Source organism: Aeromicrobium sp. JP4, assembly GCF_054957925.1.
Genome location: NZ_CM143290.1, coordinates 2,866,004 through 2,921,705, shown reverse-complemented (window position 1 = coordinate 2,921,705; position 55,702 = coordinate 2,866,004). Strand labels below are relative to the sequence as shown.

Annotated in this window: 55 protein-coding genes and 1 pseudogene (2 of these 56 cut by a window edge); 31 read left to right on the top strand and 25 right to left on the bottom strand. The window is 68.7% G+C overall.

What is annotated here, in order from left to right:
- Positions 1-182: the beginning of a GNAT family N-acetyltransferase gene (locus tag ACY1JX_RS14315; RefSeq protein WP_462564399.1), read on the bottom strand. It extends 241 nt beyond the left edge of the window; 182 of the gene's 423 nt are visible here — the first part of the coding sequence; it begins with the start codon at positions 180-182; its stop codon lies off the left edge, out of view.
- A 69-nt stretch (positions 183-251) separates the two neighbouring features.
- Here ACY1JX_RS14315 and ACY1JX_RS14310 point away from each other — a divergent pair, with 69 nt between their 5' ends.
- The gene (locus ACY1JX_RS14310) at positions 252-692 is read left to right on the top strand and encodes a VOC family protein (protein WP_181756458.1); all 441 of its coding nucleotides are present in this window, start codon (positions 252-254) and stop codon (positions 690-692) included.
- Between the two features lie 10 nt (positions 693-702).
- Here the strand turns inward: ACY1JX_RS14310 and ACY1JX_RS14305 are convergent, their stop codons facing one another.
- The 4 genes from ACY1JX_RS14305 to ACY1JX_RS14290 form a co-directional block, all read right to left on the bottom strand.
- Positions 703-996 (bottom strand): TFIIB-type zinc ribbon-containing protein, encoded by a 294-nt coding sequence (locus ACY1JX_RS14305; protein WP_286930020.1) that lies wholly within the window; start codon positions 994-996, stop codon positions 703-705.
- 65 nt (positions 997-1,061) lie between these two features.
- Complete coding sequence (locus ACY1JX_RS14300; protein ID WP_462564398.1) at positions 1,062-1,613, bottom strand: dihydrofolate reductase family protein; 552 nt, start codon at positions 1,611-1,613, stop codon at positions 1,062-1,064.
- A gap of 41 nt (positions 1,614-1,654) precedes the next feature.
- On the bottom strand, positions 1,655-2,398 hold the full coding sequence (locus ACY1JX_RS14295; protein WP_286930016.1) for a MerR family transcriptional regulator: 744 nt from the start codon (positions 2,396-2,398) through the stop codon (positions 1,655-1,657).
- The gene (locus tag ACY1JX_RS14290; RefSeq protein WP_286930014.1) at positions 2,391-3,611 is read right to left on the bottom strand and encodes an MFS transporter; all 1,221 of its coding nucleotides are present in this window, start codon (positions 3,609-3,611) and stop codon (positions 2,391-2,393) included. The genes ACY1JX_RS14295 and ACY1JX_RS14290 overlap by 8 nt, the downstream gene beginning before the upstream one ends.
- 103 nt (positions 3,612-3,714) lie before the next feature.
- Between ACY1JX_RS14290 and ACY1JX_RS14285 the strand changes: the two genes are divergently transcribed.
- From ACY1JX_RS14285 to ACY1JX_RS14265, 5 genes are all read left to right on the top strand, one after another.
- On the top strand, positions 3,715-4,875 hold the full coding sequence (locus tag ACY1JX_RS14285) for an HNH endonuclease signature motif containing protein (RefSeq protein ID WP_462564397.1): 1,161 nt from the start codon (positions 3,715-3,717) through the stop codon (positions 4,873-4,875).
- Positions 4,876-4,941: 66 nt separating this feature from the next.
- Positions 4,942-5,259, top strand: coding sequence for a PadR family transcriptional regulator (locus tag ACY1JX_RS14280; protein WP_462565890.1), 318 nt, complete (start codon positions 4,942-4,944; stop codon positions 5,257-5,259).
- A gap of 1 nt (position 5,260) precedes the next feature.
- Positions 5,261-5,611, top strand: coding sequence for a DUF1048 domain-containing protein (locus ACY1JX_RS14275; RefSeq protein WP_181756448.1), 351 nt, complete (start codon positions 5,261-5,263; stop codon positions 5,609-5,611).
- The gene (locus tag ACY1JX_RS14270) at positions 5,608-6,360 is read left to right on the top strand and encodes an ABC transporter ATP-binding protein (RefSeq protein WP_462564396.1); all 753 of its coding nucleotides are present in this window, start codon (positions 5,608-5,610) and stop codon (positions 6,358-6,360) included. Before ACY1JX_RS14275 ends, ACY1JX_RS14270 begins: the two co-directional genes overlap by 4 nt.
- Positions 6,357-7,133 carry an ABC transporter permease gene (locus tag ACY1JX_RS14265; protein ID WP_462564395.1) on the top strand — a complete coding sequence of 259 codons (777 nt, stop codon included), beginning with the start codon at positions 6,357-6,359 and terminating at the stop codon, positions 7,131-7,133. Before ACY1JX_RS14270 ends, ACY1JX_RS14265 begins: the two co-directional genes overlap by 4 nt.
- A 1-nt stretch (position 7,134) precedes the next feature.
- Here the strand turns inward: ACY1JX_RS14265 and ACY1JX_RS14260 are convergent, their stop codons facing one another.
- Positions 7,135-8,001, bottom strand: a complete 867-nt coding sequence (locus tag ACY1JX_RS14260) for an RNA polymerase sigma-70 factor (protein WP_462564394.1) — start codon at positions 7,999-8,001, stop codon at positions 7,135-7,137.
- Positions 7,998-8,582, bottom strand: coding sequence for a carboxymuconolactone decarboxylase family protein (locus ACY1JX_RS14255; protein WP_462564393.1), 585 nt, complete (start codon positions 8,580-8,582; stop codon positions 7,998-8,000). Before ACY1JX_RS14255 ends, ACY1JX_RS14260 begins: the two co-directional genes overlap by 4 nt.
- Positions 8,583-8,674: 92 nt before the next feature.
- Between ACY1JX_RS14255 and ACY1JX_RS14250 the strand changes: the two genes are divergently transcribed.
- Positions 8,675-9,310, top strand: coding sequence for a class I SAM-dependent methyltransferase (locus tag ACY1JX_RS14250; protein ID WP_462564392.1), 636 nt, complete (start codon positions 8,675-8,677; stop codon positions 9,308-9,310).
- Positions 9,311-9,339: 29 nt separating this feature from the next.
- On the top strand, positions 9,340-9,768 hold the full coding sequence (locus ACY1JX_RS14245) for a hypothetical protein (RefSeq protein ID WP_462564391.1): 429 nt from the start codon (positions 9,340-9,342) through the stop codon (positions 9,766-9,768).
- Here the strand turns inward: ACY1JX_RS14245 and ACY1JX_RS14240 are convergent, their stop codons facing one another.
- The 5 genes from ACY1JX_RS14240 to ACY1JX_RS14220 form a co-directional block, all read right to left on the bottom strand.
- Complete coding sequence (locus ACY1JX_RS14240; protein WP_462564390.1) at positions 9,769-10,245, bottom strand: MarR family winged helix-turn-helix transcriptional regulator; 477 nt, start codon at positions 10,243-10,245, stop codon at positions 9,769-9,771.
- A complete protein-coding gene (locus ACY1JX_RS14235; RefSeq protein WP_462564389.1) occupies positions 10,238-11,113 on the bottom strand; it encodes an LLM class flavin-dependent oxidoreductase in 876 nt (291 codons plus the stop codon). The genes ACY1JX_RS14240 and ACY1JX_RS14235 overlap by 8 nt, the downstream gene beginning before the upstream one ends.
- On the bottom strand, positions 11,110-13,116 hold the full coding sequence (locus tag ACY1JX_RS14230) for an LLM class flavin-dependent oxidoreductase (protein WP_462564388.1): 2,007 nt from the start codon (positions 13,114-13,116) through the stop codon (positions 11,110-11,112). Before ACY1JX_RS14230 ends, ACY1JX_RS14235 begins: the two co-directional genes overlap by 4 nt.
- 148 nt (positions 13,117-13,264) lie before the next feature.
- Positions 13,265-13,825: a hypothetical protein gene (locus tag ACY1JX_RS14225; protein ID WP_462564387.1), complete on the bottom strand. Its 561-nt coding sequence runs from the start codon at positions 13,823-13,825 to the stop codon at positions 13,265-13,267.
- 106 nt (positions 13,826-13,931) lie between these two features.
- Positions 13,932-14,222 (bottom strand): hypothetical protein, encoded by a 291-nt coding sequence (locus tag ACY1JX_RS14220; RefSeq protein ID WP_181756436.1) that lies wholly within the window; start codon positions 14,220-14,222, stop codon positions 13,932-13,934.
- A gap of 157 nt (positions 14,223-14,379) precedes the next feature.
- Between ACY1JX_RS14220 and ACY1JX_RS14215 the strand changes: the two genes are divergently transcribed.
- From ACY1JX_RS14215 to ACY1JX_RS14200, 4 genes are read left to right on the top strand one after another with little or no spacing between them, the layout of a single operon-like run.
- Positions 14,380-16,359, top strand: coding sequence for an MFS transporter (locus tag ACY1JX_RS14215; protein ID WP_462564386.1), 1,980 nt, complete (start codon positions 14,380-14,382; stop codon positions 16,357-16,359).
- A complete protein-coding gene (locus ACY1JX_RS14210; protein ID WP_462564385.1) occupies positions 16,356-16,898 on the top strand; it encodes a TetR/AcrR family transcriptional regulator in 543 nt (180 codons plus the stop codon). Before ACY1JX_RS14215 ends, ACY1JX_RS14210 begins: the two co-directional genes overlap by 4 nt.
- Before the next feature lie 43 nt (positions 16,899-16,941).
- Entirely contained in the window at positions 16,942-18,609 is a 1,668-nt protein-coding gene (locus ACY1JX_RS14205) for an ABC1 kinase family protein (protein WP_462564384.1), read from the top strand.
- Positions 18,610-18,636: 27 nt separating this feature from the next.
- A complete protein-coding gene (locus tag ACY1JX_RS14200) occupies positions 18,637-19,275 on the top strand; it encodes a DUF998 domain-containing protein (RefSeq protein ID WP_462564383.1) in 639 nt (212 codons plus the stop codon).
- Here the strand turns inward: ACY1JX_RS14200 and bluB are convergent.
- Positions 19,265-19,897, bottom strand: coding sequence for a 5,6-dimethylbenzimidazole synthase (gene bluB / locus ACY1JX_RS14195; RefSeq protein WP_462564382.1), 633 nt, complete (start codon positions 19,895-19,897; stop codon positions 19,265-19,267). The genes ACY1JX_RS14200 and bluB overlap by 11 nt on opposite strands.
- Before the next feature lie 54 nt (positions 19,898-19,951).
- A complete protein-coding gene (locus tag ACY1JX_RS14190; protein ID WP_462564381.1) occupies positions 19,952-20,929 on the bottom strand; it encodes a YeiH family protein in 978 nt (325 codons plus the stop codon).
- 70 nt (positions 20,930-20,999) lie between these two features.
- Between ACY1JX_RS14190 and ACY1JX_RS14185 the strand changes: the two genes are divergently transcribed.
- Positions 21,000-21,902: a LysR substrate-binding domain-containing protein gene (locus ACY1JX_RS14185; protein WP_462564380.1), complete on the top strand. Its 903-nt coding sequence runs from the start codon at positions 21,000-21,002 to the stop codon at positions 21,900-21,902.
- Positions 21,903-21,936: 34 nt separating this feature from the next.
- Here ACY1JX_RS14185 and ACY1JX_RS14180 read toward each other — a convergent pair whose 3' ends face one another.
- A complete protein-coding gene (locus ACY1JX_RS14180; protein WP_462564379.1) occupies positions 21,937-22,317 on the bottom strand; it encodes a VOC family protein in 381 nt (126 codons plus the stop codon).
- A 68-nt stretch (positions 22,318-22,385) separates the two neighbouring features.
- Between ACY1JX_RS14180 and ACY1JX_RS14175 the strand changes: the two genes are divergently transcribed.
- Both ACY1JX_RS14175 and ACY1JX_RS14170 read left to right on the top strand, forming a co-directional pair.
- Entirely contained in the window at positions 22,386-23,111 is a 726-nt protein-coding gene (locus ACY1JX_RS14175; protein ID WP_462564378.1) for a TetR/AcrR family transcriptional regulator, read from the top strand.
- A gap of 55 nt (positions 23,112-23,166) precedes the next feature.
- Positions 23,167-24,873 (top strand): CapA family protein, encoded by a 1,707-nt coding sequence (locus ACY1JX_RS14170; protein WP_462564377.1) that lies wholly within the window; start codon positions 23,167-23,169, stop codon positions 24,871-24,873.
- Positions 24,874-24,880: 7 nt separating this feature from the next.
- Here the strand turns inward: ACY1JX_RS14170 and ACY1JX_RS14165 are convergent, their stop codons facing one another.
- Entirely contained in the window at positions 24,881-25,633 is a 753-nt protein-coding gene (locus ACY1JX_RS14165; RefSeq protein WP_462564376.1) for a helix-turn-helix domain-containing protein, read from the bottom strand.
- Positions 25,634-25,742: 109 nt separating this feature from the next.
- Here ACY1JX_RS14165 and ACY1JX_RS14160 point away from each other — a divergent pair, with 109 nt between their 5' ends.
- The 3 genes from ACY1JX_RS14160 (at position 25,743) to ACY1JX_RS14150 (ending at position 28,939) form a co-directional block, all read left to right on the top strand.
- Positions 25,743-26,084, top strand: coding sequence for a DUF1330 domain-containing protein (locus ACY1JX_RS14160; protein WP_462564375.1), 342 nt, complete (start codon positions 25,743-25,745; stop codon positions 26,082-26,084).
- A gap of 100 nt (positions 26,085-26,184) precedes the next feature.
- A complete protein-coding gene (gene ald, locus ACY1JX_RS14155; RefSeq protein ID WP_462564374.1) occupies positions 26,185-27,312 on the top strand; it encodes an alanine dehydrogenase in 1,128 nt (375 codons plus the stop codon).
- Positions 27,313-27,343: 31 nt separating this feature from the next.
- Positions 27,344-28,939: an MFS transporter gene (locus tag ACY1JX_RS14150; protein ID WP_462564373.1), complete on the top strand. Its 1,596-nt coding sequence runs from the start codon at positions 27,344-27,346 to the stop codon at positions 28,937-28,939.
- 71 nt (positions 28,940-29,010) lie between these two features.
- On the opposite strand, the gene ACY1JX_RS14145 is transcribed toward ACY1JX_RS14150, so the two are convergent.
- On the bottom strand, positions 29,011-29,487 hold the full coding sequence (locus tag ACY1JX_RS14145) for a MarR family winged helix-turn-helix transcriptional regulator (RefSeq protein WP_286929943.1): 477 nt from the start codon (positions 29,485-29,487) through the stop codon (positions 29,011-29,013).
- A gap of 134 nt (positions 29,488-29,621) precedes the next feature.
- Here ACY1JX_RS14145 and ACY1JX_RS14140 point away from each other — a divergent pair, with 134 nt between their 5' ends.
- Positions 29,622-30,332, top strand: a complete 711-nt coding sequence (locus tag ACY1JX_RS14140) for an alpha/beta fold hydrolase (RefSeq protein ID WP_462564372.1) — start codon at positions 29,622-29,624, stop codon at positions 30,330-30,332.
- A gap of 52 nt (positions 30,333-30,384) precedes the next feature.
- Here ACY1JX_RS14140 and ACY1JX_RS14135 read toward each other — a convergent pair whose 3' ends face one another.
- Positions 30,385-30,939, bottom strand: coding sequence for a TetR/AcrR family transcriptional regulator (locus ACY1JX_RS14135; protein ID WP_462564371.1), 555 nt, complete (start codon positions 30,937-30,939; stop codon positions 30,385-30,387).
- A gap of 40 nt (positions 30,940-30,979) precedes the next feature.
- On the opposite strand from ACY1JX_RS14135, the gene ACY1JX_RS14130 reads away from it, so the two are divergent.
- The 3 genes from ACY1JX_RS14130 (at position 30,980) to icmF (ending at position 35,508) form a co-directional block, all read left to right on the top strand.
- A complete protein-coding gene (locus ACY1JX_RS14130) occupies positions 30,980-31,408 on the top strand; it encodes a PaaI family thioesterase (RefSeq protein WP_462564370.1) in 429 nt (142 codons plus the stop codon).
- Between the two features lie 76 nt (positions 31,409-31,484).
- Positions 31,485-32,198, top strand: a complete 714-nt coding sequence (locus ACY1JX_RS14125; protein WP_462564369.1) for a GAF and ANTAR domain-containing protein — start codon at positions 31,485-31,487, stop codon at positions 32,196-32,198.
- Between the two features lie 121 nt (positions 32,199-32,319).
- Positions 32,320-35,508, top strand: coding sequence for a fused isobutyryl-CoA mutase/GTPase IcmF (icmF, locus tag ACY1JX_RS14120; RefSeq protein WP_462564368.1), 3,189 nt, complete (start codon positions 32,320-32,322; stop codon positions 35,506-35,508).
- A gap of 657 nt (positions 35,509-36,165) precedes the next feature.
- Here the strand turns inward: icmF and ACY1JX_RS14115 are convergent.
- Complete coding sequence (locus tag ACY1JX_RS14115) at positions 36,166-37,248, bottom strand: hypothetical protein (RefSeq protein ID WP_462564367.1); 1,083 nt, start codon at positions 37,246-37,248, stop codon at positions 36,166-36,168.
- Positions 37,249-37,732: 484 nt separating this feature from the next.
- On the opposite strand from ACY1JX_RS14115, the gene ACY1JX_RS14110 reads away from it, so the two are divergent.
- On the top strand, positions 37,733-38,269 hold the full coding sequence (locus tag ACY1JX_RS14110) for a hypothetical protein (protein ID WP_462564366.1): 537 nt from the start codon (positions 37,733-37,735) through the stop codon (positions 38,267-38,269).
- Here ACY1JX_RS14110 and ACY1JX_RS14105 read toward each other — a convergent pair.
- Positions 38,258-39,298 (bottom strand): IS110 family RNA-guided transposase, encoded by a 1,041-nt coding sequence (locus ACY1JX_RS14105; RefSeq protein WP_462564365.1) that lies wholly within the window; start codon positions 39,296-39,298, stop codon positions 38,258-38,260. The genes ACY1JX_RS14110 and ACY1JX_RS14105 overlap by 12 nt on opposite strands.
- Before the next feature lie 209 nt (positions 39,299-39,507).
- On the opposite strand from ACY1JX_RS14105, the gene ACY1JX_RS14100 reads away from it, so the two are divergent.
- The 5 genes and pseudogenes from ACY1JX_RS14100 (at position 39,508) to ACY1JX_RS14080 (ending at position 43,366) form a co-directional block, all read left to right on the top strand.
- On the top strand, positions 39,508-40,530 hold the full coding sequence (locus tag ACY1JX_RS14100; RefSeq protein WP_462564364.1) for a hypothetical protein: 1,023 nt from the start codon (positions 39,508-39,510) through the stop codon (positions 40,528-40,530).
- A 158-nt stretch (positions 40,531-40,688) separates the two neighbouring features.
- Entirely contained in the window at positions 40,689-40,895 is a 207-nt protein-coding gene (locus ACY1JX_RS14095) for a transposase (protein ID WP_462564363.1), read from the top strand.
- Between the two features lie 126 nt (positions 40,896-41,021).
- A pseudogene (locus tag ACY1JX_RS14090) lies at positions 41,022-41,744 on the top strand (IS3 family transposase); the annotation flags it as partial.
- Positions 41,632-43,071, top strand: a complete 1,440-nt coding sequence (locus ACY1JX_RS14085; protein WP_462564362.1) for an IS30 family transposase — start codon at positions 41,632-41,634, stop codon at positions 43,069-43,071. The pseudogene ACY1JX_RS14090 and the gene ACY1JX_RS14085, both read left to right, overlap by 113 nt.
- Positions 43,022-43,366 (top strand): transposase, encoded by a 345-nt coding sequence (locus ACY1JX_RS14080; protein WP_462564361.1) that lies wholly within the window; start codon positions 43,022-43,024, stop codon positions 43,364-43,366. Before ACY1JX_RS14085 ends, ACY1JX_RS14080 begins: the two co-directional genes overlap by 50 nt.
- 349 nt (positions 43,367-43,715) lie before the next feature.
- Here the strand turns inward: ACY1JX_RS14080 and ACY1JX_RS14075 are convergent, their stop codons facing one another.
- Genes ACY1JX_RS14075 through ACY1JX_RS14065 form a run of 3 tightly spaced genes read right to left on the bottom strand, consistent with a single transcriptional unit; the run spans position 43,716 to position 51,199 of the window.
- Positions 43,716-44,147: a DUF4259 domain-containing protein gene (locus ACY1JX_RS14075; RefSeq protein ID WP_462564360.1), complete on the bottom strand. Its 432-nt coding sequence runs from the start codon at positions 44,145-44,147 to the stop codon at positions 43,716-43,718.
- 13 nt (positions 44,148-44,160) lie between these two features.
- Entirely contained in the window at positions 44,161-44,919 is a 759-nt protein-coding gene (locus ACY1JX_RS14070) for a hypothetical protein (RefSeq protein ID WP_462564359.1), read from the bottom strand.
- Between the two features lies 1 nt (position 44,920).
- Positions 44,921-51,199 (bottom strand): DNRLRE domain-containing protein, encoded by a 6,279-nt coding sequence (locus tag ACY1JX_RS14065; protein WP_462564358.1) that lies wholly within the window; start codon positions 51,197-51,199, stop codon positions 44,921-44,923.
- A 477-nt stretch (positions 51,200-51,676) separates the two neighbouring features.
- Here ACY1JX_RS14065 and ACY1JX_RS14060 point away from each other — a divergent pair, with 477 nt between their 5' ends.
- The 3 genes from ACY1JX_RS14060 to ACY1JX_RS14050 all read left to right on the top strand — a co-directional run bounded on the left by ACY1JX_RS14060 (position 51,677) and on the right by ACY1JX_RS14050 (position 54,050).
- Positions 51,677-51,988, top strand: coding sequence for a hypothetical protein (locus ACY1JX_RS14060; protein ID WP_462564357.1), 312 nt, complete (start codon positions 51,677-51,679; stop codon positions 51,986-51,988).
- Between the two features lie 298 nt (positions 51,989-52,286).
- Positions 52,287-52,565 carry a helix-turn-helix domain-containing protein gene (locus tag ACY1JX_RS14055; RefSeq protein ID WP_462564356.1) on the top strand — a complete coding sequence of 93 codons (279 nt, stop codon included), beginning with the start codon at positions 52,287-52,289 and terminating at the stop codon, positions 52,563-52,565.
- Between the two features lie 102 nt (positions 52,566-52,667).
- Complete coding sequence (locus tag ACY1JX_RS14050) at positions 52,668-54,050, top strand: hypothetical protein (RefSeq protein WP_462564355.1); 1,383 nt, start codon at positions 52,668-52,670, stop codon at positions 54,048-54,050.
- A gap of 306 nt (positions 54,051-54,356) precedes the next feature.
- Here the strand turns inward: ACY1JX_RS14050 and ACY1JX_RS14045 are convergent, their stop codons facing one another.
- Positions 54,357-54,629 carry a hypothetical protein gene (locus ACY1JX_RS14045; RefSeq protein WP_462564354.1) on the bottom strand — a complete coding sequence of 91 codons (273 nt, stop codon included), beginning with the start codon at positions 54,627-54,629 and terminating at the stop codon, positions 54,357-54,359.
- A gap of 724 nt (positions 54,630-55,353) precedes the next feature.
- On the bottom strand, positions 55,354-55,702 hold the 3' end of the coding sequence (mobF, locus tag ACY1JX_RS14040; protein ID WP_462564353.1) for a MobF family relaxase. It continues 3,266 nt past the right edge of the window; 349 of the gene's 3,615 nt are visible here — the last part of the coding sequence; the start codon falls outside the window, past its right edge — the gene reads right to left on this strand; it ends in the stop codon at positions 55,354-55,356.

The window sequence follows — 55,702 nt, the reverse complement described above, 5'->3', positions numbered from 1 at the left end:
ACCCGTCCCATCGCCACGGTGCGGCCGCTGGGGACGTGCCTCACGTGGCAGGCCGCCCAGCCGCCCGCCAGGGCAGGACGCGCCTGCTCCGGCGACTTCGGACTCAGGCCCGAGGCCCGGCGCAGGTGCAGGTAGTCGGCCTCCGCCGGCACCTCGGCCAGCAGCTCGTACTCGTCGCTCACGCTCCCACCCTGCCATCGGCGGCGCGAACACCGTCGCCACCGTCGGCCCGGACGGCTAGCGTGCGGAGCATGCCCATCAAACTCGAGAACGTCGCCATCGCGGTCCGCGACCTCGACGCCACGATCGCCTTCTTCACCGACCTGGGGCTCACCGTCCTGGGGCGCGACACGGTGAGCGGGGAATGGACCGACACCGCGGTCGGGCTCGACGGGAACCACGCGAAGATCGCCATGCTGCAGACGCCCGACGGCCACGGCCGACTCGAGCTCTTCGAATACATCCATCCCGACGCGATCGAGACCGAGCCGACGCTCCCGAACGAGATCGGCATGCACCGGGTGGCCTTCTCGGTCGACGACCTCGACGAGGCCCTCGAGATCGCCGCACGGCACGGCTGCCACCCGTTGCGCGGCGTGGCGACCTACGAGGACATCTACCGGCTCACCTACGTTCGGGGGCCCAGCGGCATCATCGTGATGCTCGCGCAGGAGCTCAAGCCGGCCGGCTGAGGGGCCGGGCTCAGTCGAACAGCTCGCCCAGCCAGTGGCTCTTCTTCTTGCCGCTGTAGCGACGGTCGTCGTAGCGACGGTCGCGGTCGTCATAGCCGGGGCGCGACGCGTAGCGGTCGTCGCGCGGCGGAGCGGCCGCGGGAGCGGGCGGGACCGAGCGCGACGCCTCGGACTCCGCGCGATCGATGATCTTGTCGAGCTCGCCGCGGTCGAGCCACACGCCCCGGCACTCGGGGCAGTAGTCGATCTCCACGCCGGAGCGCTCGCTCATCACCAGGGTCGTCGAGTCATTGGGGCACTTCATCGGGATCCTCCTCGGCACGGACAACTGTGTGCTCAGCGTAGGTTCGACCGCCCAACCGAGCGCCCTCAGCGCGGCGCGAGGGCGAGGCGGAGGTGCGTGGCACCGCCCAGGTCCTCGACCGCGCGCTGCCGCAGACCGACCGGAGCAGGCAGCAGCGGAGTGCCACCACCGAGGACGACCGGCGCGACGAAGAGGTCCAGCTCGTCGAGCTGCCCGGCCTCGACCAGCTCGTGCACGATCGACAGCGATCCCCAGACCAGGACGACGCCGTCCGTGCCGTCGTGGAACGAGCGCAGGTGCGCCGAGGCGTCCGGCACGACGCGGGCGGGTGCGAACCCTCCCCACGGTGCCGCGTCGAGCGACCGCGAGCACACGACCTTCGGGATCGCGTTGACCCGCTCGGCGATCGGGTCGTCGGCCCCGGGCCAGTACTGGACGAACAGGTCGTAGGTCCGGCGTCCGAGCAGGACGTGGTCCACCCGGTCGAGCAGCTCGAGGTTCCAGCGCTGACTCGCGGCGTCGGCCTCCGGCGGAACGGCGGCGAAGATCTCGCCCTCCCCCGACGGCCCTGCCGCGTAGCCGTCGAGCGACGTCCACTCCTGGGCGATGACATGCATCCGCGCCTCCTCCGGTCGTTCGCTCGAGCCTGCCACGCGCCTCAGACGAGCCGCTGCGACAGCCGCTCGCCGATCTCGTCCAGCACCCGCAGCTGGGTGGGATTGAGGTGGCTGGCCCCGTGCTCGTCGAGCAGGCTCTCGGCCGTCCCGAGGTCGAGCGGCGTCGTGAGGTCGAGGTCGCCCACCGTGGCGACCACCGCCTCGACGGACTCGCTCACCAGCCGCTCGAGCTCGGCCGCCGGCGTCGACGCGTCGATCACGTCGAACTGCTCGTAGAGCGTGCCGAACGCCGCCACCGCTGCGGGCTCGGCGAACCGGTCGTAGAGGTCCTCGATCAGCCGCGACGCCTCCTCTCCACCGAGGTGCGCGAGCAGCAGCATCTGCTCCCGCTCCAGCCTCGCCATGCGCGGCGGCACGCCGACCGCGGACGCGAGCGCCATGCGGACGCCCAGCTCGGGCGGCAGGTCGGGCGCGACGCCTCCAGCGCGCAGCGCGGCGACGACCGACCGCTGTGCCGTCAGCCGGTCGATCTGCGCTGCGAGCTCCTCGTCGAGGGACTCCAGCCTCGCGTCGTGGTCGGCGTCGTCGTCCAGTGGCAGGTCCTGCAGTGCGAAACCGAGGTCGGCCAGCCGCTTGATGCGCAGGACGCGCACGAGATGACCGACGTCGTACTCGCGATAGCCGTTGGGGCTGCGCGGGGGCTCCTCGAGGATGCCGATCTGGTGGTAGTGCCGGATCGTCCGCACCGTCACGCCCGCGAGCTCGGCGAGCTCCCCGCTACGCATCGATGGTCTCCGGTTCGGTCGGCTCGAGGTCGCGCAGCGCGGGGCCCGCGACCGCGGCGACCGATGTCACGACCCACAGTGCCACGAAGCCGAGCGCGGCCGCGGTGAGGCTGACGTGCTCGATCACGACCGCGGCGAGCAGGATCGCCGCGGGGGCCGCCGCCGTCACGAGGGCGTTCTGGGTGCCCATCACCCGGCCGAGCGCGGTCTCCGGGACGCCGCTGACCGTCAGCAGGCCGAGCAGTGCCCCGCACAGTCCGCTGCCGAGTCCCAGGACGAAGCCCGCGGTGAAGACCAGCCACGTCGCCGGCAGCAGGCCGAGCACGGCGAAGCCGAGCGACGCCACGGAGAGACCAGTGACGAGCCAGGCGCGCCGAGTGAACCGCTGGGCCAGCACGACGTAGACCGCACTGCCGACGAGCAGGCCCGCCGCGATCGAGGTCAGGACGAACCCGAGCAGTCCGGGCCGGTCGATGAGCGTGAAGTGCACCGGCAGGATGAGCGCCTGGAACGCCGACAGCACCATGACCGAGAACAGCATCAGTCCGGTGACCATCGCGATGAGGCGGGTCCGGGTCAGGAGTCGCCAGCCCTCGACGAACTCCTCCCAGGCGCCCCGCGGTGCCGTGGTGGGCACGTCCTCGATGGTCCCGACGCCCCGGGGAAGGCCGAGTGTCAGCAACGCGGCGAGCAGTGAGGTGCCGGCGGTGATCCACAGGACCGTCGACCCCTCGAACAGGGTCATGAGCAGGCCCGCGACGGCCGGCCCGATCAGCAGCGAGATGCTGCCGAGCGACTCGCGCAGCCCGATGAGCCGCTCCAGGGAGAGCCGCGACTCCCGCGCGATCCCCGGCAGCAGCGCCTCGCGGGCCGTCATGCCCGGGACGTCGCCGAGCGAGCCGATGATCCCGAACAGGACGAACCAGCCGACCTCGAGCCCGACCAGCCCGTCGACGATCGGCAGCGCCGCGACCGCGGCGGCCGAGACGAGGTCCGTGACCACCGAGGAGGTCACCCGGTTGATCCGGTCGATGGCGACGCCCATGAACAGACCCGCCAGCACGGCGGGCACCGCGGTCGCCGCGGCCACCCAGCCCGCCGACATCGCGCTGCCGGTGGCCTGGAGAACGATGAGCGGCAGCGCGATGGCGGCGATCGAGTTGCCGAGGACCGAGACGACGTAGGAGCCGAGGTAGAGCGCTGGTGTCCGCATGGCTCCAGTCCAGACCGTGACGTCGCGTCAGGGTCAAGTCCGACCCGCCACCGCGCTGTCGGCGCCATCCGATTCTGTCAGTGGGGCCCACTACGTTGGGTTCATGAGCTGGAGTCGAGCGGTGGTCACGGGTGACGCGGTGCGTCGCGCGCGGGCGGTCGCGGAGTTCGAGGAGTGGGAGTTCGTCGCCTCGTTCCACGCCCAGCGCACCGCCGAGATCGACCGGACGGACGAGATCCCACTGTCGAAGGACCTCGCGCGCCGCGAGGTGACTCTCGAGCTGGCGCGAGCCCTCCACGTCACCGAGCACCAGGTCTGGGCGATGGTCAGCGAGTCCGCCGCCGTCGCCGCCCGGGTGCCCGGCGTGTGGCAGTCGTTCCGCGACGGTGACCTCGACGCGGTGCGGGTCACCGCGATCGCCGACACCGCCGAACGCCTCGAGACCCCGCAGGCTTGGGCCGTACTGGAGGCCTCGGCGCCCGACTACGCAGCCACCCACACGATCGCCGAGCTGCGCGCGTGGCTGCGCCGGCTCCGCGCTCGCCTCGAGCCCGACGAGGCCGAGGCCGAGCGGGCACGGGCCGTCGAGCAGCGCCGCGTCTCGATCACCCACAACGACGACGGCACCTCGTGGCTGAACGCGCTGCTGCCCACGGGCCTGGCCATCGCGGTCGGCGAGCGGCTCCGTCGGGCCGCGAAGGCCCTCCCGACGGTCGATCCGGAGTCGGGCGAGCGAGACCGTCGCACCCGCGACCAGAAGCAGGCCGACCTCGTCGCCGACTGGCTGACCTCCTGCACCGGCCCCGGCGACATCCGGGCCGAGATCGCCGTGAGCATCCACGCGACCGACCTCATCGGCCTCACGAACGGCCCGGGCCTCACCCTCGACGGCGAACCCGTCGGGGCCGACTGGGTCCGCGAGTTGGCCCAGTCCGAGCACGCCGTCTTCCGCAGGCTGGTCCTCGACCCGGTCGGCGAGGTCCTCGACACCACCGTCCTGGCCTACCGGCCACCCGAATCACTCAGACAAGCACTGAGATGGCGCGACGGAACCTGCCGGGTCGCCGGCTGCCGCGCCCCGGTCCACGAGACCGACCTCGACCACGCCAAGGCCTACGACAGCGGTGGCGCGACCACCGGATCGAACCTCCGCTGCCTGTGTCGCAAGCACCACAACATGAAGTCCCACGGTCATCTCGACGACCGCTTCCTCGATGCGCCCGTGCGGCACCTCGAGCGTTACGCCTTGACCTCTACTCAGTAATGCTATCTACTGGTACTCAACAACACTGAGTAGAGGGCAGGAGGAGCCACCGTGGGCGGCAAGCAGATGACCGAGATGCTCAAGGGCACGCTCGAGGGGATCGTCCTGGCGATCCTGGCAGCACGTCCGGCGTACGGCTACGAGATCACCTCGGGCCTGCGCGACCAGGGATTCACCGACATCGCCGAGGGCACGGTGTACGCCCTGCTCATCCGCATCGAGAAGCGCGGACTCGTCGACGTCGAGAAGGTCCCGTCGGAGAAGGGTCCACCGCGCAAGGTGTACTCGCTCAACGCTCAGGGACAGCAGTACCTCGACGAGTTCTGGGAGACGTGGAGCTTCCTGGCAGAACGGCTCGAACAGCTCCACGAAGGAGGCAAGTGACATGACGAACCCGATCACCCGCATGTTCGGCGAGAAGAAGCAGTGGCGGCAGTACAAGGCGCGATTGGCCGCACTCCCGCAGCCGCACCGTGCGGCGGCGGAGGCGATCGAGCACTACCTCCTGAGGGTGGGAGCGGTGTTCGTGAGCGATGCCGACGGGCTGCTGCAGATGTTCGACGACATGGTCGAACTGTTCGAGCAGAGCGCCGCCGACGGCACCGCCGTGCGCGACATCGTCGGCGACGACCCGGTGGCCTTCGTGGAGGACTTCATCACGAACTACCCGTCCGGTCGCTGGCTGACGAAGGAGCGCCAGCGGCTCAACGAGGCAATCACGGAGGTGGGGTCATGAGCGCCATCGCCGTCCGCGGGATCCGCAAGTCGTTCGGTGACGTGGAGGTGCTGCGCGGGGTCGACCTCGAGGTCGCTCCGGGCAGCGTCTTCGCCCTGCTCGGCTCGAACGGGGCGGGCAAGACCACGCTCGTGCGGATCCTCGCCACCCTGCTCCGCCCCGACGCCGGCGAGGCCTCGGTGGCCGGGTTCGACGTGGGCACGCAGGCCGCCGAGGCGCGCGGGGCGATCAGCCTCACGGGCCAGTTCGCCGCCGTGGACGACATGCTGACCGGGCGCGAGAACCTCGTGCTGGTCGCTCGCCTGCGGCACCTCCCCGATGCGGGCGCGGTAGCGGACGAGCTGCTGCAACGGTTCGACCTCGCCGAGGCCGGCGGCCGCCGCGCGTCCACCTACTCCGGTGGCATGCGTCGTCGCCTCGACATCGCGATGAGCCTCATCGGCAACCCGCCGGTGATCTTCCTCGACGAGCCGACCACCGGCCTCGACCCGCAGGCGCGTCTCGAGGTCTGGCAGACGGTCAAGGCGCTCGCCGACGGCGGCACCACGGTGCTGCTGACGACGCAGTACCTCGACGAGGCGGAGCACCTGGCCGACCGCATCGCGATCCTGCACGACGGCCGGATCATCGCCAACGGCACGCTGGCCGAGCTCAAGCGGCTGCTGCCGCCGGCAAAGGTCGAGTACGTCGAGAAGCTACCCAGTCTCGAGGACGTGTTCCTCGCGATCCTCGAGAAGGAGGCAGCATGACCACGCACGGTGTTCGATGGACTGGCGGCAGCGACACGGCCGCACTGACCGGCCGCTCGCTGCGGCACATCCTGCGCAGCCCCGACACGATCATCACCACGACGATCATGCCGATCATGTTCATGCTGCTGTTCGTCTACGTGTTCGGCGGCGCGATCGAGGTCGGCACCGAGGCCTACGTCGACTACCTGCTGCCCGGGATCCTGCTGATCACCGTGGCGTCCGGCATCGCGTACACGGCGTTCCGGCTGTTCATGGACCTGCAGGGCGGCATCTTCGAGCGGTTCCAGTCGATGCCGGTGGCCCGGTCGTCGGTGCTGTGGGCGCACGTGCTGACGTCGCTCGTGGCGAACCTCGTGTCGCTCGCGGTCGTCGTCGGCGTGGCGCTGCTGATGGGCTTCCGCTCCGGCGCCGGACCGGTCGCCTGGCTCGGCGTGCTCACCCTGCTGGTGCTGTTCACCCTGGCGCTGACGTGGCTGGCGGTCATCCCCGGCCTCACCGCGAAGACCGTCGACGGGGCCAGCGCGTTCGCCTACCCGCTGATCTTCCTGCCGTTCCTCAGCTCGGCCTTCGTGCCGACCGAGACGATGCCGGGTCCGGTGCGCGCCTTCGCGGAGCACCAGCCGGTCACGTCGATCGTCGACGCGATCCGCGGCCTGCTCGACCAGGCGCCCGTCGGCAGCGACTTCGTGGTGGCGGTGGCCTGGTGCCTCGCCCTCCTCGTGGCCGCGTACGTGCTCGCGATGACCGTCTACCGCCGCAGGCTCTCCTGAGTCAGCGCGTGAGACGGACGGGCCCGGGCAGCGAGAGCTTGTCCGGGTTCCGCACGATGTGCAGGGCCGTCACCACGCCGCCCTCCACCACGGCGGTCGCGATCGCGGTCACGGCTCCGGCCTCGCTGATCACGAGGCCGTTCTCGCCGTTGATCCACACCGGCTCCACCCGCATGTCGGCCGGCATCACGCCGGCCAGGAAGCGCAGCACCTTGTCGCGGCCCTGGATCGGCCGGCGCGCCGCGCTGACCTTCCCTCCCCCGTCGCTGATCAGCACGACGTCCGGTGAGATCACGTCCAGCAGCTGCTGCAGGTCGCCCTCGGCGATCGCACGCTGGAACCGCACGAGCACCTCGTTGCGCTCCTGCGCCGTGACCTCCGACCTCGGCCGCCTGGCGGCCACGTGGGCTCGCGCCCGCCGCGCGATCTGTCGCACGTTGTCGGGCGTGCGGTCCACCGCCGCGGCGATCTCGTCGTACGGGAGGTCGAAGACCTCGCGCAGCACGAACACCGCGCGCTCGGTGCTGCCGAGCGTCTCCAGGACCAGCAGCATCGCGGTCGAGACCGACTCGGCGAGCGCCACGTCCTCCGCGACGTCCGGCACCGTCTCGAGCGGCTCGGGCAGCCACGGCCCGACGTACGACTCGCGCTGGCGAGCCAGCGTGCGCAGGCGGTTGAGCGCCAGCCGGGTCGCGATCCGCACGAGGTAGGCGCGCGGCTCCTGCACGTCCTCGCGGTCGTCGGCGCTCCAGCGCAGCCAGACCTCCTGCACCACGTCCTCGGCGTCCGCCGCGGTGCTGAGCATCTCGTAGGCCACGGTGAACAGCAGCGGGCGGTGCGCCGTGAACTCGGCGAGGACGTCCGTCACTGAGCTTCCACCTTCGGGCCCTCCACCAGGGGCAGCTCGCACACGTCGCTGAACCCCTGGCTGGCCAGCCCCGCCGCCGAGTTGAAGCGCGATCGTTGGTTCTCCACGGCCACCATCATGGTCAACTCCACGAGTGCCGCGTCGCCCAACGCCTCACGCAGGCTCGCGACCTGCTCGTCCGTGACGGTCGGCGGGGTCGCCGTGATGGCCTCCGCATAGGCCATCACGTCGCGCTCCAGGGGCGTGAAGGCGTCGGAGTCGCGCCAGCGGGGCACCTCGCGCACCTTGCGCTCGTCGAGCCCCTCGTCGTGCGCCAGGTAGTAGCCGAAGTCGAGGCACCAACTGCACCCGATGCTCGCGGCCGAGGCCATCACCGCGTACGACTTGAGGTGCGGGTCGAGGGCGTCCCACGTGCCGACGCGCCGCTCCCACGCCAGCACCGAGCGGAGCACCTTCGGGTGGTGCCACATCACCGGCACCAGGTCGGGGACGCGCCCGTACATCCGGCGAGCGGCCGCCGAGACGGCGCGGGCCACCGGCGAGGTCATCGGTGCGGCGGGGATCCGGAACGAGCTGGTCATGGCTTCTCCTTCGTCGGACCTCGGTCGAGGTCGCTCAGCATGAAGACACCGGCCGCGGCCGTTCCGTGACACCCGTGGAGGAGGATGGCCGCATGACCTCCTCCCCTCAGCCACGGTGGTTCACCGACACCCAGCCCGGCCACTCGCAGTGGTTCATCGAGCGCTTCCGCGCCCTGGAGGCCGGGGGCAAGGACCTGCTTGGCGAGGCGCGGTTCGCCGACATGCTGGCCGAGCGCGGGTCGCGGATCCTCGACGCGGGCTGCGGCACCGGCCGGATGGCCGCGGCGCTGCAGGCGGCCGGCCACGTCGCGTTCGGCGTAGACGTCGATCCTGAGCTCATCGCGGCCGCGGAGACCGACCACCCCGGCCCGTCGTACGCCGTCGCGGACCTCAGCGAGCTGACGACGACCGACGTCGGCGGCGAGCTGGTGGACCTCGTGATCTGCGCCGGGAACGTGCTGGTCTTCGTGGCGCCCGGGACGGAGCTGCGTGTCCTCGAGCGGCTCTGCGAGGTGACCCGCCCGGGTGGGCGCGTCGTGATCGGCTGCCGTCCGGAGGCGACCTACCCGTTCGAGCAGTACGACGCCGACCTGGCCACGCTGGCGAGCCGCGGGATCGCACGCGTCGAGCACCGCTTCTCCACCTGGCACCTCGATCCGTTCGAGGCGGACTCCGATTTCGCGGTCACCGTCCTGAGGCGCGGGGAGGCGAGTTCCGACGTAGCGTGAAGGGGAACCCACCTCGAAGGAGATCCCCCATGAAGCTGAGCCATGTCCCGCTGCGACTCGCCACCGGAGCGTTCATCCTCAACAGCGGCCTGAACAAGCGGAACCTCCCGCCCGAGGCAGCAGCAGGTCTTCAGGGCATGGCGACCAACGCCGTCCCGCAGGCGGGCGACATGGAGCCGGAGGCGTTCGGCAAGGCGCTGAGCAAGGCCGAGATCGCCCTTGGCGCTGCCCTGCTGGCGCCCTTCGTGCCGTCGGCCGTCGCCGGGGCCGCCCTCACCGCGTTCGGCGGCGGGCTGATCAAGATGTACCTCAGCACGCCGGGCATGACCGCCGAGGGATCGAGCTTCCGACCGAGCCAGGACGGCACGGCCATCGCGAAGGACATCTGGCTGGTCGGCGCCGGCCTCAGCCTGCTCATCAGCGGACTGACCCCGAAGAAGCCCCTCATCGGCAAGTGATCAGCAGGCGGCGTCCGCATCGTCCTCGGTGAGGGCGATGCGGGCGACCACCGCCTCCGCCGCCTCGCGCAGTGTGGCCAGCTGGGCCGGCGTGAGCACGTCGAAGAACAGCTCTCGCACCTGCCCCACGTGCGCCGGTGCGGCGGAGTCGATGGCGGCCCGGCCGCTCTCGGTGATGCTCACCAAGGGGGCCCGACCGTCGTCCAGGCAGGCGTCGCGGCGCACGAGTCCCCGTTGCTCCATCCGGCGCACGTGATGGGCCAGTCGGCTCTTCTCCCAGCGCAGGTGGCAGCGGAGCTCGCGCGCACGCAGGACCCCGTCGGGCGCCTCCGAGAGGTTCGCCAGCACGGCGTAGTCCGCCGCCGAGATGTCGGACTCGGCCTTCAGGCCCTGCGCGAGGGCCGTCATCAGGTCGTCGTGCATCGCCAGGACGCTGCGCCACGTGCGTTGCTCCTCCGCGTCGAGCCACTCAGCCACGGTGCGCCCCGCGTTCGGCGGTGACGAGCTCGCGGACCGCGGGAGCGACCTCCGCGGCGAACCTCTCGGTCGTGGCGGTGTCGTCCGAGGGAAGGATGAAGCCGCTCGTGCCGTAGGTCAGCGCGATCTCCGCGAGCTGCTCCGCGGAGAGGTCCCCGGCCAGGTTGAGGAAGCGACGGATGTCGCGCGGGTCGCGACCCGCGCCCGTCGCCGCGTCGTCGATGCGCCGGTTCATGTCGGCCAGCTCCGCCGGGCCCTTCTCGAGGTAGGCCAGCGACGGGAGCCAGCCGTCGGCCACCCGACCGGTCATGCGCAGGATGCGCGGCTTGTAGGCGCCGACCCAGATCTCGACCGGGTGCGCCGGAGCCGGCCCCCGCTTGGTGCCGTGCACGTCGTAGTGCTTCCCCCGTACCGACAGGACGCTCGTGTCCTCGGTGTCCCAGATCCCGCGGATGATCGCGATGGCCTCCTCGAGCGCCTCGATCGACTCGCCGGGCGTGCGCCGGGGGCCGCCCATGGCCTCGACGCCGTCCCAGAAGGCGCCGGCGCCGAGGCCCAGCTCGACCCGGCCGCCGCTGAGCTGGTCCAGCGTCGCGATCGAGCGCGCGAGCACGGCGGGCGGCCGCAGGGGGAGGTTGGTGACGTTCGCCGCCAGCCGGATCCGCTCGGTCTTGGCGGCGGCGTACGCGAGCAGCGTCGACGTGTCGTGGAACTTCGCGACGTAGGGGTGGTCCTGGAACGTCACGAGGTCCAGGCCCGCGCGGTCGGCGACGATCGCCTGCTCGACCGCCCGGTGGACGGGCCGGTTCACGGGGGTCACGAAGGTGCCGAACAGCAGCTCGTGGCCGTAGTCGGTGGTGTGGGTCATGAGGCACTCCTCGTCTCGGCGGGGGTGATGTTGAAGTTGTCGCGGAACAGGTTGCTGGGGTCGAGCTCGGCCTTGAGCCGACGCAGACGCTCGAGGGTGGCGGGCGGGAACGCGTCGGTGATCCGCTCAGGGTCCCGTCCGCTCTCGAAGCTGAGGTACAGGCCGTTCGACTGGCGACGCACGGGCTCGAACCACGGCTCGAGGCGCTGCGCGTTCGAGCCCATCACGGTGAGCGAGAAGCCCGCGTCGCGGTGCGCGTAGGCCGTGGCGTCCGCCGGCACGTCGGCGATCGCGCCGCCGACCGTGCGGATCTGGAAGAAGTGCGAGGCTCCGCTGTTGATCAGGTCGGCCGACGCGGACGCGAAGCCCGGCGTGATCTCGCGCGCGAGGACCGAGCGGGAGACCGGCTCGCCGCGACCCTGGTGCGGGGACTCGGGGAACATGTTCATCACCGCGGCGTACGGGGCGATCACGACCTGCTGCTGCGTCAGCGGTGCGGCCTCGGCGAACGGCTGGAGCTGGCCGATGATCACCTCGGGGTCGGCGGAGTCGACCATCGCCATGATCTGCGCCATGCCCTGCCCGAGGATGAGGAAGGGCGTGGTCTCGCGCGGCAGCTCGGCGACCACCCGACCGAAGGACTCGAGGTAGGCCGCGGGGTCGGGGGCGCGGAACGTCAGCTGCGCCCAGCCGACGTCGCCCACCTCGTCCACGACGAACTCGAACGCGACGGCGACGCCGAAGTTCGCCCCGGCACCGCGAGCCGCCCAGAACAGCTCGGGATTCTCGTCCGCGGTGGCGCGCACGAAGGTGCCGTCGGCCAGCACCATCTCGGCGGCTGTGAGGTGGTCGATCGTGAGGCCGTACTTGCGTCCGAGGAACCCGATGCCGCCCGCGGTCGCCAGCCCGCCGACGCCGACTCCCCCGTAGTCGCCGGAGCTGAGCGCCCAGCCGTGCGGCTGCAGCGCGGTCGCCACGTCACGCCAGCGGGCGCCGGGACCGATGCGGACGAGTCGGCTTTCCTCGTCGAGCACGGTGATCTCGTCGAGCCGGCCGAGGTCGATGACCAGTCCGCCGTCGTTCGTGGAGCGGCCGCTGATCCCGTGGCCGCCACTGCGGATGCCGAGCGGGAGGTGCCGGTGGGTGCGCGCGAACTCGATCGCGCTGACGACCTCGTCGACGGTGGACGGACGCAGCACGAGGCCCGGGTCGCCGCCGCGCAGGTAGGTGGAGCGGACGGAGGCGAACGCGGGGTCGCCGGGTTCCACGGCGGTCTCGGCCAAGCCCTCGGGGACGAGGTCGTACCCGATGCCGGGGCGACGCAGAGCACGGACGTCGGCGCGACGGATCGGGCGGTCGGACAGCGTGCCGGGCGGCAGGGTGCGCTCGGCGCCCGCGCGGACGGCGTGCACCAGCCCCTCGTCCAGGGTGTCCGCCTGGAGCACGAAGGAGCTGACACCGTGCTCGACGACCAGCGTGACGAGGTCCTCGGCGGAGCGCTCCTCGCTCATCACGACCGCGCGGCGGATCTCCCTGACGTCGCGGCCGGCCTCGGTCGCGGCACGGTCGACGGCGGCGTTGACGTCGGCGCCGAACTCGTCCAGGTCGACGATCAGCCCGTCGGCGATCCGGCCCGCGAGCGCGACGATCTCCGGATCCGCTCCGCTCAGCCAGATCGGGATCAGCCGGTCGACCTCCAGGGCGCGAACGGCCTCGAACACGGCTGTCACCGCGTCCGCGTCGTCGGACTCGAGCACGAGCTCCAACCGGCCGCCCGACAGCGACTGGAGACTGCCAGCGGCCCGCGCGACCATCGCTGGGGACCGATCGTCCACCGCGATCCGCGGCATGAGCACCACGTTCTCCGTGCGCGCGGCCGACCACGCAGCGAGCGTCAGCGCGTCGGCACCGGCCAGGACCGCGACGTCGTGGCCCGTCTCAGCGGGAGCCGATGTCTCGACACCGAACCGCAGTGGGTGTCCGTAGTTCTGAATGGTTGACACATCAACATCTTACCCCCGCGATCACGGGCGGACTTGACCGCCGCGAAGTCGTCGGCGAGCGAAGCCCTCACCTCCGGCGCGGACGCGGCGCGACTCGCGCAGAGCGAAAGGCGGCCCCAGGTGGGATGGGGCCGCCTTCCTGCTTCCCTCAGAACCGCGAGAAGGGCTTCGGCGTGGCGTAGCCGAAGGTGGCGTTCTCGGCGAACGCGTTGACGCCGAAGGTGGCGTTGAGCGCGCCGGCGGCGGTGTCGGTGAGCGTGAGCTTCACCGCGCCGAGGTCACGACGGTCCGACGTGCGGATCTTGAACAGGTCGACCCGACCGACGTTGCCGACCGTGCCCGAGACGTTGCCGCTGACGCGCAGCCGCGCGAGGTCGATGTTGAAGTCCGAGACCGTGATCGTCGAGGCGCCGGCGCTGAGGTTCAGGCCGCCGCTGTGCTTGATCCGCAGACCCTTGAGGCTGTACCCGGTGATCGGGAACTTCGCGGCGAGCGTGCCCTTGTAGGCACCGGCCTTGGCGCCCTGGACCGGCGCGGGCGTGATGCCCGCGCTGCCGATGAGCTCGTACACGGCCGGAGCGACGGCGACGCGCGTGTAGCCGACCTTCTTGGCGGTGCTCTTCGATGCGGCTTGTGCGGGTGTTCCCATGGCGGTCGCCATCCCCAGACTCAGGACGACCGTCAGCAACGCGAGGATTGCCTTCTTCATGATGTTCCCCTTTTCAGCGGCCGGAGCTTCCGACCTCCTGAGGGGGCTTCGGAGACGTCGGCGATCCGGATGGGAACACGTCCGAGGGCTGGGATTCCAAGCCTAATCAGGCGCGGTGGGCCTTCCAGATCCCCATCATGAAGAGGCTGATCGCCGACGCGATCGCGAGCGCGGTCCACGCGGCCACCGGGCCCGAGACGTACCCCGTGCGGGCCGGTCCCATGCTCAGGAGCGCCACGAGAGCGGCTCCCCACGCCACGAGAGCGACGACGAACCCGACGCCGAGGATGATCCCGCCGAGGCGAGGTGGCTTCGTGCCCTCGAGGTGGGACTGGTCCTGGGGCTGCCCGACGTGCGGGACGTGGACGTGCGGTAGATGGAGGTGCGCGGTCGCCATGATGCTCTCCGTTCGCCAGGGTCACATCGACCTGTCATTCGACTGTACGCCTGCAACTCCGGGACGACAACCGCCTCGGCGCGGCCTCGCGGCGAGCCCGAGAACCTGCTTGACTGAGCCGTGAACAAGCGTTCACGACTTCCCGAACGGACCCTGAGTGACCTCCTCCCCACCCTCCGCGGCCGCGACGCAGCGGACCGCGCCGCCGGCGCGCAGTGCCGCGCTGATCGTGACGACGCTGTCGCTGTGCGGCATCGTCGTGTCACTGCAGCAGACGCTCCTGCTGCCCCTGCTGCCGATGCTGCCCGACCTCGTGGGCGCCTCGGCCGACGACACCTCGTGGCTCGTGACCGCGACCCTGCTGACCGGCGCCATCGCCACGCCGACCGTCACGCGACTGGCCGACATGTACGGCAAGCGCCGGATGATCGTGCTGGCGCTCGGGATCTCGGTCCTGGGCTCGCTGGTCGGCGCGGTGAGCGACGACCTCGCCCTGCTGATCCTCGCCCGCGCCCTCCAGGGCGTCGGCACGGCGGTCGTCCCGGTCGGCATCGCGATCATGCGCGACGAGCTGCCGCGCGAGCGGATCCCCCTCGGCGTCGCCCTGATGAGCGCGACGCTGGCGATCGGCGCCGGGGTCGGCCTCCCCGTGGCGGGCCTGATCTCCGAGCACCTCGACTGGCACGCGATCTTCTGGGTGACCGGGGCCGTCGGCCTGGTCCTGCTGGTCGCCGCCATGGTGGTGCTCCCCGAGTCCCCGGTCCGCACGCGCGGCACGTTCGACATCCGCGGGGCCGTGCTGCTCTCCGGCGCCCTGACCGCGCTCATGCTCGCCATCTCCAAGGGTTCGATCTGGGGCTGGACCTCGCCGACCACGCTCGGTCTCGTCGCCGGCGGCGGCATCCTGCTCGCGATCTGGGTCCCCGTGGAGCTGCGCACCCCGAGCCCGCTGGTCGACCTGCGCGTCTCGTCGCGGCGCGCGGTCGTCCTGGTGAACTCGGCGTCCGTGCTCATCGGATTCGCGATGTTCGCCAACATGCTGCTCACCACGCAGCTCCTCCAGCTCCCGGAGGAGTCGGGCTACGGACTCGGACTCGGCGTCCTTGAGACCGGATGGTGGATGGTTCCCAACGCGGCGGCCTTCGGCCTCATGGCACCGGTCTCGGCCTGGCTCACGCGGCGGTTCGGTCCGCAGGTCACGGCGCTGTCCGGCTGCCTCATCATGAGCGTCACGTACGTCGCGCGCGTGTTCTTCAGCGACAACCTCACCCAGATCGTGATCGGCTCGGTCGTGGTCGGTGCGGGCACGGCCATGGTCTACGGGGCGCTGCCCACGATGATCATGCGCGCCGTCCCCGTGACGGAGACGGCCTCCGCGAACGGCCTCAACGTCCTGCTGCGCTCGATCGGCACCACGACCGCCAGCGCCATCGTCGCGGCCGTCACCTCCGCGTCGATCGTGACGATCGGCGGTGAGGAGGCGACCAGCGAGGGCGCCCTCAAGCTGCTGTTCTGGATCGCGGCGGCGGCGGCGATCCTGAGCGCGGCAGTCACGTTCCCGACCCTGCGGATGCCGGACTTCGCGCCCGAGGCGGACCGCTCCGGGACCGCGACCACGAGCCGGCCCACGCGTGTGGTGCGCGGCCGGGTCGTCGACGAGCACGCCCGGCCGGTGCGGAACGCCGTCGTCACCGTGCTGACCACCGAGGGCGCCGCCGTCGACTGGGGCCAGGCCGACTCCGAGGGGCAGGTCAGCGTCGCCGTGCCGGGACGCGGCGACTACTTCGTCGTGACCTCCGCCGACGGTTGGCAGCCCCGGTCGCGCATCGTCACCCTCGACGACGACTCCCGGTTCCCGCCCCTCGTCCTGCGCCACCGGCTGACGCTCGAGGGCACGATCAGCGACACCGACGGCGCCCCGATCTCGGGCGCCCTCGTGATCCTGACCCACCACGCCGGCGAGGCGGTGCACTCGACGCGCACCGACGAGGACGGTCGCTACGCGGTGCCGCGACCCGCCAACGGCCGCTACGTGCTCAGCGCCATCGCGGACAACGGCGCGACGGGGGCCCGTCCCGTCACCGTGTGGGAGGCCAACCGCACCGCGGACCTCACGCTGGGGACACCCCTCGCATGACGGCTCCCGAGGCGCCGGACCTGCACGCCGCAGTATGGGGCGCAGCCGCCGAGCTGTTCGCGCGCAACGGCTACCCCGAGGTGACGATCCGCGCGATCGCAGCCCGTGCCGGCACCTCCCCCGCCCTGGTGATGAAGGTCGCCGGCAGCAAGGAGGAGCTGTTCCACCGCACGGCGACGATCAGCGCACCGGCCCTGCCCGACGTGCCCGTCTCGCACCTGGGACCGGCCCTCGTCGCCGAGCTCGTCGACCGGCAGCGGCGCGGGGACCTCGAGCACCTGGGCCGCGCGATGATGCTGCGCGTCAACGCTCCGGATCCCGAGTGCGTGAGGGCCAAGTTCCTCGGCGGCTACGTCGCGCCGCTGACCGAGGTCCTCGAGGGCCCGCGCCCGGAGCTGCGGGCCGAGCTGGCCGTCTCGGCCCTCCTCGGGCTGGCGACCACCCTGCGCTTCTTCGAGTCCCCGGCACTCCTCGCCGATCTCGATGCGGCGGAGGCCGCGTACGGGCCGATCGTGCAGCAGCTCCTCGACGCACCGTAGGGGAACCGGCGCGCCCGCCGGCCACTACCGGCATGCTTGCGACATGACGATCCTGGACGACAACCGGTACGTCGCGCTGGCCCGGCTGGTGCGACGCCACGGCAGGTCCGACCTCCTCGCCGGGGCCCAGCTCGACGAGTTCGACATCGACGACGAGACTCCCCTCGGCGACGCCGAGCGCGCGGAGGCCTTCGCCGACGACCTCGAGCGGATGGGCCCGACGTTCATCAAGCTCGGCCAGCTGCTGTCCACGCGCTTCGACCTCCTGCCCGCGTCGTACACGACGGCGCTGGAGCGGTTGCAGGACGAGGTCGAGCCGATCGAGTTCGAGGCCGTCCGCGAGGTCGTCGAGACGGAGCTGGGCGCCACGCTGCGGGAGCGCTTCACCGAGTTCGACCCCGAGCCGCTGGCCGCGGCCTCCCTCGGCCAGGTGCACCGGGCGGTGCTGCGCAACGGCCGCGAGGTCGTGGTGAAGGTGCAGCGCCCGGGAGTGCGCGACGTCGTGCGCGAGGACATGAAGGTGCTCGGCCGGCTCGCGCGGCTGGCCGACAAGCGCACCGAGGTCGGCCACCGGTTCGGCTTCGGCCGCCTGCTCGACCAGTTCCGCCGCTCCCTGGCCGGCGAGCTCGACTACCGCCGGGAGGCGCGCAACCTCGTCACCTTCGGCGAGCTCACCGCCGCGTACGACCTGCTGCTCGTCCCGCAGCCTGTGCCGGCGTACACCACCTCGAAGGTCCTGACCATGGACTTCGTGAAGGGCCGCAAGGTCACCGACATCGGCCAGCTGGGCCTGGTCGACCTCGATGCCCGGCCCATCGTCGAGCAGCTGTTCAGCGCCTACCTGCGGATGATCCTCGACGCCGGCATCCTGCACGCCGATCCCCACCCCGGGAACCTGCTGCTCACCGACGACGGCCGCCTGGCCCTGCTCGACCTCGGCATGACCGCGTCCGTGCCGCCGCGCGTCCAGCACGACATCATCAAGCTGCTGCTGGCCATCAGCGACGGTGACGGCGAGGAGACCGCCTCGATCCTCGCGAGCATGGGACACCCGCTGGACGGGTTTGACGCCGGCGCCTTCCGAGACGACGTGTCGCACCTGGTGTCCGAAGCGATCGCGAGCGGCGCCGACGTCGCCGTCGGAGCCGTGCTGGTCGACCTGAGCCGGTTGTCCGGTGCCCACGGGCTGCGCCCGCCCGCCGAGATGTCGATGGTGGGCAAGGCCCTGCTGAACCTCGACCGCTCGACGTCGCACCTCGACCCGGGCTTCTCCCCCGCCGAGGCCATCCGCGAGAACGTCAGCGACATCTTCACCGCCGGGCTCACCATGACGCCGGGCGGGATCGTCGCGGCCGCGATCGAGTCGAAGACCTTCGTCGCGGAGCTGCCCAAGCGCGCCAACCGGATCATGGACGCCCTCGCCGAGGGAGAGTTCCGGGTCAAGGTCGACGCGATGGACGAGCAGCGGCTGCACATGGTGCTGCAGCGGATCGCCAACCGCCTCACCCTCGGCATCATCATCGCCGCCACGATCCTCGGCGCGGCCCTGACGATGCGCGTCCCGTCGGAGTGGACGCTTCTGGGTTACCCCGGTCTGGCGATGCTGCTGTTCCTCTTCGCCGTGTGCTCCGGCATCGCCCTGGCCGTCTGGATCCTCATGACCGACCGCAAGGTCGCCCGCACCCAGCACCCGACGGGGCCGCCTTCCTAAGGCGCGTGGCCCGACTACGGTGGGCGAATGCCGACCGCCTCTCGCCCACGCCGGTTCGCCGCGGATCGCGCTGCGCGCTGGGGCGCCCTGGCACTGGTCGTGCGGCCGCTCTACATCGGCACCGAGATCCTCGTCGCGGCGGCGACGATCGGAGGCTATGACTTCCTCGCGGACACGGTCAGCCGGCTCGGCGAGATCGGCTGCTCACCTGACTTCTGCTCCCCCCGGCACGCGTGGATGAACGGATCCTTCGTGGCCTTCGGCGTCCTCCTGACCGGGAGCGCGGTGTGGCTGGCGCGACGCCTGGGGCCGTGGGCGGCGGGACTGCTGGTGATCGCGGGACTGAGCTCGATCGCGACCGGCCTGACGCCCCAGGACCAGGCCGGCGTCGCCCACGCGATCGCCGCGACTCCCCTCTTCATCGCCCAACCGGCGGCGCTGCTGGTGCTGGCCGCCCGGGTCCGAGGAGACCAACCGCACCTGTCGCGCCTGCTGTTCGCGACCGGCGCGATCACCGCTGCGGCCGCCGTGGGATTCGTCCTCGCCGGGGAAGGTGACGCGGGCCTGCTCGAGCGCCTCGCGCTGTGGCCCGTGGTGATCGCCTTGGCCGCGTTCGGCGTCGCCGAGCTTCGCTCCGGACCATGGACGCGCTGGCCTACGCCCTGAACCGGTACGTCTCCTCGTGCACCACCTCGTCGAGGGGTGACCGGTGCCGCCAGCCGAAGCGCTCGAGGTCAGGCACCTCCGGGAGGTCGTCGACCGCCCCGACGCACAGCCAGGCCACGGGTCGGACGCGATCCGGGAAGCCGACCAGGTCGGCCAGGAACTCCTCGCGGTAGAAGCTCACCCACCCGACGCCGAGGCCCTCGGCGGTCGCCGCGAGCCAGAGGTTCTCGATCGCGCAGACCACGGAGTAGAGTCCCGCATCTGCGATGGCATGGCGCCCCAACACGTGGGAGCCGCCGCGGTCGGGGTCGTAGCCCACCACCACGCCCAGCCCTGATTCGACGATCCCCTCAATCTTGATCCGGGCGAAGGTCTCCGCTCGCTCGCCGTCGAGCGAGCCGGCGAACACCTCACGCTCCTGTGCCACATGGTCGCGGAACGCCTCGAGCGTCCGCTGGGACCGGACGAGCACGAAGTCCCACGGCTGGCTCATCCCCACGCTCGGCGCGCAGTGGGCCGCCGCCAGGACCCGATGGAGCGCCTCCGGATCCACCGGCTCACCGGTGAACTCGCGGCGGGTGTCGCGGCGCCGATTGATCACGTCGTAGAGGTCCCTCACCACGTGCCGCTCCTCTCGTGCGTGACGAGGGTATCGGTGCAGCCCGCGGAGCGTCCGTCAGACCAGGATCGCGAGGAGCGCGAGCGAGGAGCCCGCGGCGATGGCCGTGGAGAGCGTCGCCAGGACCAGGGCGCGAGCGGGCACGGGCCACAGCTCCCGCATCCTGATCCCGAGGCCGAGACCGAACATGCCGGCCGCCAGGAGCACGTTGGTCACCACGCCCGCCACGGTCAGCGCGGACTCCGGCAGCACACCAATGCTCCGCAGCGCGACGGCGGCGATGAAGCCCACCACGAACCACGGAAGCAGGGGCGTCTTCCTCGAGCCCTCGTCCGCGCAGCGGCGGGCCACGAGGATCGACATGGGCGCGAGCATCGCGACCCGCCCGAGCTTCACGGTCGTGGCCAGCGCCACGGCTCCACCGCCGAGGACCGATCCTGCCGCGACGACCTGGGCCACCTCGTGGATGCTGGCGCCCGCCCAGACGGCCGCCTGGGCCTCGTCGAGTCCGATCAGGTGGGAGGCCCACGGGACGAGGGCGATCATGATCGATCCGAAGACCGTCACCAGGGCCACGGCCAGGGCCACGTCGCGCTGGCGGGCCCGCACCGTGTCGGCGACCGCCGCGATCGCGGCAGCACCGCAGATCGAGAAGCCGGCCGCCATGAGGGTCACGAAACGCGGCTCGAGGCGCAGCCGGGCGCCGATCGCGAGCGTGCCGTAGTACGTGATCAGGACGGTGCCGATGACCACGGCGACGCCACCCAGCCCGATTCCGAACACCGCGTCGATCGGCAGCTTGATGCCGAGCATGACGACGCCCCAGCGCAGCAGCAGCTTCGTGAGCCGCTCCTGGTCGTGGAGGATCCGGTGCCGGGCGAGAGGCGTGTTCGTGACGACGACGCCGAGCACCAGCGCGACCAGGAGCGGGCTCGCGAGGGGGAACAACAGGTTCACCCCGGCCGCGATGGCGGCCGCGACGAGCGCCGGCGCGAGCCGGTATCCCGAGGTCCGGGCGTCGAGGGTGAGGGCCATACCTCGACCATCGCCGAGTGCGGTCCGCGGCGGTAGACCCCGCGATCGACGTGGGATATAAACAAAGGTGATGACTCCCGACGTCGACATGGAGACCCTGCGCCTGCTGGTGGACCTCGCCGAGCTGAACAGCCTCAGCGCGGCGGCCCAGGCCCGGGGCATCAGCCAGCCGGCCGCGAGTGCCCGACTCCGCGCGTTCGAGGCTCGCTGGCGGGTGACGGTCGCCGACCGGTCGCCGCGGGGAACGGCCCTCACGACCGACGGGCTCGCGATCGTCTCGTGGGCCCGCACCGTGCTGCACGAGGTCGACCTCATGCGGGCCGCCCTCACGGCCCTGAGCGACGAGCGGCACGCCGAGCTCGAGGTGGCCGCGAGCCTGACGATCGCCGAGTTCATCCTGCCGCGCTGGCTCGGCGAGCTCCGCAGCCGATCCGTGGTCGTCCGGCCCCGGCTCCACGTCGTCAACAGCGAGAAGGTGGCCGAGCTCGTCCGCTCGCGCACGGTGGACGTCGGATTCATCGAGAGCGCCGCGGTCCCCCGCGACCTCGCCCACCGGCTCGTCGGGTCGGACCAGCTGGCCGTGGTCGTCGACCCGCGCCACCCGTGGGCCCGGCGCAGCACCCCCGTCCCGCACGAGGCACTGCGGAACGAGGCATGGGTGCTGCGCGAGACCGGCAGCGGCACCCGCAGCACGTTCGAGCGTGCGCTGCGCTTCGAGCCCCAGCTCGCGATGGAGGCCGACTCCACGACGGCGCTGATCGGTGCCGCGCGAGCGGGGGTCGGCCCGGCCGTCGTCTCCCGGCGCGCCGTCGCCTCCGAGCTCGAGACCGGACGGCTCGTGGAGGTCCCCACCGACCTCGATCTCTGGCGGCCGCTCACCGCCATTTGGCTGATGGAGCGGCGCCTGCCGGACTCGGCCGACGCCCTGCTGCGCATCGCCCGCGCGGGGACGACCCGGCGACAGACGACCTAGGACCAGCACACCGGCCAGGGGGCGGGCGCCGCCGTCAGGCGACCCACTCGACGAGCTGCCAGATGATGCCGTTCGGGTCGGCGAACTGGCAGTAGCGCTCGCCCCACGGCTCGGTCTCGGGTGGCGTCACCACGCGGGCGCCGGCGGCCTCGATGCGCTGGAACTCGGCATCGAGCCCGTCGACGACGCACACCAGGAGCAGCCCGTCACCCGCGGAGCCCGCGGCCTCGCGAGGCTTGAACGTCGGCAGGCCCGTGGCGAGGAAGATCAGGTGCGAGCCGGTGCCGGCGTGCTGGAGCGAGACGAAGCCCTCGGCGGACATCGCCTCGGTGTAGCCGAAGTGGGTGCGCGCGAACTCCGCGGACGCCTCGACGTCGGGGACGTTGAGCGACACGGCGGTCTGGGTGATGTTCATGGGTGCCTCCCGGCGTTAAACTCTGTACAACGTACAAGGTAACGCACCGAACGCTGAATCGATTCCCCATGCCGAGAGACCTGATCGACCTGCTGTGGCGGGACAGCCCGCTCGCTCCCCCGCCGCGCCGTCGGGGCCCCCGTGCGACGCACACCACCGGCGACGTCGTCGTGCAGGCGATGGCGCTGGCCGACGAGGGCGGACTGACCGCCGTGACGATCCGGGCGGTCGCGGAGTCGCTCGGGCTGACGACGATGTCGGTCTACACGCACGTCAACGGCCGCGACGACCTCCTCGTGCTGATGGCCGACCGCGCCCACGCCGAGATGGAGCCGCCGGCGTTCGGACGCGCGCGGTGGCGCACTCGCGTGCGACGCGTCGCCGAGGCCCATCTCGAGCTGCTGCGGGCGCGACCCTGGCTGCTGGGGGTCGACGATCCGCGGACGGCCCTGGGGCCCGGCACGATCGCGAAGTACGACCACGAGCTGCACGCGTTCGACGACACCGGTCTCGACGACCTCGACCGCGACGCGGCGCTCGCCTTCGTACTCGACTTCGTCCGGTCGACGGCATCCCGCATGGCGCAGGCGTCCGCAGCCGTCAACATGGCCGAGGAGTGGGAGCGGTCTGCCCCGTCGCTCGCGACCTACCTCGGCACGGACCTCGCGCTGGCCCAGCGGGTCGGCCGCGCCGCAGGCGAGAGCATGCAGGGTCCCTACGACGCGCACCGCGCGTGGGAGTGGGGCCTCACCCGCGTGATCGGCGGCCTGGCGGAGATCATCGAGGACTCCTGATTCGGCTGCGGTGGCATGCTTTCCCCAGGGGAGATCTTTCCCAGGAGGTGCCCCCATGCGCCGTGAGCCGCTGCCCGCCATCGTGCTGGCGCTGCTCGTCGCGGCCTCGCTCGCGGCGTGGGTGACGTCCACCTCGGACGAGGGCGCGTCCGCGCGCGGCTCCCTCCTCGCGGAGGAGGCCGACGCGCTGCCCCGACCCGAGGTGACGCTGGCGTTCGGCGGAGACGTCCACTTCGAGGGTCGCCTCGCCCGGTCCGTCAGCCGGGGCGACAGCACGCTCGGCCCGCTGTCCGCCGCCCTCAGCGAGGCGGACCTGGCGATCGTCAACCTCGAAAGCGCGCTCACGTCCCGGGGATCCCGCGCGCGCAAGGAGTTGGAGACCCCGTCGGCGCGCTACTGGTTCCGGAGCCCTCCGGCGGCCCTGGACGTGCTGGCCCGGTCAGGCGTGGACGTCGTCTCCCTGGCGAACAACCACGCCGGTGACTACGGCGGGGTGGGCGTGCGCGACGCCCTCCGCGCCGGGCGGCGCGGTCCCGTCCGGGTGGTCGGCATCGGCCGGAATGCCGACGAGGCCTTCCGTCCGCAGGAATTCGAGGTGAAGGGGGTCACCGTCGCCGTGCTCGCGGCCGACGCGTCCACCCGCGAGAGCCGCGACCCGGTCTGGGCGGCCGGGCCGACCTGGGGCGGCATCGCCGCGGCGCGCGTCCCGCGCACCGACCGCCTGCTCGCCGAAGTGCGCGCCGTGGCCGAGCGCGCGGACCTCGTGGTGGTCCAGCTGCACTGGGGCGCCGAGGGCGCGACGTGCGCGACCGAAGACCAGGTGACGCTCGCGAAGTCACTGGCGGACGCGGGCGCCGACGTCGTCACGGGCTCCCACTCGCACACGCTGCTCGGAAGCGGCCTGCTCGGCGACACCTACGTGAACTACGGGCTCGGCAACCTCCACTGGTACCACGGCAGGAACGCGGACACGGGGGTCCTGCGACTGCGGTTCCGCGGCGACGAGCTGGTCGGCGAGGAGTGGGTGCCCGGCCTCGTCCCGGAGCGGGGCGGCCCGGCCCGCGCACTGCGTGGGGCGGCGGCCGCCGCGGCGCAGGAGCGCTGGCAGTCGCGTCGCGCGTGCACCAGCCTCGTGCCCGTGGACGTCGACGGCACCGTCGAGGCCGGCACCGAGCTGCCGCCGTTCGAGGGCTCCGTCGAGCCGATCGGGGCCGCGCTGGCCAGCCGGATGGCGAGCAGCCACGACCCCGCCATGTGCCCGGTGCCATTGGACTCGCTGCGCTACGTCCGGGTGACGCACGTGGGCTTCGACGGCCGGGCCCGCGAGGGCGAGCTGGCCGTGCACGCCGATCACGCGGACGACCTGCTCACCGTCTTCCGCGAGCTCTACGAGGCGCGGTGGCCCATCGAGCGGATGCGCCTGGTCAGCGACTACGGCGGTGACGACGACGCGTCGATGGCCGCCAACAACACGTCGGGCTTCAACTGCCGGCGGGTGCTCGGACAGCCGAACTGGTCGCGCCACGCCTTCGGCGACGCCGTGGACCTCAACCCGGTGCAGAACCCCTACGTCACCTCCGGTCAGGTCCTGCCGGACGCCGGGGCGCCGTTCGCCGGCGTCGACCGCTCCCCCGGCGCCGAGACCGCGCCCGGGGTCATCCACGACGGCGACGTCGTCGTGAACGCCTTCGAGCGGATCGGCTGGATGTGGGGCGGGCGCTGGCCCGAGCCCGACTTCCAGCACTTCGCCGCACCCGAGTGAGGCGACCTCACCCCAGCAGGCGCCGCGTCCGCTCGTCGGCCGGGTAGAACGCCTCGATCGCGAGCTCGGAGAGCGTCACCTCCCGCGGGGTCCCGAAGACCGTGGTCGTCGAGATGAACGAGAGCACCTCGCCAGCCTCGGTCCGCAGCTGCAAGGGGACGACGAGGGCGGGCGAGTCGACCGGCGCGATGCCGCCGGCGACGACCTCGCCGTACAGCTCCGCGAGGAACGGGTCCCCCGTCGCCGCGTGCTCGCGGTGCAGCCGCTCGGCGAGGTGCGCCCGCCACTCGTCGAGGTTGGCGATGCGGCCGCCCAGCCCGCGGGGATGGATGGACAGCCGGATGACGTTCACCGGCGGCTCGAGCAGGTCCGCGTCGACTCCCGCGAGCAACGCGTACGTCGCCTCGTTCGCGGCGACCAGCTCCCAGCGGCGGTCGACCACGAGCGCCGGGTAGGGATGGTGCGCCACGAGGATCGCCTCGAGGGCACGGTTCGCCTCGGCCATCGACGGGTCGCCCAGCGCGCGCTCGGGATGGGCCGGCGCGTGACCCGCCGCCAGCAGCACCTGGTTCTGCTCGCGCAGCGGCACCTCGAGCTGGTCGCACAGGCGCATCACCATCGTGCTCGTCGGGCGACTGCGGCCCGTCTCGATCCAGCTGAGATGGCGGGCCGACACCTCGGCGCGGTTCGCGAGCTCGAGCTGCGAGAGCCGGCGGCGCTGCCGCCACTCACGGATCAGGGTGCCGGCGGTGGTGCTCACGAGCGCCAACCTAGCCAAGGGAGGGCACCGCGGCCATGACCTGCGAGGTCATCGACGTCCGGCGGCGCGTCGGGTGGGATCGACCCATCACCGACGAACGGAGCACATCATGAGCACCACCCAGGCCTACGCCATCGCCTACCTGCGCGAAGTGGACTTCGGTCCCGAGATCATCGAGTACCTCGAGCGGATCGACGACACCCTCGCGCCCTACGAGGGCCGTTTCATCGTGCACGGCGGCACCCTGACCGCAGCCGAGGGCACGTGGGACGGCGATCTCGTCATCATCGAGTTCCCGAGTGCCCGGGCGGCACGGGACTGGTACGAGTCGCCGGGCTACCAGGCGATCCTGCCGCTGCGCACCGAGCACTCCTCGTCGATCGCCTGCATCGTCGAGGGGACGAAGCCGGGCCACGTGGCGAAGGACAAGCTCGCCGCGCTGCTGGCCTGAGCCCGACGGGATGCGACGGCGGCCCTCGAGGTCGCCGGGACATGGATCACCCGATCTCGGCGTAGCGTGAGCCGTGTCACGTCGACGAGAGGCTGAGGCCGTGAAGATCGGTGTTCCCCAGGAGATCAAGAACCACGAGTACCGGGTGGCGATCACCCCGCTGGGCGTGCGCGAGCTGACCAGCCGCGACCACTCGGTCGTCATCCAGACCGGCGCCGGAGTCGGCTCGTCGATCGCCGACGACGACTACGTCGCGGCCGGCGCGACCATCGTCGACGACGCGGAGTCCGCGTGGGGCACCGATGGCGGCGTGGACCTCGTACTGAAGGTCAAGGAGCCCGTCGCCGAGGAGTACCACCGCATGCGCGAGGGTCAGCTGCTCTTCACGTACCTGCACCTGGCGGCCGACCGACCGCTGACCGATGAGCTGCTCGCGCGGAAGGTCACCGCCGTGGCCTACGAGACGGTGACCGGCGCGAACGGCGGGCTCCCCCTGCTGTACCCCATGAGCGAGGTGGCGGGATGCCTTGCGCCCCAGGTCGGCGCGCACGCGCTGATGAGGGCCGAGGGCGGCCGAGGGGTGCTGCTCGGCGGGGTCGGTGGTGTCGCCAACGCGAAGGTGGTCATCATCGGCGCCGGGGTGTCCGGGCAGAACGCGGCGAACATCGCCCTCGGCATGGGCGCCGACGTGACCCTCCTGGACACCGACCTCGACAAGCTGAGGATGAGCTTCTGGAGGTACGACAACCGCGTGCACGGACTCGCCTCGTCGAGGCTCGCGATCGAGCAGCAGGTGCTCGCCGCTGATCTGGTCATCGGAGCGGTGCTGCTGCCGGGCGCCGCGGCTCCGAAGCTGGTCAGCAACGAGCTGGTGTCGCGGATGAAGCCGGGGTCGGTCCTCGTCGACATCGCGATCGACCAGGGGGGCTGCTTCGAGGACTCGCGCCCGACGACGCACGCCGATCCGACCTTCGGCGTCCACGACTCGATCTTCTACTGCGTGGCCAACATGCCCGGGGCGGTCCCCCACACGTCGACGTACGCCCTGACGAACGCGACGCTGCCCTACACGATCGCCCTGGCCGAGCACGGCTGGACCGAGGCGATGCGAGCCGACACCGGTCTGGCGCAGGGCCTCAACACCCACGACGGGAAGCTGACGAACGCCGCGGTCGGCGCGGCCGTGGGCCACTCGGCGATCACGGTCGAGGAGGTCCTGTCGGCCTGACGGTGGACCACCCGCGTGCCAGCATGCCGAGATGAGCACGAGTCCGGACGAGGGCGTCGAAGCCGAGCACGCCGGAAGCACCCGCCTGATGCTGCTGCTGGCGGCGGCGATGTTCGTCCTGGTGGTCGACACGTCCTTGATGAACGTGTCGATCTCCGCTGTCATCGACGACCTGGACACCACGGCCAGCGGGGTGCAGTCCGCCATCGCGCTCGAGGCACTCGTCTCGGCGGCGTTCATCCTGATCAACAGCAAGGTCGGCGACCTGATCGGCCGCAAGCGCGCCTACGTCCTCGGGCTCGCGGCGTACGCGCTGGGAGCCCTGGCGATGACCCTCGCCCAGAGCCTCACCTCGATCGTCGTCTTCTGGGCGATCATCGGGGGGCTGGGGGCCTCGCTGCTGCTGCCGGCCATGCAGTCACTGATCCACGGCAACTTCACGGGCGCCGCGCAGAAGAAGGCGTACGCGCTGGTCGGTGCCGCGGCTGCCATCGCGGCCGCGATCGGCCCTCTCCTCGGCGGATTCGTCACGACCTACCTCTCGTGGCGAGTCGGCTTCGCGCTGGAGGTCGTCATCATCGGCGTCGTCCTGAGCCAGATCCGGCTGGTCCGCGACGTTCCGTACACCGGCTCACGGCAGGTGGACCCGGTCGGCGCCGTCCTGTCCGTCGTCGGCATGGGCGGGGTCGTCCTCGGCATCCTCGTCTGGCAGGAGGGCGGTGAGTACGTCGGCCTGCTGATGGTGGTCGGGGCCGCCGCGCTCGCGGTGCTCACGCGGTGGCTCGTCCGGCGCAAGCGCGAGCAGAAGGTCCCGCTGCTCGACCCCGACCTGTTCCGGCACCCGAACTTCACGGCCGGCGTCTCGGGTCAGCTGCTCCAGCAGGTCGCGCTCGGCGGGGCGATGATCGCCTTGCCGCTGTTCTTCCAGATGACGCTCGAGTACGACGCCCTCGAGGCCGGGCTCTCCCTGGCTCCCCTGTCGCTGACCATGTTCGTCGCGGCCGTCCTGGCCGGCAGGAAGGCCGGCGGCCGGCGGCCGGCCGCGATCATCCGCGACGGCTTCGTGTTGACCAGCCTGGGGATCGCGATCATCATCCCGTTCGTCCCCCGGGTGGACAGCGGCTGGTACCTCGTCGTCCCCCTGGCCATCACGGGGTGCGGCCTGGGCCTGCTCGTGTCGCAGCTCAACAACTACACGCTCGCGCCCGTCGAGGAGGAGCGAGTCAGCGAGGCCGCCGGGGTCAACTCCGCGGCCGGCTCCTTCGGGCTCTCCTTCGGCCTGGCCATGGCCGGCGGCCTCATGCTCGCGGCCCTGTCGATCAGCTTCACCCAGATGACCGAGAGCAGCGAGGTCATCCCGGCGGCGCAGCAGCAGCAGATCGCCGCCGCCCTCGAGAACGACGCCGAGATCATGAGCAGCACCCAGCTGGCCGAGCAGATCACCGGCGAGCCCCCGGCCGTCGAGGCCGAGGTCGTCGCCATCAACGACGACGCCCGCAACCTCTCGCTCCAGATCGCCCTCCTGGTCCCCCTCGTCGCCGGGCTGCTCGGGCTGCTCAACTCCTTCCGGATGCTGCGGCTGCCGGACCGCAGGCCCGCGACGGACCTCGGCGGCGTGGACTTCTGACCCTCCGCCGCGCCGTCGGTGGCGTTGGGCCCTGGACCAGCAGGCCCGCAGGACCGGAGCGGGCCCGAACGTCAGATCGGTGCGTCCCAGCTGCAGGCGTCGGCGGTCGCGTAGATCGTGTCGCGCAGGGTGCGGATCTGCTCGTTGATCTGCGCCAGCTCCTGCGGGGTGCGTCCCGAGCTCTCGAGCAGCGCCGAGCCGAGGCATCCGGCCCGCTCACGCAGCGCGTCGCCCTGGGGCGTGAGGGCGACGATGACCTGCCGCTCGTTGCTGGGGTTGCGCCGACGCGTGATCAGTCCCCCGGTCTCGAGGCGCTTCAGCAACGGGGTGAGGGTGCTGGACTCCAGCGCGAGGCTCGAGGCGAGGGCGCTGACGGTCTGCTCGTCCTCGCGCCACAGGACGCTCAGCACGAGGTACTGCGGATACGTCAGTCCCAGCTCGTCGAGCAGGGGCTTGTACATCCGCTGGATCGCCATCCCCGCCGAGTAGATCGAGTAGCAGAGCTGGTCCTCCAGCGGAGTGGCCGGAGCGCTGGTCGCTGCAGTCATGTGAACTCCTCCTATCGCGATAATCATAACCGCGAAAACTTTTCTTCGCCGACCCCTTGACTCGTCGAGCACGTCGGAGCAGTCTTTACTTATCGCGATAAACGTTATCACGATTCGACAGAACAGGCACTCCCATGAACGCACAGCTCTCGCAGATCAAGAACGTGGTCCTCGTGCACGGCGCCTTCGCCGACGGCTCCGGGTGGCGCGGCGTGTACGACAACCTGACGGAGCGCGGCTACCGCGTCTCGATCGTCCAGAACCCGCTGACCTCGTTCGCCGACGACGTCGCGGCCACCACCCGGATCCTGGACCAGCAGGACGGCCCGGCGATCCTCGTCGGTCACTCCTGGGGCGGCACCGTCATCACCGAGGCGGGCACGCACCCGAACGTCGCGGGCCTCGTCTACGTCTCGGCGCTCATCCCGGACACGGGCGAGAACAGCGCCCAGCAGTACGAGGGCTTCGCCGCGACTCCGGAGTTCGTCATCGACGTCGCCGACGACGGGTTCGGACGGCTCAACCGCGCCGCGTTCAAGGCCGGCTTCGCCCACGACACGAGCGACGCCGACGCCGCCTTCCTGGCCGACTCGCAGGTCCCGATCAACATGGCCTCCTTCGAGGCGCGCGTCACGAAGGCCGCGTGGCACGACGTCCCCAGCTGGGCCGTCATCGCGACCGAGGACAAGGCCTTCGACCAGGCCATGCTCCAGCACATGGCGACGCGGATCGGCGCCCGCATCACCAACGTCTCGGCCAGCCATGCCCTCTTCCTCACCCAGGCGGGCGTCGTCGCTGACACGATCGACGAGGCCGCCCGCACCGCCGTGGCCGAACTGGTCTGACCCTTCCCCGCCCACGCCTCAGGCTCGGAGTCCGCGGACTCCGGGCCTGGGCTCATTCCCTGGGCAGCACGCCCGAGGCGAACACCTCCACGGCCGCCCGCCACACGCGGTCCCGCTGCTCCTCCGTCCGCCCGAGCAGTCCGTGGCGCTCCTGGACGGTGAGGCCTGCGAGCAGCGCGGCGAACGCCACGGCGCCCGTCTCGTCCGGGGACCCGAGCATGTCGACGACCACCTGCCGGCACTTCAAGGCACCGTGGCCGGGAGGTATCGGTCCCGCGAGAGGCCGCATGAACATGAGCTCCGTCAGCGCCGGCTCGGCACGGGAGAAGCGTCGGGTGGCCTCGGCGTACTCCATCAGTCCGCGGCGCACGTCGCCGGAGGCTTGGGGCAATGAGGTCGCGAGCAGTTCGAAGCCCTTGAGCGCCACGGCGTTGACCAGCCCCTCACGACCGCCGAAGAGCTGGTTGAGGGCCGCGATGTTCGTGCCGGCGACCGTGGCGACGTGACGCGTGGTGAGGGCGCCCGGACCCTCGCTCCTCACGATCTCGAGCGCGGCGTCGCGGATCTGGCTCGCCAGGGCATCCGTGCGGGTACGGGGTCGGGCCATGGGGCTATCCTAGGTTCTGTATCGTTGATACGTTACCGCCATGACCCGCCTACTCCCCCGTGTCGCCGAAGCCATCGAGGCGATGCCGATCGCGCGGCTGCTCGGCCTGTCGGTCGAGTCCACCGGCCCGGACCGGACCGTCGTCAGCATGCCCCTCCGGCCCGAGCTCACCTTCGACGGCATCCACTGCCAGGGCGGAGTCGTCGCGATGCTGGCCGACTTCGCCGCGGTCGGCGCCGCCTTCGCCGCGGTGGTCGAGACCGGCCGGATCGTCGCGACCACCGCGATCGAGGCCCACCACCTCCGACCCGCCCACGGCGAGCGACTCGTCGCCGTCGGACGGCTCGTCGGGCCACCCGGGCGCACGATGGTCGCCGCGGCCGACGTCCACCTCGGCTCCCCGGAGGGCGTGCACTGCCTGACCGGGCTGTTCACCGCCACGGCGATCAACCCGGCGCCGGCGACCTAGACCCTCGGCGCATCGAGGCGCCACCACCCGGGTGCCACCCTGACCCACGTGGGCCGTTGCCGTGGGAGTGTGAGGCATGAGCGACGACCCGCTGGACCACTTCGCCGAGGTCGCCCGCGCGATGAGCGCAGAGTCCGGTCTCGACCAGACCCTGGAGCGCGCCGTCGCCGGTGCCGTCGAGCTGGTGGAGGGTTGTGACCATGCCGGCATCTCGGTGGTCGAGCGGCGCCGAGTCGTCGAGACCGCGGCCGCCTCCGACGACCTCGTCCGCCGTGGCGACCAGCTGCAGTACGAGCTGAACGAGGGTCCCTGCCTCCAGTCGATCCGCGAGCAGGAGACGGTGCAGAGCGACGACCTCACCACGGAGGACCGGTGGCCCACCTGGTCGCGCCGGGCGGCTGACGAGCTCGGCGTCCGGTCGATGCTCTCGGTGCAGCTGTTCGTCAGCGAGGACAGCCTCGGCGCCCTGAACCTCTACTCCGGCACCGTGGGCGCGTTCACCGCCGACAGCAGGGAGACGGCCCTGGCGCTCGCGGCGCACGTCGCCGTCGCGATGCTCGCCGCGCAGGAGCACGAAAACTACGAGTCCGCCCTCGCCCACCGCACGGTGATCGGCCAGGCCCAGGGCATCCTCATGGAGCGCTACCAGCTGACGCCCGACCAGGCGTTCGCGACTCTCGCGCGGGTCTCGCAGGCCCAGAACCGCAAGCTCCGCCACATCGCGCTCGACCTCACGCGCAACGCGAACCTGGGGGGCCTGCCTCGCAGCCCGGCGCCGCCCGCCCCCTGAAGGGTCGGCGCGGGTCACGACAATCCTCGCGGGCCCAGACCGGTTCTCGCGACAGGCGCTGGATAATTACTAGGAAGTCCTACTATATTGGTAGGACATCCTAGTAATCAGTGAGGTCACCATGCACGCTCCCGTGAATCCGGTGCGCTTCGTCACCGCGTCGAGCCTCTTCGACGGCCACGACGCGAGCATCAACATCATGCGGCGCATCCTGCAGAGCCAGGGCGCTGAGGTGATCCACCTCGGCCACAACCGCTCCGTGGCCGAGATCGTCGACGCGGCGGTCGAGGAGGACGTGCAGGGCGTGGCGGTCAGCTCCTACCAGGGCGGCCACGTGGAGTACTTCGAGTACCTCGTCCAGCTGCTGGCCGAGCGCGGCGCGGGCCACATCAAGGTCTACGGGGGCGGCGGTGGGGTGATCGTGCCCGAGGAGGTCGCGCGGCTGCGCGAGGCCGGGGTGCGGATCTTCAGTCCCCAGGATGGTCAGCGCCTCGGCTTGGTGGGGATGATCAACCAGCTCATCGAGGAGTGCGACGTCGACCTGACCGAGCTCGGTGTCCCGGACGCCGATGCCGTGCTGGCCGGGGACAGCGCCGCGGTGTCGCGGGCCGTGACCGCGGCCGAGACGGGGCGGCTGCCGGCTCCCCTGGCGCAGGCGATCGAGGAGGCGGCCGCCCGGTCGACGACGCCCGTCCTGGGCATCACGGGCACCGGCGGGTCCGGCAAGAGCTCGCTGACCGACGAGCTGGTCCGCTGCTTGCGCCTCGACCATGCCGACAAGCTGCGCGTCGCGGTGGTGGCCATCGATCCGACCCGGCGCAAGGGCGGGGGCGCGCTGCTGGGCGACCGCATCCGGATGAACGCCCTCGGCGGCCCGGTGTCGTTCCGGTCCCTGGCGACCCGGGGCAGCCACGAGGTCCCCGAGCACCTCGGCGACGTGATCTCCGTGCTCAAGGCGGCCGGGAACGACCTCGTGATCGTGGAGACGCCGGGCATCGGCCAGGGCGACGCGGGGATCCTGCCGTTCGTCGACCGGTCGCTCTACGTGATGACGCCGGAGTTCGGTGCGGCCAGCCAGCTGGAGAAGATCGACATGCTCGACTTCGCCGACGTCGTCGCGATCAACAAGTTCGAGCGTCGCGGCGCCAAGGACGCCCTGCGCGACGTCGGACGCCAGCTGGTGCGCAACCGGGAGGCGTTCGGCAAGCAGCCGGCGGACATGCCGGTCTTCGGCACCTCGGCGGCCCACTTCAACGACGACGGGGTGACCGCGCTCTACCAGGAGCTGCGGGACGTGCTGGGACTCGAGCCGGGCGTCCTGCCCGCGGTGGACGTCCGGCACTCGACCGACGAGCACCACCTCGTGCCGCCGCAGCGCATCCGCTACCTCGCCGAGATCGCCGAGACGGTGCGCGGCTTCCACGCGGAGACCGAGCAGCTCGCCGACCTGGCCGATCGGGCTCAGCACCTGGCCACGGCGGCGGCGATGCTGCCCGACGACGAGGCGGTCCAGCAGGCCGCCCGCCGGGCGCTCGACGAGCTGCCCGCCCACGTGAGGGACACCTTCGACGCCTGGCCCGGGGTGGTGGAGTCGTACTCCGGCGACGAGCAGGTCGTGAAGGTGCGCGATCGTGAGCTGCGCTTCGCGCTGGCGCGCGAGACGCTCTCGGGCAACCAGGTCCGCCGCGTCAGCCTGCCGCGCTACCGCTCGCACGGCGATCTCGTGCGCTTCTGGCGACGCGAGAACCTGCCCGGCTTCTTCCCCTACACAGCGGGCGTGTTCACGTTCAAGCGCGACAACGAGGACCCGGCGCGCATGTTCGCCGGCGAGGGCGACCCCCTGCGGACGAACAAGCGCTTCAAGCTGCTCAGCGAGGGACAGCCGGCCACCCGGCTGTCGACGGCGTTCGACTCGGTGACCCTCTACGGCCGCGACCCCGGCGAGCGCCCCGACATCTACGGCAAGGTCGGCACGTCCGGCGTCTCGGTGGCCACGCTCGACGACATGAAGACCCTGTACGACGGCTTCGACCTCGTCTCGCCGTCCACCAGCGTCTCGATGACGATCAACGGCCCGGCGCCGACCGTGCTGGCCTTCTTCCTCAACACCGCGATCGACCAGCAGGTCGACGCCTTCCGCGAGCGGGAGGGCCGAGACCCCTCGGAGGCCGAGGCGGCCGAGCTGCGCACGTTCGCGCTGCAGAACGTCCGCGGCACCGTGCAGGCCGACATCCTCAAGGAGGACCAGGGCCAGAACACGTGCCTGTTCTCCACCGAGTTCAGCCTGCGGATGATGGGCGACATCCAGCAGTGGTTCATCGACCAGGGCGTGCGGAACTTCTACTCCGTCTCGATCTCGGGCTACCACATCGCCGAGGCCGGGGCGAACCCCATCAGCCAGCTCGCGTTCACCCTGAGCAACGGGTTCACCTACGTCGAGTCGTACCTCGCCCGCGGGATGGACATCGACGACTTCGCGCCGAACCTGTCGTTCTTCTTCAGCAACGGCATGGACCCCGAGTACTCGGTCATGGGCCGTGTCGCGCGCCGGATCTGGGCGATCGCGATGAAGGAGAAGTACGGCGCGAACGACCGCAGCCAGAAGCTGAAGTACCACGTCCAGACGTCGGGCCGATCCCTGCACGCGCAGGAGATGAACTTCAACGACATCCGCACGACGCTGCAGGCGCTCATCGCGATCTACGACAACGCCAACAGCCTGCACACCAACGCGTTCGACGAGGCCGTCACCACCCCGTCGGAGGAGTCGGTGCGCCGCGCGCTCGCGATCCAGCTGATCATCAACCGCGAGTGGGGCCTGGCGATGAACGAGAATCCGCTGCAGGGCTCGTTCGTCATCGACGAGCTGACCGACCTCGTGGAGGAGGCCGTACTGCGCGAGTTCGAGGCGATCAGCGAGCGCGGCGGCGTGCTGGGCGCGATGGAGACCGGCTACCAGCGCGGCCGGATCCAGGACGAGTCGATGCTCTACGAGCACCGCAAGCACGACGGCACGCTGCCGATCGTCGGCGTCAACACCTTCAAGAACCCGCACGGCGACGAGGTCCCGCAGAAGCTCGAGCTCGCCCGCGCGACCGAGGACGAGAAGCAGTCCCAGCTGCGTCGCCTGCGCGACTTCCAGCAGGCCCACCGCGACGAGTCCGAGGCAGCGCTCGCCCGCCTCAAGGAGGCCGCCGCGACCCACGAGAACGTGTTCGCCGTCCTCATGGACGCCGCCCGCGTGTGCTCGCTCCAGCAGGTCACCGAGGCGTTCTTCGAGGTCGGGGGCCAGTACCGCCGCAACGTCTGAAGCGGGAGCGGAAACGCATCAGGCCCGGAATCCAAGGATTCCGGGCCTGATCTTCGTGGTAGCGGGGGCAGGATTTGAACCTGCGACCTCTGGTCCACCTCATCGGACCTCTGGACTCCACCGATCATTTCCGGAACCAGCGGAATCTCCTTGATGTGCAGGGAATCCGTCGCTTCCGACTCCACCGACTCTAGCCGGTGCGTCACGGAAACTCACGACCCAATCGAGGCGTCAAATGGAGGCTCGCCGAGACGGGTTTGTCGAAGCCGGACCTACGAAGTAGGCCGGTACACCAGCGGCCCCGTGAGACTGCCGCCGTGCCGACAGTGGGGCGGAGTTGAGGCGCTCCCCCGACTGGGCTCGAACCGATAGCCCTTCGGTCCGGGGAGCGCGAGACGACCGACGTCCCTGACCCTCGGTGTGGGCTGTTGCGTCAGAGGCTGCGCGAGCGCGGAAGATTGCGCTGACCTGCGCAAACGATTCGATCGCGCTCGGACCGAATGACTCATGGGCTGCATCCTTGATCTGCCTCAGCCTGCGTGCCTGTGCGGCTGTTCGCGCTGATTGTCGACTCAATTCTGACACTTCGCGCGCCTCCAGATGTACCGTCACCTGCACCCCTTGGCGCGCGGCGCCTTGAGGTGCCCACGCGGCGATCTACTCAGTCGACCCAGGCCGGATCGGCGCGATCATCTCCTTCAACGATTCAGTGACGATGATCGGCGGTGCAGAGAATGGCTGACCATAGTCCGTCTCGTCTCGAAGTAGCCAATCCGCGGGGACGTCCACTCGGTGCTTGCTCTGGACGTAGATGCCGAAGCTGTCGCGATGCTCGATTACATAGGGGACTCGACCCGATGCCGCCAGGACGAGACCATCGCCTAGCGGCCCGAACTCAGGATCCCAAACGTCCCTCCGCTCGGAAGACGGGTCACGCCAGGTGTGTTTGTTCATGACCACATCGAAAGCTGCGAACTCCAAACGAGAAAGAAACGCCTGAACGTCAGTCGCCACTGCGAACTGATCGCGCCTGTCTGCGTGAACCGCCAGGTGGCGGAGGTGGCCCAGCCAGTGCGCGACCTCGTCTCGAGTGAACTCGAGTGCCTCGTAGATGCGTAGGAACTGCCAGAGAGGATCGATGAGCTCGAACGGTCCAAGTTTGAATCCGCGCTCGAATACCCTGCACAGCTCGCGAAATCTGCTCGTCGCGTGCGTTGTGGCCCGCGACTCTGCGAAGAGTCGCACGCCATCCGACCTGTCTCCCAGCGCGTGAAACGGAAGATTCGCGAACGGGACCGGGTCGATCCGTGGTCCGACGATTCGCGTCGTCCACGGCGGGACGCCGAACGTGAGTGGGCCTGCAGCCGTAAGGCGGACCCTCTCTTCCGCGGAGAGGTCGATCAACGCGAACGCCGGCCTGGGCGACAAGATTCTGGGACTGACGCCCGAGCAAAGGGCGATGAGATCCGCAAGCTCGTTGATGGCTGCCTCGACTACCGTGCGTGTCGCGGCAGGGACAACGATCCCACCCGATTCCCCTACGAGTTCCGACATGTCGACGTCTGAGGTAGCGAGGACGAGCACTCCGCACTCTCCGGACGACGCGCGGAGCGCGTCGACCTGAATCCGCGTCTCGCCGCTTGACAGGGTGATCGGCGCAGAGGTCTCCGGCACGCCGAGGATCTCGTGAATCGTGGCACCTTCGCGGAGTTCGAAAACCGCTAATCTCGCAAACTTCATGGCGAGACGCTACTGCCGGTGTTCCTCAGAAGAGTGGACCTCCGCAATGACCGCCGGGCGGTGGAACGGCTTCCTCCACTGGAAGTCTCCCTCGCCGCGCAACAGCGTCTCTTTACGGATACCGCAGGTCGTCCTTGCACACAGTCCGTGATGGAACATAGGCGGCGATCGCGCATGCCTGGCGGACCGTTCCTGCGCCCGAGCGAGATCAAGACCCTGTGTGTCCGATCGCACGTCACCGAGCAGAGTGTCGGGACCTAGTGCGTACTTGTCGCGGTAGGCGACGACGGTGCGCAGCTCGCGGATCCAGCGTTCACACAGTGGTCCGTCCGGGGGCTTTGCGCCGATGCGGCGCAGCCACCCGTCGTTCTTGGTGAGCGCGGCGTCGGCGAGCGCGGAGGACCTCAAGAACACCCCTGCTCTCGCGCCATCAATATCGACACATAGCGACCCTTCAAGCCCCTTGGTGGTGTTGGATTTAGCTGTGTCCGATCCAGAGGTCGATGAGAACGCCGCGTCGGCGCACGCCGAGGCCGACGCGATGGACGACCAGTGCCCGACTCCCACGGCCCACGCTCGGCTCCGTGAAGCCCATAAGCACTGGCATGACGCCCTATCCGAGTATCAGCGTCCCGAGGGTTTTCGTATTGCACTGAACGCTTGCATCCAAACACTCCGGAACGTCACTTTCGCGCTGCAAAAGGAGAAGCGGCTAGTTCCCGAGTTCGATGACTGGTACTCGGACTGGCAGTCGAAGATGAAGCAAGACTTCATAATGCGGTGGGTCGTGGCCGCGCGAAATCAGATCGTCAAGGCACAGGACCTGGAGACCCACTCATGGGCGATCGTCCGGTTCACGACCGACTATTACACAGCTGCTGCCGAAGTCGAACGATCCCTCACCAGCGCCGACCGAGCCTCCGAGCCCGAAAAAGGCAGCGGAACCCCGGATGCAAACGGGACCTCTGAGACCAGTCCCGAACCGCCCGCTGAGATGCTCCTATGGAGGTCAAGCCTGTAGTGCGTGGCGGACTTCTCGGGCGACGTAGCGTTTGAGGCAGCGGATGATTTCGGGTTTGCTGAGGCCTTCTTTGGTGCGTCGTTCGACGTAGGCGCGGGTGGCGGGGTCGTAACGGAGTCTGCAGAGCACGATCCGATAAAGGGCTGCGTTGGCTTGGCGGTCTCCGCCGCGGTTGAGCCGGTGTCTGCCGGTGGTCTTGCCGCTGCTGGCGGGCAGAGGCGCGACGCCGCAGAGGCTGGCGAAGGCGGGATCGCTGTGGAGACGCTGCGGGTTGTCGCCGGCGGTCACGAGCAGTGTTCCGGCGACGTCGGTGCCGACGCCGAACAGAGCGAGCAGCTCAGGACAGGCCTGCGGAACCAGTTGCTCGAGCAGCCGGTCGAGGTCAGCGATGTCGGTGTTGGCGTCCTGGTGACGGCGAGCGAGTTGGCGCAGGGCGTGCTTGGTGGCCGCGACCGGATCCAGGGCTGGTCCGGGTCGCAACGCGGCCGCGGTGTCGACGAGGTGGCGGGTCGAGAGGTGCCGCAGCTGTTCACGCAGCGGTTCTGGAGCGCTGATCACCAACGCGTGCAGTTGGTTGGCCACTTGGATCCGAGTCCTGACCGCGCTGCGCCGGGCGACCCGCAGCGCTCGGATCGCCTCGACGTCACCGTCGCGGGTCTTGGGGATCCCGGTCGCTGTCCCGGCCATCACGGCCCGGGCGGCGGCTTCGGCATCGACCGGGTCGGACTTGCCCTTGGCCCGGCGAGTCCGCCGGTCGGGACGGTCGACCTCGACCACCCGGTGGCCGGCGGCTCGGGCTGCCCGGGCCAGTCCGGCGCCGTAACAGCCCGTTCCTTCGATCCCGAACGCCCGAACGGGACCGAACCGGGTGCCCCAACGCAACAACGACCGATAGCCGGCCGGGTCCGCGGCGAACGACCGCTCACCGATCACCCGTCCGACTTGGTCCAGCGCGACGGCGACATGGGTGTCCAGATGCGTGTCGACACCCACCGTGACTTCGCCGCCCAGATTTGTCATCGTGGACATGTCATCTCCTTCATCCGGTGGTGACACGGCACCCACCGAACGGGCGGACAAGACAGTGACGGGGCCTCTGGCCAGGCTCCTATGAGGTCACGAACGCTCGACCAGGTGACGTGCAGGACGGGGTCACCCGCACCGAGCGACAGATCTCAGCAAGGACACCAAGGTCGGTCAGCCAAAGGGTCAACTCGGACGGGCGACCCCGTTCCCCATTGTCACTGTCAGCGAAGGCGTCGTCTCCGTCGCTCACGTTCGGAGAGATCATCACGGAGTTCTTCACCAACGACGGCATACCGGACGCAGTGAAGAGGGACACCGCGGTATCGATCGAACGCCGGTGGATAGCCGAAGACCTCCCCGACGTCGAGATCCTGGACGCGCTTGCCCACGCGTACGGCGTGTTGAACCTACTCCTCGAGGATGCCCACAAGCAGGCCGGTGGTGAGACGGGGCACGTGTGGTCAGATGGTGAGCACACGCTGGTCCTCCCAAAGAATCTGCTCCACGCAGGCCGCCTTCCGTGCATGGTCACTTCAACTGCGGCCAGAACATTGACCCTCGGAGCGTTCGACGGGCGGGACGCGGGCGGACGTGTATTCGATGCCGAGGTACCAGACCGAAAGTCCGCTGAGAAGGCACTCCAGCGTTACAAGTCGCCGAGAATCAAGTTGCAGTCCTACCCGATGGATGCTGTGGACTGGTCGGAGCTCTACCTTGCGAACGCCATGGCGATCCTCCGGAGTGGGGAAGAGCACGGTTGGTTCATGCTGTATTTCCGACGTCGGAGCAAGGTGCACGTTCAGGCGTTGTACGCCCGAGACAGAGCGGATAAGCGCTCCCTCTCAAAGGAGGTCGCCCACTTTGTCGCGGTCAACTCGATTGACGGCGTGATCTCAATCGGCGAAGTCTGGTCGTCAGCGTTCGAGAGGGATGCCGATGGCGTTCCGGTCAACCCGGCCGAGCAGCCCGACAGGACGGAAGCGCTTCATCTCCACGCCGAAACCGCTTCGGGCAAGATGCGCGACATCATTGTTCCGTTTCGACGCCGACGTTTTGGTCGACCCATCATTGATGAGCCCGTCGAAGACAACGCCGAGTTCATGTTTCTCGGACCAGTCCGAGCGGTCTGGCGGCTCATGCGTCCCCCCGCTGACCCCTCCTCCGAGCCCGCTGAGACTGGTGCGCCTACGGGTGAACCGGTGGAGGCGGAGGATCAGGAAATTCAGCAGACGTAGTTGCACGGGACCGTGCCGTCGAAAGTGTTCGTCAGTTGTCTCGGTGTGGGCGTCTCACCTGCACAAACAGGCCAAAAGGGGTTTCATGCGTTCTGACCTGTAACCGGTTTCCCGGACACCGAGTCTGAGGCGATGATCGTCTCGGAGAGGAGTCCGCTATGCCAGCACCGAAGGATCCGGAGTTTCGTCGTCGGGCGGTTGAGCTTGCCCGATTGCGGGAGAAGCCGATCGCGCAGATTGCGAGGGATTTGGGGATTGCCGAGTCCGGGCTACGCCGGTGGGTGGCCCAGGCCGACATCGACGAGGGCAAGAAGCAGGGTCTGACGACCGATGAGCGGCTCCGAGTTGGTCCGGTTGCGGCGTGAGAACCGGACCCAGGCGATGGAGATCGAGATCCTGAAGCGGGCGTCGGCCTACTTCGCGCGGGAGAACGTGCTCCCAAACTAGGGTTCCGGTTCGTTCGTGAGCTTGCCGCCGACGGGTTCGCCGTCGCGGTGAAGTGCCGGGTGTTGGGCGTGTCGACGTCGGGCTACTACGACTGGCTGCGGAGGCCGCCGTCACTGCGGGACGTCACCGATGCGTATCTGCTCGACGTGATCATCGACATCCACACAGCTGCCCGGCAGACCTACGGCGTCCGACGGGTCCACGCCGAGCTGGTGCTGGGTCGGTCCCATCAGGTCGGGCGACGCCGGGTGGCACGTCTGATGTCCTGTCACGGGTTGGCCGGAGTTCACCGGCGCAAGTGGCGTCATCAGCGGCGTTCGGAGGCGGTCTGGCCCGACCACGTGGAGCGCCGGTTCCACGCTGACGCCCCGGATCGGCTCTGGGTCACCGACATCACCCAGCACCGCAGCACCGCAGCACCGCAGCACCGCAGCAGCGAAGGATGGGTCTACTGCGCAGCCGTGGTCGACGTGTTCAGCCGTCGGGTGGTGGGCTGGTCGATCGCGGACCACCTGCGCACCGAGCTGGTCGTCGACGCGCTCGAGATGGCGCGACTGCGCCGACGTCCAGCCGGCACGATCCTGCACTCGGACCGCGGCAGTCAAGGCGGATTCAATCGGTCGTCGCAACACCTCGTCGTGGAGGTGTTCGAGCATGGCGACAGCGGACTGGAGCAAAAAGACCAGCGACGCGCCAGAGGAGCTTCGCCGGCAGTGGCGTGCGGACCGGGCGCTGCGGCCAGCGATGCGCTCGCCCGGGCGTCCTGACCCATCCCGAGCGGTGCAACGGCAATTCTGGCGGCTGATCGCCACGGGCATCACGTCGGCAGAAGCGGCACTGGCGGTCGGTGTGTCAGTGCCGGTCGGGACCCGCTGGTTTCGCCACGCTGGCGGCATGCCGCCCATTTCGCTGGCCGAGCCCACCGGCCGCTATCTGAGCTTCGAGGAACGTGAGGAGATCGCCATCCTGCACGCCCAGGACAAGGGCGTTCGCGAGATCGCCCGCGCGATCGGGCGTGATCCCGGAACGGTCTCACGCGAGCTGCGGCGCAACGCTGCGACTCGTGGGGGGAAGCAGGAGTACCGGGCCACCGTGGCGCAGTGGAAGGCACAGCAGGCGGCCAAGCGCCCCAAGACCGCGAAGCTGCTCGAGAACCCGCAACTGCGGGAGTATGTCCAAGATCGGCTCGCCGGCAACGTTCGCCGGCCCGACGGCACGATCGTCACTGGCCCCACACCGGCCCCCTGGAAGGGGCTGAACAAGCCGCACCGTGCCGACCGGCGTTGGTCGCTGGCCTGGAGCCCGGAGCAAATCGCACAGCGGTTGAAGGTCGACTTCCCCGATGATGAGTCCATGCGCATCAGCCACGAGGCGATCTACCAGTCGCTGTTCATTGAGGGCCGTGGTGCGCTCAAGCGCGAGCTGGTCACGTGTCTGCGCACCGGACGTGCGCTACGTCAGCCGAGGGCCCGATCGCAGAACAAGCCCGGTGGGCATGTCACGGCCGATGTGGTTCTCAGCGAACGCCCCGCTGAAGCCGAAGACCGCGCCGTCCCAGGTCACTGGGAGGGTGACCTGATCATCGGCACTGGCCGGTCGGCGATCGGGACGATCGTTGAGCGCAGCAGCCGCTCAACGGTCCTGGTCCACCTGCCACGCATGGAGGGCTGGGGCGAGAAGCCCTACGTGAAGAACGGTCCATCGCTCGGCGGCTACGGGGCCGTAGCGATGAACGCGGCGCTGAGTGCGTCGATCACCAAGCTGCCCGAGCAGCTGCGCAAGACCCTGACCTGGGATCGCGGCAAGGAGCTCTCGGGTCACGCGCAGTTCGCGTTGGAGACCGGCACGAAGGTGTTCTTCGCCGACCCCCACTCGCCGTGGCAGCGGCCGAGCAACGAGAACACCAACGGCCTGCTGCGCCAATACTTCCCCAAAGGCACGGACCTGTCGCGTTGGTCCGCCGAGGACCTCGAGGCCGTCGCTCACGCGCTCAACAACCGGCCCCGCAAGATCCTTGGGTGGAAGACACCTGCCGAGGTGTTCGATGAGCAACTACGCTCGCTTCAACAACCCGGTGTTGCATCGACTGGTTGAACCCAAGCAATACACGTCGTGGCTGTTCGGGCACCGGCTCCGCGAGGCCGGCCTGCTCGGCTCGATGGGCAAGGTCGCCTGCGCCTACCACAACGCCCTCATGGAGTCGTTCTGGAGCTCGATGCAGATCGAGTTGCTCGATCGTCGCTACTGGACCACCCGAACCGAACTCGCCCAGGCGATCTTCGAGTGGATCGAAGCGTTCTACAACCCGGTCCGGCGACACTCGGCCCTGGACTACCGATCCCCGGTCGAGTTCGAACGACTTCACACCGCCGCCCAACAAGCGGCATGATCAACACACCACAACCGTCCGGGAAAGCGGTTACAGGTCAGAACGTGGTGATGAACTTCCGTTCGACAAGAGCGCCCCATCGTTCCACTCACGCGAGCAATGACCTCCTCGTCGCGCAACAGTCGATCGGGCACATCCTGGCACGCCGCGTCCTCGGGGAACCATCCCGCGCGCCGATCACGTCACCGTTTTTCAGCATGACCGTCCGGGTCGGACCGGCGGTCGACTCAACCCGCGTGCCATCGGAGTTGTAGGTGATGATCGTCCAACAACGGCTCGGTGCTGGAGGCCCGGTCTTCTCTCCGAAGTCCCACACGCCACCGATTCGAGTCGACAACTCGATTCCAGGTTAGGCCGATTCCGTGCATTCGCGCAGGCGTCCGAGCCTGTGTAAGTACTCGCGAATGACACGCAATTCGTCCGAATCGAGCACTTCCGATGTGGCCCACTGTCGCAGGACTAGTTCCACACTGCGCGCTCTTTGCCGGAGTTCTTCCTCGTGCTCGAAGACTAGAGGTGGGTACCAGCGAGCCGGCCGGTAACTACGATCCTCTTCACCAAGGCAATGAGGTGATCGGGCGGCAAGGATCAGGCTCGCAGCTGCGTAACCCACGCAGGCGGGAGCAAGACCAGTGCTCGCAACCGATCGAGGCAGTTCTGCACCAACGCAAGCCGCGCTCAATAGTCGCTCGACCTCCATCACCGATGCTGCGTCGTCGAGTTCGAACGCGAAGTCGGCCGCGTAATCATTACCAAACGGAGAATATGACCAGATACCCATGATCGGAAGCTACTCATTCCGTGATTGCAGGCGGCAAGAACCACCGGCCCCGCGATTCGGAAGCCAGCGCACGCAGAACTTCGCGAGGCGCTGGATACGCCGGCCCTATGATGCGAACACTCGCGGAAGAGTGGGCGAGCTTGCGTAATCCATCAACTCGGGCGCAGTTCTCAAGGACCACATTCTGGAGCGTGTTCCCAAGGACCGAATCGTCAAAATCACCTGTCGCAGAGACTGATTCGAGCGTAAGGGAATCCAACAGCGGAGTACGAATACTGTCGGCATGGAACTCCCTGGCGCCGTGAACGTGCAGATTCTGAAGCTCAGGCAGGGCTGGGATCGACGACACTGCTGCGGCACTAGCGAGTGTCAGCCGCTTCAATCGAGTCGGCAAAGCCTCTACGCACTCGGCCGTTGGGTGGTCAATAAAAAGGTCAGCGAGCCTGGGAGCGCCCAGCACACTGCTCCACTCGGATCGGCTTTGACCAGCAAATGAGGTGAGTGCCGGCAGCGCACCGAGTTGGACTGGAAATCGGGGCCGAGCCTGAATCACGTCGATTGATTCGATCGCTTCTGCCTGCGCAAGAACGGTGAGGTCCCGGCACTTGGAATCTGCGACAAATAAGCTCCGCAACCGGTCGACAACTGGCTCGAGGAAGGCCAACGAATCCATCTCTTCCGGCATCGCCAAGATCTCGACGTCCAGTTTCTTGGCGAAGCGAGAGCGCGAAGCAAGCCGAAGCGGCACCCGGCCGTTGATGCGGAGCGTCATGTCATCTCCTGTGACGACCGGGAAGCAGATGCTGGCGGTTCTTCCCGATCGGATTCACCTTGTTATCGAGCTTTCTGATCCCGCCACGCCTGTTGATCTCAATTTGCTCGCGCACTTCCCGCTGTGTCTTCCCGCCTCGAACACGCTTAACCCGAGCGGTTCTCGACTGATTCTTGGTGATCTTCCCGGACTTGACGTGTTGAGACAAGCGCTTTCCGACGTTCGACGATTGCCCGACGTACTTGCCACCCGTACTGGTTCGCACGACATAGACCCCGCCGCGCGCAAGTTTGTATCCGCGGTAGGCCCAGGCTGCGGCGCCCACGCCTGGAAGCGCCATGGCTGCAACAGAAGCGTACGTTTTCCAGTGCTTCCTCATGTGGCTCGCGACCTTGCTTCTCCACCCCCATTCGCCGGTCAGGTCGGTCATGTTGATGGGGTCGGCAGGATAGGTGTAGGTGTTGTCGTTGCCGCCGGCGACCGGGTCTCTGGAGAGGAAGAGTCCGGTGGTCGGGTTGTAGAGGCGGGCGCCCATGAGGGTGAGTCCGCCGATCGTGTCGGTCGAGCGCTGTTTTGTTCCGAGCCACCCGTACTGGCCGCCAAGTGCCGTGTTGGCGTCTCGGGCGATGCCGTACTCAGTGGACTCGCTGTACCCGGCCAGACCCGACGTGGGGTTGGCCAGGTCGGCGGTGGCGACGATGTCGTCGTGCAGGTTCGCGATCTGCAGCGTAACGGTGCCGTCCTTCGCGGCGGTGATCGCGAGATCCCCGTCTATGCCCTCAATGTTGCGGGTCCAGGACTCCTCCCAGGTCGTGGCAGCGTCGGGTCGAGTCTTGGTCGCGACCCACGACGGGCTGTCACCGGAGTCGTCGTAATGGTTGACGACCTCACGGACCCCCACGCCATCGACGGTCTCGATGGTCGTTCCGATCCGTCCGGCTGCCTCCAGTCCGTAGGACTTGGACTTGGTGACATTGCCGCTGGCGTCGGGAACGGTCTGGGTGAGCTTCGCGACCATGTCGTTGGCGTGATATGCCACGGTCAACGCGCCCCCGGTCGGCGCGTCGGTATCGACAGCCGGGACGGTCCGAGTCCGACCCAGCGCGTCGTACCCGTCGAGGTAGCCGGGGTTGGTAATCCGGTCGGCTTGGTCGAACGACGAGGTGCTGGTCGTGCCACCGCTGGTGGTGCACGTTCCGTCGGCGGCGGCTCCGGTGGTGGTCAGACCGGTCCGGTTGGAGTCGAGAGTGAACTGGTAGGTACGAGTGGTGCAGCCGTCACCGGTGGTGTCCTCGACCTTGGTGAGTCGGTCGCGGTCGTCGTAGGTGTAGGTCTGTGACGAGCCGGGTGAAGACGCTTGGCGGACCTTCCCGTCGGCGTCGACGGTCTGACTGAACGCTGCCAGGTCGACTTCGTTGGCGTCGGTCCACGCCAGGGCCGTCTCGGTTCCGGCCGGGTCGTAGCTGCGGACTGAGGTGATCCCGCCTGGGTAGACGGTCTTGGTGGTGTTGCCGTCAGCGTTGTAGGCGGCGGTGATCTCGTCCGGGCCGGAGGCGAGATCGACGTCGAGCTTCGTCACCAGACCGCGCTTCTCGACGTCACCGTTGGCGTCAGTGCCGTCGTAGGTGTAGGTGTAGGTGCCCTTGTCGTTCTTTCTGGTCTTGATGCGTCCGGCGGCATCGTAGGTCGTCTCGGCGGTGTTGCCGGCGCCGTCGGTCTGGCTGATGGTGCGGCCCCACGCGTCGTAGCCGGTGGTCTGTGTCGACCCTCCGCTCGTGACGGTGGTCGGCAGGCCGGTCGACGATGAGTAGGCATACGTGGTCGCGGCCACTGGCTGGTCCGCGGCCGGTGCACCTGTGACGGTGGTGGACTCGCTGGTCTTGCGGCCTGCGGTGTCGTAGCCGGTCAGCTCGATCCGGCTCATGGAGCCGGATGTCTCGACCAGGCGTGTGGGGTTCAGGAGGTAGTCGTAGCCGGTCGTCTTTTCGACCGGGATCGGCTCGCCGCTGGCGGGTTGAGCGGCCGGGCCGGTCTGGCAGACCAGTCCTGCCCATTGGGGCTTGTCGCGGCAGGCCTCGACCGATGCGGAGGTGTTGGCGGTGTAGTAGGTGGTGACGGTGGTGCGGACCTGGCGGTCGCTACCGCTGGCGGCGACTCCTTCGGGGGTCGTACTGGCGATCAGCAGACCGTCGGCGTTGTAGCGGGTCTGGGTGGTGGACCAGCCCGATCCGAGCTCGGTCGAGGTGTGGGTCGCGTTACCGGTCGTCCATCCGTCACCGTCACCGGTCTCGATGGGGTCGTAGCGGTAGCGGGTGCGGGTGATGTCGTAGGTGGTGCCTTCGGCGTCGATGACGCCGCCGCGTTCCTCGACCGGCAGGTTCAGTGCCGGCGCGTCGGGTTCGGGGGTCGGCCGACCGGGGGCGGGGACGTTCTCGGCCGCGGCTTCGTCGTCGTAGACGGTCTCGGAGTAGTCCCGCGCGGCGATCACGTCACCGTTCTTCAGCATGACCGTCCGGGTCGGGCCGGTGGTCGACTCGGCCCGGGTGCCGTCGGCGTTGTACGTGGTGATCGTGGCGAGCGTGTTCGCGACCTCGGCCGACTCCGACGCCACCGTGCTGGAGGACAAGGCCTGACCGCGGTTGCCCTCGTCGAGCGCCCAGACCACGTTGCCCTTGGCGTCGTAGGTGGCCGTGTCGAGCTGCCAGTCCCCGGCGCCGTAGGTGGCGGTGTTGGTGGTGCGGCCTTCGGTGTCCCAGTAGGAGATCGTGCCGTCGGACGGCGCTGGACTCGTCGGGGCGTCCGGCCCGTACACGGTCGCCGCAGCAACGGGCGGGTTCGTCTGACCCCACTTTGCCACCCCGCCGGCGGTCACGTCTGGCAGGTCGGTGCCGCTGAGCGGTGTCGTGTAGTCGACCGTCCAGGTGGCGTCGTCGGACCCGGACGTCTGGGCGCGCTTGACCGTGGTCAGTTTGCCCTCGTCGTCGCCACTGGTGCCGTAGGTGAAGCGCCACGGCGTCAGACCGGGCTCGGTGATCTTCGTGACCACGGTCTTGGAGCCGATGGTGTCGTACTCGTACTCGGTCTTCAGCGCGGCGCCGAGCCGCGGGTCGCTCATCGAAGCCAGCCGGCCGTCAACGTACGTGTACTCGGCGACGGTGATGGTCTTCATGCCCGCGGCGTTCGAGGGCGTGCCGTCGGTGTCCGGGACGGGGTCCCAGATCCGCAGGTCGATCTTCGTCAGGAGGTTGTCTGTGTTGTAGTGCAGCAGTAGCGCGCGGCATCCGGCGGACTGGCCGCCGCCCGCGGGCTCGCCCGGGTTGTCAGGCCTACACGTGACGTCGGTGGGTGCGGCGCCGTAGATGGCTTTGACTCGTCCGTCCGGGTGGTGGTCGTACTTCGTGGACCCGGTCTCGAAAGGCTCCTGAACTTCGTCGATGACCCAGTTACCCGAGCCCACATGCTTCCAGGTGGTCTCGGTGCCGTCCTCCTGGGTCAGGGTGAGCTTCTTGGTGCCCGATTCGCTGTAGAGCTCCAGGACGTCGTTGTCGGTGCTCGTCTCGGCATCACCCACGTAGTAGCCCGCCAGCTGAGCGGCGGCCTCGTCGCCCTCGTGCACATAGGTCGCCGAGGAACCATCCGGGGACACCAGCGTGATCGCCGCTTCGCTGGCGGTACGGTCGACGACCTCCAGCGACGCCTCTCCTGCCTCTGGGCCGGCCAGGTCGGCCACCCAGCCGGGGCCGAATACCGACGCGGCCGGGGAGGTCGCACCAGCGAAGGACCGGTGCGAGCGGCCGATCGCCAGATCGCCACCGAATCCGGGGACGGACACGTCAGTCTGGTCCAGGGAGAACTCGCCCGTGGACAGGGCCAGGGTCCCCGGGCCGAAGGATTCATTCGGGAAGCTCGACCCGAATGCGGCCGGCACCAGGGTCACCTGACGCGACGGCGTGCACTTGGAGATGCCATCGGACTCAAAGCACACGCGCATGTCTCGTACAGCCGGCGCGGCAATACCGGCCTCGGCACCCATGTCCCACGTCATCGACGGAGTCAGACTCGTCCCGAAGTCCGACGTGGACACCGACACGCTCCCGCTCGAACTAGCTCCACTAACTTTCGTCGCCGTCACCCAAGGCGCGGTGTCGTCACCGGGTGCCCGGTACTCGATGTGCGCCCCCGAGGCGCCGCCGGGGCCTTCGGCGGTGACCAGCGTGGTCGAACTGGTGCGCTCGCCCTGGACCGGAGTGATCGTCGCGCCCGCGCCGGTACCGAACCCAAACACGCTCGCTGCCGACGGGTTGCCCGCGATGTCGGTCGCGATGAACTGCAGACCCAGGACTCCATCGTTGGCGATCGGCATCGCCGGGGTCGTGGCCACGCCCGAGGCGTTCGCCGCCAGCGCAGTCTGCGGCTGCTTGTTACGCGTCCAAGTGATCGTCTTTGCGCCCGCCGACGTCACCGTGCAGCTGGTCGACTCGGCCGGCCGCGTGTCATACCACTGACCCGAGGCGACACCTCCGGTGCAGGTCACCGTCGGGGTCGGCGGAGCGACCGTGTCCACGACCAGCGGAACCGCCTTGTAAGACGTTGAGTCGGCATGGCCATCGTTCGCGTAGACGCGCAACTGATAGGTGCCGTCAGTCAGCGTCGGCAGCTCCTTGACCGCCGTGCCACCAGACGCCACATAGGCCGACAGCTGGTCCGCGCCGACCTGGGTGCTGCCCTGGATGATCTTGATCTTCGAACGGACCGTACCCCCGTCAGGGTCCGCGACGGTGACCGAGACTCGCGGCTTGGCAGTCCGGGCGTACAGGGTTCCGCCGCTGGACGTGGAGTTCGCAACCGTGACCGCCGACGGCGTCGCCGGAGGCCGGTTGTACGTGACCGTGATCTGCGGGATCAGCGATTCGCTGCCGGTGTAGTGCGCCGACCGGAACTTGCGCCACGACCTGTTGTCTGTCTCGTTGTCTGCGGTGATCCGCACTCCGTGGTTCGCGGCGCCGGCCGCCCACGACTTGGCGATGTTGGTGACGTTGATGTAGTCGAACGACTTCGCCGAACAGGCCGACGGGCCTCCCTTGGACGCCAAGGTCGCTGATGTCTGGTCGTCGTTGGTCACTGCCGGCTGGTTCGCCCAGCTCAGCGTGGTCCCGGACCACGTCTGTGTGATTCGCTTGACTCGGAACAGAGCCGACCCGCACACCTGCGACTCCGAAGGGTAGAGCCTCAGCTTGGCATCCAGGATCTGCTTGCCTGCATAGGCAGACGATGAGAACCGCGCCCACGAACGCGCCTTGTAGGTTCCCCCGTTGTACGTGCCGACGCGCAAGAATTCGTCGTTCAGCATCGCGTTCGGATAGTTGGTGGTCTGCACCCAAGCGCTACTGCCCGCCTGCACCACGAACGTCGGATCAACCGTCACTGGGTACTCAGTCGTCGGGTCACTCAACATCTCAGTATCGGGCGTCAGCACCAAGGTCGCGTCGGCGCCGTCCTGCTCGACCTCGACATCCACCGGCGCCACATTCGCCGGATCTCCAGCATCGGTCTCGGTCGCGTCCCACATGACCGGCGGGACAGCCGTGACCAGCGTCTCCTTGCCCTCGACGACAGCGAGTGAGCGATCCTCGCCAACCTCGAGTTCGGCGTCACCCAACTGGACCGGGATCGGGATCTGCAGACCGTCCGTGGGCTCCTCGCGCAGGACAATCGAGTGACTGAACCCGGTGCGGAGGGCGGTGACCACCAGGTCTCCGTTCTCCACCACGTCCGGATAGGTCAGTGTCGCACCATCCACCTTCGGCTCCGGCAGATCCGAGGGCCACTGCCACTTCAGATCCTGACCCTCGACATCGGACAGCTCGACAAAGGTCGCGTCCCCACCGGACGAGAACACCGCATCCACAGGGGCGGCCCTGGGAGACCAACCATCCTCAGTCTCGACCAGCGTCAGATCAATCCGCTCCCACGAGCCGTCCTCATCCTCGGTCCAGACCGGCTCGGCGAACGAATCGGTCGTAAACGACCCGTCCGGATTCGCCAACGTGCGAGTCGAGGCGGTCCGCTCCGACAACACTTCAACCTGCTCGTCCAGAGCCCGAGCAGTCGAGGACGCCGACACCGCATCCGGGCGATCCACCGAACCGTCGCCATCAGAATCTCGCGCGGTCTTTGGCTCGACGGCGCCCGGCGCGGGAGCTTCCTCAGCTACGGCGTTCGGTGCCGCTGCGATACCTACCACCAAGGCCGTCGCGCTCGCGGCGACCAGCGTCGCCAAGACCGAGGGCCTGACATCTAAGCCAGACCGCGTCGCGTGAACCCGCATCGTTACTCCCCGAGAATCGTCTATTCACAATCGGTTGTCACACCAGTCACAGGAGCAACATGCGATTTTCTTACGCGGATCTTAGGTCGCCCAAGTCGCGCTTGGCAAACTCGTGTCTTATCCTTCGCAGCGCAACCGCTTGGACCCCAGACTCACTCCTGCAGCGAGAGCGTGCCGTGCGACTGGTCGGTCAGATCGAAGAGATCTCGAGAGACACGCTGGGCCCAATCACCGAGTACGCGGCGGCTTGTCCGCCGTACGCAGACAGGCGCCGCCGCGGAGACATCTTTTGAGCTCTCGCTTCACTTCGATCGTGAACCCGTGCGTCGACGCGACAGGGACGTCCGCCGTGACTGCCACAACGTCGTGCTCCTCCATCCTCACGAACCGACGAAGGTTCTGTCGGCTCGATCGAGCATTCTTCGTGCCGTGGAATTCACAACTGTCGCACTCATCACGGCCCTGGCCGGAACCTGCATCCAGGCGTACTGGCGACTCCGCACGATCCGCGACGTCGAACTCGAGTTGGTTCAGCACTTCAACACCGTGCGTGAACTGATCGAGGAAGTGCCGCGGTTTCGTCCCGCACGGCGGCAACAACGCAGGCGTGAGGTTAGACGAGCGCTTGCTGAACGCCCCGAGGATCTACTCAACTACCAACGGGTCCTGTGGGAGCTGAGGGGCTGGGTCTTGCTGGTTGTCGCGTCATTCTTTGCGCTCGTAGGTGCGATCGGTTGCTAGATGCCGAACCCCATGACCCGCGTTCAACGTCCTGTCCAAGGCCAAGACGGATCTGCTCTGCCGCGAGGTCGCGGCTACATCGCGGAAGGGTCTCTTGCTGTAGCCGCTCACTCTCCACCCTGAGCGCTTCGCTGATCGCCTCGAATGCCTTCCGATAAAAAGAGTCCGTGGCGGTGAAATAGACACGCCCGCCGAGTCGGGTCTCAGCCAGAAGGTCAAACTCCACGAACCGTCGAAGCTCAGCGGTAACGGCGCTGGAGCAAGTCCGATAGGACGATCATCTTCTGGTCTATTCCGCATGAGGCGGATCGGCTTGGGTGGTCAGCCGTCCAAGCCCCGCCAGCCGCCCTCCGCCGCCACCGTCGAGTTCGGCCGGCGTGTTCGCGAGTTGCGCGAAGGCCTAAGGTCGCTCGCGGAGGCACTCGCCGCCCGCGCTGGAGTCCACTGGACCTTCCTTGGCCACGTCGAACGCCGTCAGCGCAGCATCCGATTCGACAACATCTTGCGGATCGCCGGCGGGCTCGGCGTCGGACCGGGCTTGCTACTGGACGGCCTCGTGACGCCGAACCCGCAGTAGGCTTCGTCCCCCGAAGACTCGAAGTCCTTGAGGGCCGAGAATCGGTGATTCTGTCGGTCGCCCATGATCTGATTGGACGGACTGAGTCCAATTGGAGGGGCTGTGGCCGAGCTCGACATCACCCGACTGCCGCAAGGCGAACTCGCCGCACGCGAGCTTATCGCGGCGATCGCGGCGAATGGCGATCAAGTCGAGCACCACTACCTGGAGGTAAAGAGCAGCCTCGACTTCGAGAAGAAGTCCGATGTCGCAAAGATCGCCAAGTTCATTCTTGGGGCCGCCAACCGGATGCCTGACCTCGCCTCGCGGGCCTTCGACGGACGGGCGATCATGGTGCTCGGAGTTGGCACCGACACGATCAGCGGCGTCGCGCCCGTTGAGGTAATGGAGATCGCAACGCGCATCAAGCCCTACCTCAGTGCTGAAGGTCCACGATGGGACCTTCAGAGACTCTCCATCGAGGGCTCGGAGAACCAAGTCCTCCTGATCATCGTTGACCCTCCGGTATTCGGCCAGGACCTCTTCGTGTGCCATAAAGACGGTGATGGCCTCGCAAATGGCGCGATCTACATTCGAAGCGAAGGTCAGACACGACCTGCCCACGCGGACGAGATCAAGCAACTTGTTGGTCGCGGCAAGCAGCGTCAATCGCCAGTGTCGCTGGATGTTCGCACTGTCGGATCGGCGCATCGCTACTCGGTGCACGAGGCAGATTCCTTAGATGACTACATCACAAAAACAAGGAATCGGTTGCTCGAAGCACGCCGACGGGAGATCCGCAAGCAGACGTCCCGGTTTGGCTTCTCCGGAATGGAGGTCACGGGGCTCGCGGCGATCGCGGCCAGCATGAGTACCCCAGAACACCGAACCAGCAAAGAGTACGAGGCCGAGATCGCCGACTGGGAACAGGCCGCCAAGGACGCGTGGCCGGTAGCCGTTGATCGAGTTAGTGCCCATGCATTCGGCGGCGTCGCATTCGAGATCTCAAATGGTGCCGACACATACCTTCCCGATATGCAGCTGTCGGTCCATCTCGAAGGTGCCGTCGAAGGCATCGAATGGGGCTCGCCTGGCGCGGATCTTGTCTCCCTCAACTCCCTCCCTAAGCCGCCACGACCATGGGGTCCGCGGCAGAAGCCTATGGGTCCGGAGGCCTACCGGATGGCTTCATTCATGTCGCCCACCGTCCCGTCCCACGACTTTACGCAGTCAGGAGTGACTTTCCGCAACTCAGGTTCGGTCACTGTCGACATAGCCGTGGGGGACCTGCGCCCTCGTCAGACACACCGAACAGACAGCGACGACCTTGTACTCATCGTCCGCTCACCAGAACTCTCCTCGGTTCGCGGAACCTGGCAGGCAACCGCGCGTGATCGCGATGAGGTGTTTGAGGGCGAGCTGCAAGTCGACGTTGAGCCGCCGCAGGATCTGACCGCAATGCTCAGAGTTCTTCTCCGACTAGATCCGGCACCTGAGTCTTTATGATCATCGACTCACTGGGCGGCTTCATAGGCCGAGCATTTCGGAGCGGTGCGTGTGAAAGACGTCCCATGGCGACGCCCTCTCCGAAAGCTGCGGCCGAGACGCGAAGTACTTGAAGCGCTTGCGGATTATCCCGAAGAAATCCTCAACTATCGCCGCGTGTTCTGGGAACTCATCAGTTGGGTCCTCCTAGTGGTCGCCTCGGTCTGCGCCTTGTTGGATACCGTCCTGTAACTCCTAGCCGGCAACAACGCGCTTTAGGGAGAAACCCGGTCATCTTGCGTAGCTTGGCATTGCCTGACCGAAGGGTCAGAGATGCTCCTTCAACCACTTCGAACCCTTCTGGTTGATGCCGTACCACGCCGCGACACCAGCGAGTTCAGCGACCAAGAGCTCATCGTTGCTGTCGAGATGCGCCTTCAACTCGTCGCGTACCTGAACGCACGTCTTTGATGTCCTGATCAACCACGTTGAGTCGAGGTGGTGCCAGTATGTGCCGTACGACCTCAGCGCCTCGATCAACTTGTCGTAGTTCTGCCCGGACTTGTTCAGGTCGTATCCGACCATCAGCGTCTTCATCACTCTCCGTCTCCTTGCCGGTCGTCAACTCCAGCCATACTGATGGATTCCACCGACATTTCGTGGTGTCCGGCCCCCATATATCACAGAGAAGAGTGGTACTTCCTACCTAACTGTTCCCATCGTCCTCGAAATGGCCGCGCGCGACAGCCTCCGCTAGTTGCGATACCCGCACGGCGACATTCGGACCCGCCACCATCCGTTCCTTATGGACGACTTTCCCAGAACCCATTTGCCGGTAGCGCTTGCGCACCACCGCCACGTTCACGGGAATCCATCTCGACAGTTGGCCAACGAGTAGCACGTACAGAGCCAGGATTACCCCGCTGATTGGGTCGGCACCGTCGATTCCTCTGAGAGGTACAAATCGAGGCAGCGAGAACACTTCGTACTCATAACCACCACGCACTATGTTGACTTCCTCGGGACTTACATCCCGTCTCTCTGACGCGGTTGCTATGCGCTAAACCTCGATTCGATCGATCACATTTACATGAGGGCGCGGGCGACGCCGTTGGCGACGATCAAGACGGCGACCGCGACCGCCTGGTAGCCCTTGCGACGCAGGAAGTGCGAGGCCGAGCGTACGGGAACGTGCTGCAGGCCCGAGCCCTTTTCGCATACGGAATCTTCCGCTGCCCGATTCGCCCGCTCGTTAGCAAGCCCGGAAGATGCGCTGGTTCCACCGACTTCGCCGGTACGGCGTGGTCGAGCAATAGAGGTCGCTCTACCCATGGACGAAGGACGCTCCGTCGGGCTGGCGCGGGTCAGGAGATGCGAAATCGTTCGACCCCAGCGCTCCAGTGACTCTCGCTCGAAGAGCTTCTTGCCCGAGCTCGTCGCCAGATGCTTGCCCAATGTCGGCTATCGCGCGGGCGCGTCGAACCGCTCCCAGGGCGCAGGCGCGGTCGTGCCCTTGCGCGTCCGAGCCAGTGTCGCCGAATCCCGACACGGAATCGACTTGGTACCGATCGCGGTAGGTAACCACGGCTCGCAGCTCGTGTAGCCATCGGTCGCGCTGAGGGCTGCCCGCGGGCGGGGGTGGACCGAGTCGCCTCAACCACCGCTCCTGGCGG

Coding starts and splice junctions, on each gene's coding strand:
- ACY1JX_RS14300 (WP_462564398.1), bottom strand. CDS start 1,613: ATGCATGTCATCGCCCAGGAGTGGACGTCGCTCGACGGCTACGCGGCA.
- ACY1JX_RS14150 (WP_462564373.1), top strand. CDS start 27,344: ATGAGCACGAGTCCGGACGAGGGCGTCGAAGCCGAGCACGCCGGAAGC.
- ACY1JX_RS14290 (WP_286930014.1), bottom strand. CDS start 3,611: ATGCGGACACCAGCGCTCTACCTCGGCTCCTACGTCGTCTCGGTCCTC.
- ACY1JX_RS14115 (WP_462564367.1), bottom strand. CDS start 37,248: ATGAAGTTTGCGAGATTAGCGGTTTTCGAACTCCGCGAAGGTGCCACG.
- ACY1JX_RS14250 (WP_462564392.1), top strand. CDS start 8,675: ATGACCTCCTCCCCTCAGCCACGGTGGTTCACCGACACCCAGCCCGGC.
- ACY1JX_RS14225 (WP_462564387.1), bottom strand. CDS start 13,825: ATGAAGAAGGCAATCCTCGCGTTGCTGACGGTCGTCCTGAGTCTGGGG.
- ACY1JX_RS14055 (WP_462564356.1), top strand. CDS start 52,287: ATGAGGCGGATCGGCTTGGGTGGTCAGCCGTCCAAGCCCCGCCAGCCG.
- ACY1JX_RS14095 (WP_462564363.1), top strand. CDS start 40,689: ATGCCAGCACCGAAGGATCCGGAGTTTCGTCGTCGGGCGGTTGAGCTT.
- ACY1JX_RS14180 (WP_462564379.1), bottom strand. CDS start 22,317: ATGAACATCACCCAGACCGCCGTGTCGCTCAACGTCCCCGACGTCGAG.
- ACY1JX_RS14125 (WP_462564369.1), top strand. CDS start 31,485: ATGAGCGACGACCCGCTGGACCACTTCGCCGAGGTCGCCCGCGCGATG.
- ACY1JX_RS14245 (WP_462564391.1), top strand. CDS start 9,340: ATGAAGCTGAGCCATGTCCCGCTGCGACTCGCCACCGGAGCGTTCATC.
- ACY1JX_RS14160 (WP_462564375.1), top strand. CDS start 25,743: ATGAGCACCACCCAGGCCTACGCCATCGCCTACCTGCGCGAAGTGGAC.
- ACY1JX_RS14255 (WP_462564393.1), bottom strand. CDS start 8,582: ATGACCAGCTCGTTCCGGATCCCCGCCGCACCGATGACCTCGCCGGTG.
- ACY1JX_RS14140 (WP_462564372.1), top strand. CDS start 29,622: ATGAACGCACAGCTCTCGCAGATCAAGAACGTGGTCCTCGTGCACGGC.
- ACY1JX_RS14285 (WP_462564397.1), top strand. CDS start 3,715: ATGAGCTGGAGTCGAGCGGTGGTCACGGGTGACGCGGTGCGTCGCGCG.
- ACY1JX_RS14075 (WP_462564360.1), bottom strand. CDS start 44,147: ATGGGTATCTGGTCATATTCTCCGTTTGGTAATGATTACGCGGCCGAC.
- ACY1JX_RS14175 (WP_462564378.1), top strand. CDS start 22,386: ATGCCGAGAGACCTGATCGACCTGCTGTGGCGGGACAGCCCGCTCGCT.
- ACY1JX_RS14190 (WP_462564381.1), bottom strand. CDS start 20,929: ATGGCCCTCACCCTCGACGCCCGGACCTCGGGATACCGGCTCGCGCCG.
- ACY1JX_RS14205 (WP_462564384.1), top strand. CDS start 16,942: ATGACGATCCTGGACGACAACCGGTACGTCGCGCTGGCCCGGCTGGTG.
- ACY1JX_RS14145 (WP_286929943.1), bottom strand. CDS start 29,487: ATGACTGCAGCGACCAGCGCTCCGGCCACTCCGCTGGAGGACCAGCTC.
- ACY1JX_RS14105 (WP_462564365.1), bottom strand. CDS start 39,298: ATGTCCACGATGACAAATCTGGGCGGCGAAGTCACGGTGGGTGTCGAC.
- ACY1JX_RS14275 (WP_181756448.1), top strand. CDS start 5,261: ATGACGAACCCGATCACCCGCATGTTCGGCGAGAAGAAGCAGTGGCGG.
- ACY1JX_RS14270 (WP_462564396.1), top strand. CDS start 5,608: ATGAGCGCCATCGCCGTCCGCGGGATCCGCAAGTCGTTCGGTGACGTG.
- ACY1JX_RS14305 (WP_286930020.1), bottom strand. CDS start 996: ATGAAGTGCCCCAATGACTCGACGACCCTGGTGATGAGCGAGCGCTCC.
- ACY1JX_RS14085 (WP_462564362.1), top strand. CDS start 41,632: ATGGCGACAGCGGACTGGAGCAAAAAGACCAGCGACGCGCCAGAGGAG.
- ACY1JX_RS14295 (WP_286930016.1), bottom strand. CDS start 2,398: ATGCGTAGCGGGGAGCTCGCCGAGCTCGCGGGCGTGACGGTGCGGACG.
- ACY1JX_RS14310 (WP_181756458.1), top strand. CDS start 252: ATGCCCATCAAACTCGAGAACGTCGCCATCGCGGTCCGCGACCTCGAC.
- ACY1JX_RS14210 (WP_462564385.1), top strand. CDS start 16,356: ATGACGGCTCCCGAGGCGCCGGACCTGCACGCCGCAGTATGGGGCGCA.
- ACY1JX_RS14130 (WP_462564370.1), top strand. CDS start 30,980: ATGACCCGCCTACTCCCCCGTGTCGCCGAAGCCATCGAGGCGATGCCG.
- ACY1JX_RS14170 (WP_462564377.1), top strand. CDS start 23,167: ATGCGCCGTGAGCCGCTGCCCGCCATCGTGCTGGCGCTGCTCGTCGCG.
- ACY1JX_RS14220 (WP_181756436.1), bottom strand. CDS start 14,222: ATGGCGACCGCGCACCTCCATCTACCGCACGTCCACGTCCCGCACGTC.
- ACY1JX_RS14080 (WP_462564361.1), top strand. CDS start 43,022: ATGAGCAACTACGCTCGCTTCAACAACCCGGTGTTGCATCGACTGGTT.
- ACY1JX_RS14265 (WP_462564395.1), top strand. CDS start 6,357: ATGACCACGCACGGTGTTCGATGGACTGGCGGCAGCGACACGGCCGCA.
- ACY1JX_RS14185 (WP_462564380.1), top strand. CDS start 21,000: ATGACTCCCGACGTCGACATGGAGACCCTGCGCCTGCTGGTGGACCTC.
- ACY1JX_RS14200 (WP_462564383.1), top strand. CDS start 18,637: ATGCCGACCGCCTCTCGCCCACGCCGGTTCGCCGCGGATCGCGCTGCG.
- ACY1JX_RS14280 (WP_462565890.1), top strand. CDS start 4,942: ATGACCGAGATGCTCAAGGGCACGCTCGAGGGGATCGTCCTGGCGATC.
- ACY1JX_RS14070 (WP_462564359.1), bottom strand. CDS start 44,919: ATGACGCTCCGCATCAACGGCCGGGTGCCGCTTCGGCTTGCTTCGCGC.
- icmF (WP_462564368.1), top strand. CDS start 32,320: ATGCACGCTCCCGTGAATCCGGTGCGCTTCGTCACCGCGTCGAGCCTC.
- ACY1JX_RS14235 (WP_462564389.1), bottom strand. CDS start 11,113: ATGACCCACACCACCGACTACGGCCACGAGCTGCTGTTCGGCACCTTC.
- ACY1JX_RS14135 (WP_462564371.1), bottom strand. CDS start 30,939: ATGGCCCGACCCCGTACCCGCACGGATGCCCTGGCGAGCCAGATCCGC.